The 57,671-nt window shown below is 31.5% G+C and carries 45 protein-coding genes (2 of these 45 running past the window's edge); 25 read left to right on the top strand and 20 right to left on the bottom strand.

The window, feature by feature from the left end; genetic code table 11:
• Together V9L05_RS12900 and V9L05_RS12895 are read left to right on the top strand one after the other, a co-directional pair.
• Positions 1–567, top strand: the 3' portion of a protein-coding gene (locus tag V9L05_RS12900; RefSeq protein WP_338812296.1) for a phosphatase. 375 nt of this gene lie to the left of the window's left edge; the window shows 567 of its 942 coding nt (coding positions 376–942); the start codon falls outside the window, past its left edge; its stop codon occupies positions 565–567.
• A gap of 189 nt (positions 568–756) precedes the next feature.
• The gene (locus V9L05_RS12895) at positions 757–1,668 is read left to right on the top strand and encodes a DUF4476 domain-containing protein (protein WP_338812295.1); all 912 of its coding nucleotides are present in this window, start codon (positions 757–759) and stop codon (positions 1,666–1,668) included.
• Between the two features lie 48 nt (positions 1,669–1,716).
• Here the strand turns inward: V9L05_RS12895 and V9L05_RS12890 are convergent, their stop codons facing one another.
• Both V9L05_RS12890 and V9L05_RS12885 read right to left on the bottom strand, forming a co-directional pair.
• Complete coding sequence (locus tag V9L05_RS12890) at positions 1,717–4,467, bottom strand: DUF5686 family protein (RefSeq protein WP_338812293.1); 2,751 nt, start codon at positions 4,465–4,467, stop codon at positions 1,717–1,719.
• 270 nt (positions 4,468–4,737) lie between these two features.
• A complete protein-coding gene (locus V9L05_RS12885; RefSeq protein WP_338812292.1) occupies positions 4,738–5,739 on the bottom strand; it encodes a hypothetical protein in 1,002 nt (333 codons plus the stop codon).
• Positions 5,740–6,020: 281 nt separating this feature from the next.
• Between V9L05_RS12885 and V9L05_RS12880 the strand changes: the two genes are divergently transcribed.
• Positions 6,021–6,437, top strand: coding sequence for a Rid family hydrolase (locus tag V9L05_RS12880; protein ID WP_338792847.1), 417 nt, complete (start codon positions 6,021–6,023; stop codon positions 6,435–6,437).
• 84 nt (positions 6,438–6,521) lie between these two features.
• A complete protein-coding gene (locus V9L05_RS12875) occupies positions 6,522–6,938 on the top strand; it encodes an STAS/SEC14 domain-containing protein (protein ID WP_338792848.1) in 417 nt (138 codons plus the stop codon).
• Between the two features lie 80 nt (positions 6,939–7,018).
• Here V9L05_RS12875 and V9L05_RS12870 read toward each other — a convergent pair whose 3' ends face one another.
• A complete protein-coding gene (locus V9L05_RS12870; protein WP_338812291.1) occupies positions 7,019–8,806 on the bottom strand; it encodes an ABC transporter ATP-binding protein in 1,788 nt (595 codons plus the stop codon).
• Positions 8,807–9,048: 242 nt separating this feature from the next.
• Between V9L05_RS12870 and V9L05_RS12865 the strand changes: the two genes are divergently transcribed.
• Together V9L05_RS12865 and V9L05_RS12860 are read left to right on the top strand one after the other, a co-directional pair.
• Positions 9,049–9,771, top strand: a complete 723-nt coding sequence (locus V9L05_RS12865) for a DUF2071 domain-containing protein (RefSeq protein ID WP_338812290.1) — start codon at positions 9,049–9,051, stop codon at positions 9,769–9,771.
• Positions 9,772–10,101: 330 nt separating this feature from the next.
• Entirely contained in the window at positions 10,102–10,719 is a 618-nt protein-coding gene (locus tag V9L05_RS12860) for a hypothetical protein (RefSeq protein WP_338812289.1), read from the top strand.
• Positions 10,720–10,846: 127 nt separating this feature from the next.
• On the opposite strand, the gene V9L05_RS12855 is transcribed toward V9L05_RS12860, so the two are convergent.
• Positions 10,847–12,121 (bottom strand): pitrilysin family protein, encoded by a 1,275-nt coding sequence (locus tag V9L05_RS12855; protein ID WP_338792853.1) that lies wholly within the window; start codon positions 12,119–12,121, stop codon positions 10,847–10,849.
• 92 nt (positions 12,122–12,213) lie between these two features.
• Here V9L05_RS12855 and V9L05_RS12850 point away from each other — a divergent pair, with 92 nt between their 5' ends.
• Both V9L05_RS12850 and V9L05_RS12845 read left to right on the top strand, forming a co-directional pair.
• Complete coding sequence (locus tag V9L05_RS12850) at positions 12,214–12,909, top strand: hypothetical protein (RefSeq protein WP_338812287.1); 696 nt, start codon at positions 12,214–12,216, stop codon at positions 12,907–12,909.
• 325 nt (positions 12,910–13,234) lie between these two features.
• On the top strand, positions 13,235–14,245 hold the full coding sequence (locus tag V9L05_RS12845) for an IS110 family transposase (RefSeq protein ID WP_338789949.1): 1,011 nt from the start codon (positions 13,235–13,237) through the stop codon (positions 14,243–14,245).
• An 88-nt stretch (positions 14,246–14,333) separates the two neighbouring features.
• Here V9L05_RS12845 and V9L05_RS12840 read toward each other — a convergent pair whose 3' ends face one another.
• Both V9L05_RS12840 and V9L05_RS12835 read right to left on the bottom strand, forming a co-directional pair.
• The gene (locus tag V9L05_RS12840; RefSeq protein ID WP_338812286.1) at positions 14,334–14,975 is read right to left on the bottom strand and encodes a hypothetical protein; all 642 of its coding nucleotides are present in this window, start codon (positions 14,973–14,975) and stop codon (positions 14,334–14,336) included.
• Positions 14,976–14,999: 24 nt separating this feature from the next.
• Positions 15,000–15,542: a sigma-70 family RNA polymerase sigma factor gene (locus tag V9L05_RS12835; RefSeq protein WP_338812285.1), complete on the bottom strand. Its 543-nt coding sequence runs from the start codon at positions 15,540–15,542 to the stop codon at positions 15,000–15,002.
• A 174-nt stretch (positions 15,543–15,716) separates the two neighbouring features.
• On the opposite strand from V9L05_RS12835, the gene V9L05_RS12830 reads away from it, so the two are divergent.
• Entirely contained in the window at positions 15,717–17,666 is a 1,950-nt protein-coding gene (locus tag V9L05_RS12830; RefSeq protein WP_338812284.1) for a DUF3857 domain-containing protein, read from the top strand.
• Positions 17,667–17,738: 72 nt separating this feature from the next.
• Here the strand turns inward: V9L05_RS12830 and V9L05_RS12825 are convergent, their stop codons facing one another.
• A complete protein-coding gene (locus V9L05_RS12825) occupies positions 17,739–18,083 on the bottom strand; it encodes a hypothetical protein (protein ID WP_338792856.1) in 345 nt (114 codons plus the stop codon).
• 445 nt (positions 18,084–18,528) lie between these two features.
• Between V9L05_RS12825 and V9L05_RS12820 the strand changes: the two genes are divergently transcribed.
• Complete coding sequence (locus V9L05_RS12820; RefSeq protein ID WP_338812282.1) at positions 18,529–19,389, top strand: hypothetical protein; 861 nt, start codon at positions 18,529–18,531, stop codon at positions 19,387–19,389.
• Between the two features lie 201 nt (positions 19,390–19,590).
• Here the strand turns inward: V9L05_RS12820 and V9L05_RS12815 are convergent, their stop codons facing one another.
• A complete protein-coding gene (locus tag V9L05_RS12815; protein ID WP_338812280.1) occupies positions 19,591–21,807 on the bottom strand; it encodes a peptidase domain-containing ABC transporter in 2,217 nt (738 codons plus the stop codon).
• Positions 21,808–22,166: 359 nt separating this feature from the next.
• Between V9L05_RS12815 and V9L05_RS12810 the strand changes: the two genes are divergently transcribed.
• A complete protein-coding gene (locus V9L05_RS12810) occupies positions 22,167–22,433 on the top strand; it encodes a hypothetical protein (RefSeq protein WP_338812278.1) in 267 nt (88 codons plus the stop codon).
• A gap of 142 nt (positions 22,434–22,575) precedes the next feature.
• Positions 22,576–24,444 carry a TlpA disulfide reductase family protein gene (locus V9L05_RS12805; protein WP_338812277.1) on the top strand — a complete coding sequence of 623 codons (1,869 nt, stop codon included), beginning with the start codon at positions 22,576–22,578 and terminating at the stop codon, positions 24,442–24,444.
• A gap of 127 nt (positions 24,445–24,571) precedes the next feature.
• Here V9L05_RS12805 and V9L05_RS12800 read toward each other — a convergent pair whose 3' ends face one another.
• A complete protein-coding gene (locus V9L05_RS12800; protein WP_338811837.1) occupies positions 24,572–25,372 on the bottom strand; it encodes an IS5 family transposase in 801 nt (266 codons plus the stop codon).
• Between the two features lie 108 nt (positions 25,373–25,480).
• Between V9L05_RS12800 and V9L05_RS12795 the strand changes: the two genes are divergently transcribed.
• Positions 25,481–26,551, top strand: a complete 1,071-nt coding sequence (locus V9L05_RS12795) for a metal-dependent hydrolase (RefSeq protein ID WP_338812276.1) — start codon at positions 25,481–25,483, stop codon at positions 26,549–26,551.
• A gap of 86 nt (positions 26,552–26,637) precedes the next feature.
• On the opposite strand, the gene fahA is transcribed toward V9L05_RS12795, so the two are convergent.
• The 4 genes from fahA to V9L05_RS12775 form a co-directional block, all read right to left on the bottom strand.
• A complete protein-coding gene (fahA, locus tag V9L05_RS12790; RefSeq protein WP_338812275.1) occupies positions 26,638–27,909 on the bottom strand; it encodes a fumarylacetoacetase in 1,272 nt (423 codons plus the stop codon).
• A gap of 322 nt (positions 27,910–28,231) precedes the next feature.
• Positions 28,232–28,792: a hypothetical protein gene (locus V9L05_RS12785; protein WP_338792863.1), complete on the bottom strand. Its 561-nt coding sequence runs from the start codon at positions 28,790–28,792 to the stop codon at positions 28,232–28,234.
• A 92-nt stretch (positions 28,793–28,884) separates the two neighbouring features.
• Positions 28,885–31,557 carry a DNA mismatch repair protein MutS gene (gene mutS / locus V9L05_RS12780; protein ID WP_338812274.1) on the bottom strand — a complete coding sequence of 891 codons (2,673 nt, stop codon included), beginning with the start codon at positions 31,555–31,557 and terminating at the stop codon, positions 28,885–28,887.
• Positions 31,558–31,664: 107 nt separating this feature from the next.
• Complete coding sequence (locus V9L05_RS12775) at positions 31,665–32,183, bottom strand: hypothetical protein (protein ID WP_338812272.1); 519 nt, start codon at positions 32,181–32,183, stop codon at positions 31,665–31,667.
• 235 nt (positions 32,184–32,418) lie between these two features.
• Here V9L05_RS12775 and V9L05_RS12770 point away from each other — a divergent pair, with 235 nt between their 5' ends.
• The 4 genes from V9L05_RS12770 to V9L05_RS12755 all read left to right on the top strand — a co-directional run bounded on the left by V9L05_RS12770 (position 32,419) and on the right by V9L05_RS12755 (position 40,246).
• Positions 32,419–35,817, top strand: a complete 3,399-nt coding sequence (locus tag V9L05_RS12770) for a methylmalonyl-CoA mutase family protein (RefSeq protein ID WP_338812271.1) — start codon at positions 32,419–32,421, stop codon at positions 35,815–35,817.
• Positions 35,818–35,896: 79 nt separating this feature from the next.
• The gene (locus tag V9L05_RS12765) at positions 35,897–36,976 is read left to right on the top strand and encodes a hypothetical protein (protein ID WP_338812270.1); all 1,080 of its coding nucleotides are present in this window, start codon (positions 35,897–35,899) and stop codon (positions 36,974–36,976) included.
• 784 nt (positions 36,977–37,760) lie between these two features.
• Positions 37,761–38,222 carry a nuclear transport factor 2 family protein gene (locus V9L05_RS12760; RefSeq protein ID WP_338792869.1) on the top strand — a complete coding sequence of 154 codons (462 nt, stop codon included), beginning with the start codon at positions 37,761–37,763 and terminating at the stop codon, positions 38,220–38,222.
• 425 nt (positions 38,223–38,647) lie between these two features.
• The gene (locus V9L05_RS12755; RefSeq protein WP_338812268.1) at positions 38,648–40,246 is read left to right on the top strand and encodes a T9SS type A sorting domain-containing protein; all 1,599 of its coding nucleotides are present in this window, start codon (positions 38,648–38,650) and stop codon (positions 40,244–40,246) included.
• A 262-nt stretch (positions 40,247–40,508) separates the two neighbouring features.
• On the opposite strand, the gene V9L05_RS12750 is transcribed toward V9L05_RS12755, so the two are convergent.
• Positions 40,509–41,390: a DUF808 domain-containing protein gene (locus tag V9L05_RS12750; protein ID WP_338812267.1), complete on the bottom strand. Its 882-nt coding sequence runs from the start codon at positions 41,388–41,390 to the stop codon at positions 40,509–40,511.
• A 411-nt stretch (positions 41,391–41,801) separates the two neighbouring features.
• On the opposite strand from V9L05_RS12750, the gene V9L05_RS12745 reads away from it, so the two are divergent.
• The 3 genes from V9L05_RS12745 to V9L05_RS12735 all read left to right on the top strand — a co-directional run bounded on the left by V9L05_RS12745 (position 41,802) and on the right by V9L05_RS12735 (position 45,550).
• Positions 41,802–44,177: a TonB-dependent receptor gene (locus V9L05_RS12745; protein ID WP_338812266.1), complete on the top strand. Its 2,376-nt coding sequence runs from the start codon at positions 41,802–41,804 to the stop codon at positions 44,175–44,177.
• A gap of 137 nt (positions 44,178–44,314) precedes the next feature.
• The gene (locus V9L05_RS12740; RefSeq protein ID WP_338812265.1) at positions 44,315–44,917 is read left to right on the top strand and encodes a hypothetical protein; all 603 of its coding nucleotides are present in this window, start codon (positions 44,315–44,317) and stop codon (positions 44,915–44,917) included.
• A 147-nt stretch (positions 44,918–45,064) separates the two neighbouring features.
• Positions 45,065–45,550, top strand: coding sequence for a hypothetical protein (locus tag V9L05_RS12735; protein WP_338812264.1), 486 nt, complete (start codon positions 45,065–45,067; stop codon positions 45,548–45,550).
• A gap of 126 nt (positions 45,551–45,676) precedes the next feature.
• Here the strand turns inward: V9L05_RS12735 and V9L05_RS12730 are convergent, their stop codons facing one another.
• On the bottom strand, positions 45,677–46,741 hold the full coding sequence (locus V9L05_RS12730) for an acyl-CoA desaturase (RefSeq protein WP_338812262.1): 1,065 nt from the start codon (positions 46,739–46,741) through the stop codon (positions 45,677–45,679).
• Positions 46,742–47,259: 518 nt separating this feature from the next.
• On the opposite strand from V9L05_RS12730, the gene V9L05_RS12725 reads away from it, so the two are divergent.
• From V9L05_RS12725 to V9L05_RS12710, 4 genes are all read left to right on the top strand, one after another.
• A complete protein-coding gene (locus V9L05_RS12725) occupies positions 47,260–48,270 on the top strand; it encodes an IS110 family transposase (protein WP_338789949.1) in 1,011 nt (336 codons plus the stop codon).
• A gap of 186 nt (positions 48,271–48,456) precedes the next feature.
• Positions 48,457–49,083 (top strand): phosphatase PAP2 family protein, encoded by a 627-nt coding sequence (locus tag V9L05_RS12720; protein ID WP_338792874.1) that lies wholly within the window; start codon positions 48,457–48,459, stop codon positions 49,081–49,083.
• 260 nt (positions 49,084–49,343) lie between these two features.
• On the top strand, positions 49,344–49,811 hold the full coding sequence (locus tag V9L05_RS12715; protein ID WP_338812261.1) for a DUF6438 domain-containing protein: 468 nt from the start codon (positions 49,344–49,346) through the stop codon (positions 49,809–49,811).
• Between the two features lie 224 nt (positions 49,812–50,035).
• Positions 50,036–50,980, top strand: coding sequence for a DUF3078 domain-containing protein (locus V9L05_RS12710; protein ID WP_338792876.1), 945 nt, complete (start codon positions 50,036–50,038; stop codon positions 50,978–50,980).
• Between the two features lie 109 nt (positions 50,981–51,089).
• On the opposite strand, the gene V9L05_RS12705 is transcribed toward V9L05_RS12710, so the two are convergent.
• The 5 genes from V9L05_RS12705 to V9L05_RS12685 all read right to left on the bottom strand — a co-directional run bounded on the left by V9L05_RS12705 (position 51,090) and on the right by V9L05_RS12685 (position 57,272).
• A complete protein-coding gene (locus tag V9L05_RS12705; protein WP_338812260.1) occupies positions 51,090–52,121 on the bottom strand; it encodes a helix-hairpin-helix domain-containing protein in 1,032 nt (343 codons plus the stop codon).
• A 293-nt stretch (positions 52,122–52,414) separates the two neighbouring features.
• Positions 52,415–53,278 (bottom strand): RNA polymerase sigma factor RpoD/SigA, encoded by an 864-nt coding sequence (locus V9L05_RS12700; RefSeq protein ID WP_338769115.1) that lies wholly within the window; start codon positions 53,276–53,278, stop codon positions 52,415–52,417.
• Between the two features lie 605 nt (positions 53,279–53,883).
• Complete coding sequence (gene pnp / locus V9L05_RS12695) at positions 53,884–56,139, bottom strand: polyribonucleotide nucleotidyltransferase (RefSeq protein WP_338812259.1); 2,256 nt, start codon at positions 56,137–56,139, stop codon at positions 53,884–53,886.
• 142 nt (positions 56,140–56,281) lie between these two features.
• Complete coding sequence (gene rpsO, locus V9L05_RS12690) at positions 56,282–56,569, bottom strand: 30S ribosomal protein S15 (RefSeq protein ID WP_338792879.1); 288 nt, start codon at positions 56,567–56,569, stop codon at positions 56,282–56,284.
• 214 nt (positions 56,570–56,783) lie between these two features.
• Positions 56,784–57,272, bottom strand: a complete 489-nt coding sequence (locus V9L05_RS12685) for an energy transducer TonB (protein ID WP_338812257.1) — start codon at positions 57,270–57,272, stop codon at positions 56,784–56,786.
• 97 nt (positions 57,273–57,369) lie between these two features.
• Here V9L05_RS12685 and V9L05_RS12680 point away from each other — a divergent pair, with 97 nt between their 5' ends.
• Positions 57,370–57,671, top strand: the 5' portion of a protein-coding gene (locus V9L05_RS12680) for an energy transducer TonB (protein ID WP_338812256.1). Its footprint extends 193 nt past the window's final position; the window shows 302 of its 495 coding nt (coding positions 1–302); it begins with the start codon at positions 57,370–57,372; the stop codon falls past the right edge of the window.

Genomic DNA, 57,671 nt, shown 5'->3' with positions numbered 1-57,671 from the left:
GAAGCCGAACTGATTAATAAATCAATTTTGAGCTATGTTTCGACAGATAACTTCGTACATATTGATGTGGGAGGAGGAAGTACAGAAGTAAATATTTATCATAACTTCGAAAAAATAGATGCACATTCTTTTGATATGGGTTCAGTACGTTCGATTACAACAGATAAAAAAACGGCTACCAAAGAATATCTTGAAAATGAAAACAAAGTACTGAAAGAGTGGATTCAGAAAGCAATAAAACCTCTTTCTACCAATGTAAATGCAGTTGGAACAGGAGGAAATATCAACAAGCTCTATGACCTTTCTAAAAACTCAAAGAGTGGCAAATCGCTGACTATTAAAGAAATAGAGCGTTTGTATAAGGAACTCAAGAAAAGAAATTATCAAGAACGAATTAGAGATTTTGGTTTAAATGATGATAGAGCTGATGTTATTATTCCTGCAACTGAGATTTATCTCAAAGTGATGAAAGCAGCTAATATAAAAGAAATTATAGTTCCTAAAGTTGGTCTAAGAGAAGGAATTATTCAATATTTATTTGAGAGAAATAACGTAATGCAAGGATAATTTATTTTTTATTTCTAAAAAAACCTTTTAAAAGCTAAGCTAATTTTACATTAGGTTAGCTTTTTTTGTTGCATCGATTTAATAAAAAAAACTAAAAAATAAGCAAGCAAACTCAAACCATTCATTAACAACGTACGTACAATATAATAAATCTTAAATTTTTAGCTTAACTACTTTACATTTTATTCCATGAAATATATCAATTTTGTATTTGTTCTTTTAGTTTGTACAATACTTTTTAGTTGTGGTTCTAGTTCTTATGAGCAAGAATTGGAAAAAGAAAATAAGGAAACTCTACGACTAGAACTTGGCTTAGATTTGACTTTAGATGGTAAAAATATATCGACATCTAACTGTAAAAATCCAATTAGTAATATTGACCTTGAAAAAATGTTAGAGTTAATAGATGATAATTTCTTTGATGAGAACAAACTTGAAACAGCAAAAGAATTAACTCTAGAAAAATGTTTAACTGTCTATCAAATTACTTCTATTTTGTCTTATTTAGATGAGTATGATAGAATGGAGTTTGCTCGTTTTGCCTACGGAAGAACATCTGAAAAGCATCTTTTTCATAAAATAAAAGGAATGATAAATGAAGATGAACACAAAGACTTCGAACTTTTGTATGAACAATCACAAACTCAAAAAAGAGATTCAAAAATACAAATTGCTAAAAGTAAACAATCAAAAACAGAAAGTCATAAAGAAAGAACAGAAGAAGAAACTATATTAGAAACTCAATCTACCTGTTCAGAAAGCTCTATTAGTGATGAAGATTTCGAACACGTAATTACTGCAATTTCGGAAGGACACATGGCAGATGACAAAGTAAAAATTGCAAAAAGAATGATTGCAAAAAATTGTATTACAGTTTATCAACTCATCGATATTTTAGATATTATCCAAATGCCTGACGAGCAAGTTGTTTTTGCTAAATATGCTTACAGAAGACTTATCAATAAATCAGACTTTTGTAATGTCAAAAAAGCGATTATGTCTCCTATGCACCACGTCAAGATAACTGATTTTTGCAAACGAAAAGGCATAGATTGTGAATCTTCTGGAGCTTTAGAAGAACTTTTTGAAAATGCTTTTTAATTTTTCATCTATTTCAAACGTCAATGCTTGAAATAGATGAAGAATATTTTAAAACCCAAATCTCAAACGAAGACCAAAGTTTTTGCCTAATCCTGTTTTGATTTCATTTTGTAAACTTGGATTGACAGCCCAAACAGCATCCACTCTCAGCACTTTAAATATACGCTCAAAACCTACACTGACTTCTGTATAATTGGGCGTATTTGGTGTATAAAGATAATGCGCTCCTGCCACTAGTTGCCATTTTAATTTTTTCATGAGTGGAATTCGATTCATAATATATCCATTAAAATGATGTTCTGCATGAAATTCGGCAAAATTATCTGTTGTGCTGTATTGGTAATACGGCAATAAGAGAAATTGACGTAAACGAGACTGAGAAAGTAAAATCGGAGAAGTTTGGAAATGAAAATTATCAGCAAAAGAAGTATAATTATTCCATAAAAAAGTTCCTGCTTGTGCTTCATAATCCAACGAACCCACAACACCCAAACTAACATCATCTTTAATATTTAAATTAAGCTGACCAAAATCAGTTTTACTATCAAAAATAGTCGGAATTCCTTGTGAGTATGTAAGTGTAAAAGTTGGGTAATTACTCTCTATCGTAATTCTTTGTTTTGGACGCAAGATATACTTTTCTCCAATTCGATAACGAAGTTGTGCCTTTAAAATAAAAGCATTGTGTTTTTCAAAAAACACATTATTTCCATCAAAATCTGTTGGTAAGTTAGGCGTAAATTCTATTTCATCTCTATTAAAATAAGGTTTTAGTGTTGGATTTGAATTTTGAAGAGGAATGCGCTGTTCAAAAGCACCCTGCAAACGAAAAAATGCACCATCAAAAATACGTGCGCCTGTACTAGCTTGAACAAAACGCTTTTCAAACAATTTTTGATAATTTTCTTCTCTAAAAAGAGTATAAATTCCATTTACAAAAGGCGAAATAGCATCCGTATCAAACTGTTCTACAAAACTTCCACCTTGAAAATAAACATAAGCACTATTAGTCTGATTAAAACGATGAAGGAAGTTTCCTTTTGCATAAAATTTATTACTGTTAAATCCATAACGACCATCCAAACCCACTTGTGTCGTGCTAAAATTTCGCTCTCTAAATTTTCTTAAATTTACGCCAGCATTCAAAACATATCCTTCAACTGTGTTAGCTTGAATATTTTGAGTAATTGGTACGAAATTAAAAGTCAATTCTCGTTTTCGGTTTCGGTAAGTATAGCCTGTAAGCAAATCAAGAATTTTAAATTTATTTGCTTTTCTATCCAGCGAATCCAAATAAATAGGGTCGTTGTGTGCTTTTTCTACACTATCACTCCTAACATAATGCCCAGACTCTTCTTCTGTGAGAGGAACTGGACGCATCTTTTCCCAATATTCTGCACTTTTCAGATTAGAACTATCTGAAACAATAGAAACTTCTTTATTGAAAAATTTACGTTCCAAAACCATTGCTTCTAAATCATTTTTCAGACTGGAAAGAGAATCTTTTTCTGTATTTTGAGCTAAATTTTCTGTTGTCGTTTCAGTTTTATCCTCTACTTCTGTTTGATTTTTTTGTTCTGTTTGCTTCTCTAACTTTTCTTTTTTAGGCTCAATTATTTTCTTTTTATCTTTTTTGGATAATGCAAGACTCGGTAGTGTTTGCCCTTTTGTATCGGCTTGTAATTGTGCTTTTGTAAAGTTTGGAGTTACATCATAATTTGAGAAACTTCCTGTATAATCTCCATGTCCGACTACTTTTGCGCCCATCATCGCAATCGAATAATTAAAAGAAAAAGCCTGTGTGCTACATAGCCAAATGTCATCAGCCTTATTTTTTGAGACAGGTACAAATGTTTGTTTGATGCTAAGTTTATCAATAAATTCTAATCCTACATCTTTCGAAACCTCTAAATCTGTACTATGAACTCGCCATGTACTATCTTGAATATAAATTACTCCACCAAATAAAGGTTGTCCTTTTGAACGAGGAAAAACACGAATTTTATGAACATTTACACCTTTATCCATAAATTCGCCTTCGTGTTGATATTCATAATAAAGCATCGCACCTGCTGCAATCGGCGAAACAAAAGGACGGTCACCAATAGGTGCGTCAATAGTATTTTCGTAAATATCAAAACTCAAATAAAGCGCACTATTCCAAGAAAAACCACCTCTATCACCACTTACTTTTGAAGAAATAACTACTTCTTTTCGTTTATTTGGAGCAAGAAAATAATACTTTGAAACAGATTCAGAAAAATAAACAATTTTATTTTTTTCCCATTCCTTGCGAAACTCTTCTATATCATCATTTTCTAAAAGTTTGGGAACTTTAAATTCATCTAGTTTCTGAACATTTTTTATATAGACATCACACGAAAAGGCTTTATTTTGAGTTCTGTAAAACTCTCTTTTTTTCTGTGCTGCACGAATTACAGCATACGCCGGGTCTTCTCCGTTGGGTGTAACCACAACTTCTTTTAAGCCTTGTGTAGAAGTCTGCATTACTACATTTAACTCAACATTTTTTCCATTTTTTATAACAACTGTATGCGTTTGAGATTGAAAACCAACATAGCGAAAAACTATTTGATGTGTTCCTTCTTCTAATTCTAAAAAATAACTTCCTTCTTGATTTGTCGTTGTTCCGTAGGTTGTTCCTTCTTCATAAACTGTCAAAAATGGCATTGATTCGCCATCTGATGAAGTTGCTTTTCCAAAAACACGAGCTGCATTTGAATCAAATGAAAACAGTAGGTACAAAGAAAACAGTAGTAGAGTTGAAAAATAACGCATTGAGTTAGTTTATTTTAGTTGAATTAAAGATGGGGGCAGAGTTCTATAAAATTCTATTAGAATTTTATTTTTAGTTAATTTGTCTTTTAGACTACAAATAACTTACAAGCGTTGCATATTGCTTTTTGTTTTTAAGGAAAATTAGGGAATCAATTCAATACTTAATAGATTTACTCACATCTGTCAAAGAAAAATTCCTCTAAAATTGAGTTTAAAGACTTAATTTTAGAGGAAAAACACTAACAAAGTAGATAAAATTATTCTTTTAAATTATTCTTTCTGTTTCGGACGATATTTTGATTGCTCAAAAATCTCTTTATGATTTGTCATTTTCATAAGCTCTGGTAAGGTAACCTCAGGATTTTGTTTCATATAAGCTCTCACTATTTGCCAACCCAACCATTGAGCAATTCGCCCAGGACATTCTTGCCCAATTTCGAAAGTATGAGGACGAGCTTCTAAATATTTTCGTTTTTCTATTTGTGAAGTATTGTAAAATAATTCTTGCTTTACAAAATGCCCCCAAACATCGGTTTGATACGTTTCACAATCCTCAATTTCTTGATTTGAATAACCAATTACTAATGAATCGGCAGCTTTTGGAACTACTTTTTCAATGAAATAATAGGTTTTTCCCCACCAAATCATCTCATTGACTAAACTATTATCTGAAGGATTACTGAGATTATATCTACCTGAAAGTTCTCTTGCAATATGCGTCTGAATAGCTTCTGGGTGATAACGCTGCCAAAGGTAATTTGGAACAGCTTCAATTGGAGGACGATAATACGACTGCTCGCCCAAAAAATAATCTAAGCCAACCAAAAACATACTATCACTTGGCACAACATCCATTTCATATCCTGCAACAATTGTATACACTTTAGGAACATAAAAATCAGGATAATAGAATTTTGTATAACTAAAAACATCATTTAGTTGCTCTCTTAGCTCATCAAAGTCATAAAGTTCATCTACTTGATTTTGTACAGTATCAATATAAGGATCATTTGCTCGCTTTACTAACTCTTCCAAAATACGTATGTCATTGACACGAAAACCTTTCAATAATAAATCTGGGTTTTCTTTTAGATAAGTCAAAATTGAATCTTTACTTTGCCCATCAAATATCTTTCTATCTACTCTTTCTATTTCTACATTGACTTTCAAATCCGAAATATCAGGCAGTGTTTCTTTTTGAACAGAACAGGCAGAGAAGAGCAAAGAAGTAACTAGAAAAAGTAAAGAAATGGTAAGTTTTATTTTTTTCATAATTTGATTTGTCGCTTATAATTAATTTTATTTTTTTTAGCTTTGAAAACAAGATGACTATTCTATATCTTTTATCTTTTTATGGAACGAAGGTTTGAATAAAGAATTATTCTATTTTCTGAAAAGCAAATCAAAATTAATGATTTTTGTGGAAATCATTTTGTTAAACACAGAGTTCACAGAGGAACACACAGGATAAGAATACAATTTTACCTTAATTTTATTCTTTTATTTTTGTATTTATTTCTAACTTCTGAAATCTAACTTCTAAATTTATATTCATGTCTAATCAAAAATTCGAAACGAATAACGCCCCAAAACCTGTCGGTTTGTATCCTCATGCACGCAAAGTAGGAAATTTATTATTTCTATCTGGAGTAGGAGCAAGAGATGCCAAAACTAATGAAATACATGGAAATGTCTATGATGAAAATGGAAAGCTAGTTTCTTATGATATAGAAGCACAATGTCATACCGTTTTTCAAAATGTAAAAGCTATTTTGGAAGCAAGTGGAAGCAGTTGGGATAAACTTGTCGATGTAACTGTCTTTCTTACTAATATGGAAGATGATTTTAAAAAGTATAATAAAGTTTATGCAGAATATTTTAAAGACAATCAACCTTGTAGAACAACTTTAGGAATTACAGCTCTTCCAACTCCTATTGCTATTGAGCTAAAATGTGTAGCTACAATTTAATAAAATTGTGTAATTTTGCATCTTGTTTTAAAAAACAGAACTTATCAACTAGAAACTTAATAGAACAAAAAATATAGATTACCAATGACTGAATTCAAGATTTTAGCCGAAACACCACAGTATTTAATAAAATTAAATCCAGAAGTACCTTGTGTCATGATAAAATGGCGTGGCGAGATGCACAGTGAAGGCTACAGAAAAGCATTAAACGATACCATAGATTGGATGAGCGAACATCAAGTATCTAAAATTATAAATGACGACCGTAAAATAACAAAAGGCATATCTTCTGAAGACCTAAACTGGGCAATGCAAGATTGGTTAAAACGTGCTTTAGAAGCTGGTTACCGAGCTATGGCAATTATACAAGAGCGTGATTTTTTCAAACGTTATCCTGCTGCACAAATTTCGGCTATGGCTCGTATGCACTATCAAGATCTTATTAAGGTTGAATATTTTAGCACTGTAAAATCTGCTGAAGATTGGATTAAAGTAGCATAGTTTGAATTGTGAGTGATGAATTATGAAATAAAAATTAGCCTAAAAATAATGTAATTCATCACTCACCATTCATAATTTCATTAAGAAACTTCTTCATGCAATTGCTTTTCATAAAGCTGTGTATAAAGTCCACCAAGTTTTAAAAGTTCTTCATGTGTTCCTTGTTCAGTAACTTTACCTTCATCTAAGAAAATAATATAATCGGCAAGTTTGGCAGAAGAAACACGATGTGAAATAATAATTGATGTTCTATCTTTCATTATTCGCTTCATATTTCCAAGAATGGCGTTCTCTGTCTTTGTATCTACTGCTGAAAGGCTATCATCCAAAATCAATATTTTTGGATTACGAATAATTGCTCTAGCAATACTGACACGTTGTTTTTGTCCTCCTGAAAGGGTAATTCCTCGTTCTCCTAACATTGTTTCGAATCCTTCAGGGAAGCGTTCGATATTTTCTAGAAGGTCTGCATCTGCTGCTGCCTCTTTAATCTGATTTTCTTCAAAATCATTTTCATTGAATCCAAAAGCAATATTATTACGAATAGAGTCAGAAAACAAAAATACTTCCTGTGGAACATAACCAACATTCGAACGCAAATAGGTTATTTCATAATCTTGAATAGCTGTTTTATCTATCAATATTTCGCCTTCTGTTACGTCGTACATTCTACAAATAAGGTTGGCAATCGTACTTTTACCTGAACCTGTCGTACCCAAAATAGCAAGCGTTTGTCCTTCACGAATCTCAAAACTGACATTGTCTAAGGCTTTTATCCCAGAATCTGGATAAACAAAAGTTACATTGTCAAACTTGACTTCGCCTTTTATAGTAGTTGTTTTGTTTTCTACAGACAGGATTTCACTTTTCGTATTCAAAAACTCATTAATTCGCTCCTGTGATGCTGCTGCACGCTGTGTAAGACTAGTAACCCATCCTAAAGAAGCAACTGGCCAAGTGAGAAGGTTTACATAAATTACAAATTCAGCAATATTTCCTGTGGTAATTGTTCCTCTCATCACCTCAATTCCACCCACATAAACTGTCAGAATTGTACTTAGTCCAATCAATCCAACAATCAACGGCATAAAAAGTGAGTCTACACGAACCAAACTAAGCGATTTATTAAAATAATCTTTTGTTTCTCCTTCAAATTCTTTTGAAAAATCGTCTTCTCTAATGTATGCCTTCATAACACGAATTCCTGAAAAAGCTTCTTGCACAAATGTTGTCATCTTAGAAAGACTTTGCTGAATCAAGATAGAACGCTTATTTATCAAATTATTGACATAATAAATACTAATAGAAAGAATAGGCAAAGGCAAAAGAGCAAAAAGTGTAAGACGTACATTAATAGTGAGCATATAAGAAATTACCAAAACTGCCGTTCCAATCATATTAATTGTATACATAATGGCAGGTCCTAGATACATTCTGACTTGTGAAACGTCTTCTGAAATACGATTCATTAGGTCTCCTGTATTATTTTTTCTGTAAAAAGCCAACGGTAATTTTTGATAATGAACATAAATATCATTTTTCAAATCATATTCAATCAGCCTTGACATGACAATAATCGTTTGGCGTTGCAAAAACAAAAATACTCCACGAATGAGAGCCATTAGTAAAATAATTCCACCATACAACAAAACTACATTTCTGAAAGTAATCATTACTTGATCTTGTGAAGCAGTTCCTTCAAACAGATCATTCATTCTGATTGTATTGGTTATCAAATCAAAAGCATGACGAACAATTTGAGCAGGAATAATAGCAAAAACACAAGACAACAACACGAAAAAAATGCCACCCAAAAGATGCCATTTGTAACGATAGAAATATTTATTTAAGGCAAAAAGTTCTTTCATTTTTATAGATATTATTTAATTCAAGTGTCGACACTTGAATTAGAACAGAGAAAACGCTTGTAGCTACAATGATTTGGTCTTAACGATAAAGATACACTAAAAGTTAGATTTGATTTGGACTTTTTTATCTCTAAAAAGGCTCGTTTTGATTTTTTAAGAACTGAAACTAAACTGTCAGATTTATAAACTATATTTGATTGTACACTTATCTTTATTCCAACCTATTATTTTAATCACAAAAAATGAGTTTTCTAATAGCAGAATGGCAAAAATTAGCATTTGTAAATTACGAAATAGAACCTTCTTTACTTATTCCTTATCTTCCATTTGGAACAGAACTAGATTTGTGGAAAGGAAAATGTTATGTTAGTCTAATCGGTTTTATGTTTAAGGATGTAAAACTAATAGGGTTTTCTATTCCCTTTCATACTGATTTTGAAGAAGTAAATTTGCGTTTTTATGTAAAAAGATTAGACCCAATAACAAAAGAATGGAAAAGAGGAGTTGTTTTTATAAAAGAAATTGTTCCCAAACCTGCCATTACTTTTGTAGCAAATACAATTTATGGAGAAAATTATGAAACAATGAAAATGAGTCATAAATGGATAGAAAATCAAGATAACAGAGAAATAGAATATACTTGGCAAAAGAACAAAACTGAAAAACTTAATTCTATTTATCTCAAAACAACTAAAAATCTAAGTGAAATAGAAGAAGGAAGCAAAACAGAATTTATAACAGAACATTATTGGGGTTATGCAAAACAAGGCGACCAAAAAACAAATGAATACGAAGTAACTCACCCAAAATGGCAAAAGTATGATGTTTTAGACTATGAAATAAAAGCTGATTTTGGTGGAATTTATGGAGAAGAATTTTCTTTTTTGGATAATCAAAAACCTGCTTCAGTTATGCTTGCTGAAGGTTCGAAAATTACGGTAGAACCAAAAAGTAAGATTAAATAATGAAATGAACAAAGCCATAAATGTCTATTCCAAACCTTCAAGATTTTTAAAAGCCTTGAAGGTTTTTTCTTTTAAAATAGTATGCAATTAAACCTTTCTAATCTGTTTGTATCTAACCTTACGAAAAGCGACCAATAAAAATTTTGATTTGAAATAAAGAAAAATAAAATTTCTAAAAAAATCATAAATAAAAATTCAGATTAAACCTTCGCTTTTCACTTGTATCTAACCTTACGAATACCAATAAAAAAACAATTTTAAATGTATTCAAAATTAGTTTAAAATCTATTCACTAAATTATATTTCAAAAACAATCAATTTCCATCAATTATGAAAATCATTCAAAAAATCGCAATTTTATCTTTAGCCTTATTCTTTGCTTTTTCAGTTAGTGCATTTGCACAAAAAGAGGGTGAAGGCAGACATGGAAGACACCATAATCACGAACAAAGACTAGAAAAAATGAAAGAAGAACTCGGACTTTCAGATGCTCAAGTAGAACAAATAAAAGCTCTTCACGAGAAGAAAAAAGAAGAAGCTAAAGCTAGGTCAAAAACAAACCGAGCAGAGTTTAAAGCAGAGATGGACAAAATTTTGACTCCAGAACAACGCAAAAAAGCAGATGCTTTACGAGCAGAACGCAAAGACCCAAACAAAAGAGCAGAAAAACATATCGAAAAATTAAAGTCAGACCTTTCTTTGACTGATGCACAAGCTACTAAAGTAAAAGCTGCCTTAGTTACAAAAATGACTAAAATGCAAACTCTCAAAGAAGCAGCAGGAGACGAAAAAGTAGATAAAGAAGAGCGTAAAGCTGTAAAAACTGCCTTTGAAACGGAACTAAAATCTATTCTTTCTAGCGAACAGTTTACTAAATATGAGCAAATAAAAGCAGAGAAAAAAGGCAAACATGGTAAAGGAGGCAAACACAGAAAAGGTAAAAAATAATACTCTAAAAGAGAAAAATAGATATTGTTTATCCAAAAATAGCTTCTAGCCTTCCAAATAATTTATAAAATAAAAGCCGTTATTTTTATAAAAATGACGGCTTTTTCTTTCTTCTAATAAGAACTAATTAGTCTTCTTCCTCTTCCTGTGTTCCATCAGGCATATAAATCAGACGATGCAAATTTTCTTCTCTAAAAATTTCTTGAGCAATTTCTTGTAAGTCAAAAACAGTCAAGGCATCTATTTTATCAAAAAATTCTTGTAGGGAAACCATTCTTCCAAAATCTAAAAATGATTTTCCCATTCCTATCATAAGTCCAGAATTACTTTCACTAGACATTGCCAACTGTCCTTTAAACTGCTGTTTGGCTGTGTGAAAAAGTCCACTTCCAAGCGTTTTTTCTTTGAGTAAATTGAGTTGCTTCAAAACTAAATTTAGACTTTTATCCAAACTCTTCTTTTCTGTGGCAAACGAAATGGCAAACATTCCAGAATCGCTATATGCTGAAAAACCTGAATCGACAGAATAAACCAAACCATACTTTTCTCTTAGTGACAGATTAAGACGAGAATTGAGCGCAGGACCTCCCAAATAATTATTGAGAAGCGCAAAAGGAATACGTTTATTGTCGTGCAAATTATAAGCTGCGCCACCAATCATACAATGTGCCTGTGAAATAGATTTTGGCTTAATAATATGTTGTGCTTTTATGAAAGGTGCAGAATTTCGGTATAAAGTCGAAGTAAAAACAGGAATATCAGCAATATATTTCTCTACCATTTTTTTTACTTTCTCAAAAGGCAAACGACTAACAGAGGAAAAAACAAGGCGACTTGTATCCAAATTTTGAGCTACAAAGTCTTCAAAATCGATCCTTTTAAAACGCTTTACACTTTCACTTGTTCCTAAAATTTGTTTTCCTAAAGCATGGTTTCCAAAAACGACTTCATCAAACTCATCATCTAACAAATCAATTGGATTATCTTTATACATCGCCATTTCTTCCAAAATAACACCTCTTTCTTTCTCAATTTCTTTATCTGGAAAAACAGAACGAAAGGCAATATCTGATAAAATATCAATTGCTTTTTCAGAATGTTCATCCAAAACAGAAGCATAAAAAACAATCTTTTCTTTCGTTGTAAAGGCATTGAGTTCGCCACCAACAGCATCCAAACGATTTATGATATGAAAAGCCTTTCGTTTTTGAGTTCCTTTGAAAGCCATGTGTTCCCAAAAGTGTGCTATTCCTTCCTGATGTGCTTTTTCATCTCTACTTCCCACCTCCAAACTAAACCCACAATGTGCTATTTTGGTATGATTTACTCTACAATGAACCAAACGAATACCATTAGGAAACGTATAAACTTGGTAATTATCTGAATTAGTATCTATACTCATAGTATGCTATAAAATCTCTTTTTTTACTTTTAATTTACAAAGTAACAAATAAGTATCGGTTTTGTCTAACTGAAAATCTTAACTTCATTCTCATGAACACAAATCATCCCTTAATTTATCTCTTTTCTGGACTTGGCGCAGATAGCTCTGTGTTTACTAATCTTTCATTTTTAAAAAACAAAAAACATAAATTTATAGAATGGGAAACTCCACAAACAGATAACTTAGAGGATTATGCTTTACAGCTTTCTTCACAAATAGATACAACAAAAAAAGTAATTCTGATAGGTGTTTCGTTTGGTGGAATGTTAGTTTCCGAACTTTCCAAACATATTCAAACCGAGAAAGTCATTTTAATTTCAAGTGCTTCCACTCCTAAAGAAATTCCATTTTTGTATAGATTGTTTGGAATATTAAAACTCTACTTTTTTATTCCTAGTTTTTTACTCAACAGACCTAATAAATTACTTAGTTTTGCTTTTGGAACAACTAACAAAAGATACAGAAAAGAAGAAAGACAGCTTTATCAAATCATCAGAAATTCAAATCCAAAATTCGCCAAATCTTTTATAAAAATGATTTTGAAGTGGCAACAAAAAGAGAAGAGTAATAGAGTTATTACGAATTCTATTTTCAGAATTCATGGTACAAACGATTTGGTGATTCCTTTTTCTACTAAAAGATTGAATAAAAATGATTTTCTGATTGAGAATGGAGGGCATTTTATGATTTTGACACAAAAAAATGAAATAAATATCCTTATCAAAGAGATTATAGAGAAGACATAAAAAAAGTCATACTGATTTTGTGGTTGTTGGTGTCACTGTCGCTAAAACACCAACCTTTAGGTTTGCACTAGATAAATAGAATGAAATACTTATCTTGTATTTAAGTATTCATCAAGTAGGTAGAGAACCTGTAACACCAACAAGAACATAGATTCTATCCGTTGAATTAGCCTCTACCTACATTTATTCAATCGCATACTTATATAGAATTCGGAGAACTTTTATTACTCTAAATAATAAAAATTACCTCATTAGATAAGGTTTTAAGTTTGATTGACTAATTGATGAACTACTCTATTAAATAATCACTTAAAATTAACTTTTTATGCAAACTTATCAAACTTTTTTAGGAATCGATGTAAGTCGCAATCATTTAGATTGTACTTTATTGAAAGATGGTGTTATAGTAAGCCAAAAGCAAATTAAAAATAACTTAGCTTCAATAGAGAGTTACTTAGCAAAATTAGAAACTCAAATAGATATTTCTTTTTTATTAGTTTGTTTAGAGCCTACAGGCGTATATATAAATTTTTTATTGACTGCACTACTAGACAAAAAAATGAATGTTTGGGTAGAGAATGCCCTTCAAATAAAACAATCTATGGGCTTTACTAGAGAAAAAAATGACAAAGAAGATGCCTATAGAATAGCTTTGTATGCTTTTCGTTTTCAAGACCGTTGCAAACTGTATACCCCTGTAAGTCAGTCTATTAAGACCTTAAAAACATTGCAATTAGTTCGTAAAAATTTAATCAAATGCAAAAAACAACTGGAAACATTTTGGAAAGAATCTCAAAAATTTGAAACAGAACAACAAAATGAATACTTAACAGAACATCTACAAAAGCCAGTAGAGCAGATAAAAGAACAAATTATAGCAGTAGAAAAAAGCATGAAAAATGTAATTAGAAATGATGAGAAATTAAAAGAACTCTATCGACTCACTACTTCTGTTGTTGGAGTAGGAGATGTAACAGCTATAAAATTACTTGTTGTTACACAAGGTTTTACAAAGTTTAAATCTGCTAAACAACTAGCTTGTTATGCTGGTGTTGTTCCCTTTGAAAAATCATCAGGTAACCACAAAGGAAAGCCAAGGGTATCAAAAATAGCTGATAAATCACTTAAAACATTGTTACATATGTGTGCTTTAGCTGCTATAAAAGTAAAAGGGGGAGAATTAAGTGAATTTTATGAACGTAAAATAAAAGAAGGCAAAAATAAAATGAGTGTTTTGAATGCTTTACGAAATAAAATACTTCAACGTGTAGTAGCTTGTGTACAAAATAACAAAATCTATGAAAGACAAGGAGTAGGATTTCAAAATGCAGCATAAATTTATCCTAAATTTCTAAAGATTAGGCTTGACTTTGTCATAGAATTCAAAGGCATTTTTCTTTTTTTATAAGAAAGCCCAGATAGAATTATTCTTTCGCTTTTAACTGTTCTAAAATAGTATCAGCTTTTTGTAATGCTAACCATTCTTTATCAGAAAAGAAAAATCTAAACCATTTTTTACTGCTGTTTTTTGGTGTAAAGTTTAGAAAACACCAAATTCCGATAAAAGAAAACAATAGAGTAGTTAGGATTTGAATAACCCAAGCTGTCATATTCATTATACTAATCATTTCTGAGTTGATATAAAAAGTAGTAAAAATAGGAAGCTGTAAGAGTGATAATCGGATTGCTGTGAGTGTGGTCAGTCTAAAATTGGCTATTTTTTTCTGTATTTCTATAATAGAATCTGTTTCATTTATCTGTTTTATCAAAATCAAATGATAAATAGAAATTCCGATTGCAATTTTAGTAATAATAGAATGCACTAAAAGCGAGAAAAAGAGAAAATAACCTTCTGCCTGAAAAGCCAAAGTAAGAATTGAATCTATTCCTAAAATCCAAACTATGCCAATAAGTATTGATATAATTCTTCCTGTACTGATAGAACTGAGGAGTTTGTTTGCCTTATTTAATTTTATCTCTTGCAAAACTTTTTTATTAATAGCTAAATTCTGATTAAGTTTAGCATCATAGTTTTGCCACATTTTTTTTAATTCGATTTCGTTCATGATAGTATAAATTTTGATTTTTGATTAATAATTTAATTTTTGAAATTTCTCGCTTAATATTTTTTTGATTCTATGAATTTTGGTAGAAATATTACTCAATGATAAACCCATTATTTGAGCAATTTCGTTTTGACTTTTATCTTCTAGATATAAAAGAATGATAGCTTTATCCACTTCTTTTAGTTCATAGATAAAACTATTGAGAAGCTGCAATTTTTCATCTACTATATTTTCTTGTTCAAAATAAAGAAGTTCGTTTGTTCCTAATTTACTCTCGTGCTTGCTTCTTTTAGTTGTTTTTCTATAAAAAGAAATAGCTACATTTAAAGAAATTCTGTAAATCCAAGTAGATAATTGATAGGTTTTATCGTATTTCTCAAAAGATTTCCATAGTTGATAACTAATTTCTTGTACTAGATCTTGTTGATCTTCTGATTCCTTACAATACGAATTAGCTATTTTGTAAATAATTCCTTTGTTAGATTCAAGAACTTGCAAAAAGTCTTTACTTACTTCTGTATTTATTTCTTTTGAAGGAGGTTCTTTAGTATTTTTTTTTGTAAACATAAGTTTGATTAGTGGTTTGCTTACTCTATTATTCGTCGAAACTTGTGTTTTCTCACAGAATTATTCAAAAAAAATATTTTAATTGATGCTATTTTCTACTTTTAAAATTATGGCTAGTCATTTGAATAGAATAATTACAAAAACTATCCTACATTAATTGATAAATGACTTTTTATGAAAAAATATAATCTTGATAAAAAGATACTGACCAGTATTTTATTTCTACTTTTTATTTCTTTTTCTACTGATTTATTTTCCCAAAATTCTCTTTTGGAAGAATATCGAAAAATATATCCTAAAGAAAAAGCTGTTTTTGTTTATAGAAAAAAAGAAGTAAATATTGATTTTGATACAAAAAAAGATAGTTTTAAAATCATCTCACAGATAGAATCACGTATGTTGCATTTGCGTCTTCACTCGCAAGCCTACGCACAAGAGGCAATTACCTACTCAGATTATAACAAAATAAGAAATGTTGATGCTTATTCTTTAGTCCAAACTGCTGACGGAATAAAGAAAAAACAAGTCGTCAATTTTCAAACTCGTGATGCCGTTTCAGATGATGTTTTTTATAATGATGTAAAGGAAAAAGTTTTTTTGTTTTCCAATATAACAGCAGGTACACAAACACATCTTGGTTATACAGAAGAGCTTTTAGAACCTCGTTTTTTGGGTAGCTTTTTCTTTACTTCTTACATTCACTCCCAAAAAACAGAATTATCAGTTTCGGTAGCTAATACTATAGAAATTGGGTTTCAGCTTTTCGGAATGGATACAAGTAAAATTAATTTTACAGAAAAAATAGAAGGAGATAGAAAAATATATACGTGGACTTTAGAAAATGCTCCCAAATATACAGACGAAAAATCGTCACCTAATCTTCGTTATTATGAACCTCATGTGGTTTTGTTTATCAAAAATAGAGAAGACGAAAATGATAAAAAAGTGTCTTTATCATCTTCTATACAAGACCTATACGATTGGTATTATCCTTTTATAAAGGAAATTGATACTATGAAAGAATTTCCTGAGTTAGAGTATTTTGTTGATGAACTAACTGCAAATGACACTACAGCACTAGCAAAATCGCAACGTATTTTTGATTGGATTTCTACACAGGTTCAATATATTGCATTTGAAGATGGAGAACGTGGATTCAGACCTGCACAACCTGAAAAAGTATGTAAACGAAAATATGGCGATTGTAAGGATATGGCAAGTGCACTTTTGGCAATGCTTAGAATAGAAGGTATTGAAGCACATTTTGCGTGGCTAGGTTCAAGAGACTTGCCTTATAGATACTCTCAACTACCTATTCCATTAGTAGACAATCATATGATTGTAGTTGCAAAAATAAATGGAAAAAATTATTTTTTGGATGCAACAGGAAATCAAGAAATATTTGGAATGCCATCTTATTTTACACAAAATAAAGAGGCTTTAGTAGCTATCAATTCTAAAAAATTTGAAATTTTGAATGTTGATTCTGCTCCTTATTCCCAAAATAGTATTTATGATAGTGCAAAAGTAAAAATTGATGGCGCAAAAATAAGTGCAACAGGAAATATGGTTTTGAAAGGTTTTCCTAAAACAACAATTCTTCCTTATCTACAATTTCAAGATAAAGAGCAAGAAATAGAAGCATTTAAACGCCTACTCAATCCTCATGAACCTACTCTACAACTCAAAAAAACGGAAGTTTTATCTACTAAAAGAGAAAAACCCTTGCAGATAAATTATGAATATGAAATTCCTAATCATACACAATCTTTATACAGCGAGTTTTATATCAATCTTCATTTGAATCCAATTTGGAGGAATACAGAAATTGATAGTTTGAGAAAAACTCCTGTAAGTGCCAATTATAAATTCGAAAAAACGCAAGTCTATGTATTAGAACTTCCAAGAGGAGCAGCTATCAAATATTTACCTCAAAATCAAAAATATGATTCTGAGTATTTTGGCTTTTCAGTAGAATATACTCGCAGCTCTGAACAGATAATTTTAAAGCACTCGGTATATAGTAATTATTTAATTTTACCTATTTCGGAATATAAGAAATGGAATGAAATGATAAAACAATTGCATCAAGCATATAGGCAAAATATTGTCTTGCAGCGTTAAAAAAAAGACTACTTTAGATTAAAATAATCAAAGTAGTCTTTTTTTAGAACTGTTGTTTATATTTATTTTTCATTACTTAATATCTTCTTTTTTACCTTCCAATACTTCACGTACTGTGTAGGTAGCAATCATAAATTCTTCTCCTTTATGTTGTCTTATTCTTCCTATGATTTCTTTTTGTAAAGAAGCATTATTTTTGAGTTCGTCATAAAGTTTATCTTCATTAGAAATAAGCGAACCTGAAAGAGCAATTTTCACTTCTGGATGTATAGCTTCACAGACATAATGAAAACTACTATAACCAGATTTGTAATTTACATCACAAGGTTTCATTGGTTTTCTTGTAATTGGACAAATATTTCCTCTAAGAAATTCGTCTAATCGTTCTGCAAATAATTTTGAATTGTAATATCCCATAGCGTTGGTGACCGTTTTTTGACAGTTTGGTTTTCTTTAGTGTTTTTATTTCACAGAAGTAAATTTAAAAACAATTTCTGTTAAATATATTTTAATTTGAATTATAGAAACTCCTCAAACAGACACTAAGTACAAACTGTGAAAAGAATTTTAATTGTTTTGCTCTGATTATTTTACCTATTAAAGATACTATTATTATATCAAAAAAACAAACCTTAAATTAACAAAAAATCTTTATTGTTAAATTAAAAATCATATTAGTGAATCAATTATAATAAAAAAGTTAAACAAAATTATTATTTGTATATAGTTTGATTTCAAATCTATCTCTAAATAAACGTTAAACTGGGCTTATTCTTTCTATATTTTAATAATCCTGCAACCTTTCTGAAAAAAAACTGTCTTTCTAAAAAAATAAAAATAGTACCCTAAACTTATTATCCTCATGAAATCACTTCTCACTCCTGTTGTATTCTCACTTCTTTTTATGTTTCCTGTTTTAAGTTTTGCTCAAGATTCGGAAGAAGATAAAAAAGAGGAAAAAAAATCAGTTAGAACAGATTCAAAAACAAACAGTAAAACAAATCATCGAAGAGTTATTATCATCGAACAAGACGAGCTAAATGAACTAAAAGAAGATATAAGAATCGATTTAAAAGCATTAAAAATTGAACTAAAAAATGCCTTCAAACAACTTGAAGATGTTGATTGGGAGGAAGTGAATGAAGAAATTGAAATTGCTATGGAAGAAGCAAGGCAAGGACTAGAGGAAGCTAATGAAGAATTAGCTAACATCAGAATAGAAATTGATGAAGATTTTGCAAATGAGCTGCATGAAGAATTGGATGAGCTTCACGAAGAATTAGACGATATACATACAAATAATGGTTCGCCACGTATTCGCATTCTGACACAAAACAGTCGTCCTTACAAAGAAAGAAGAACTATAGAACGTGATTTTTCTGAATTGAATGTAGAAGAAAATCCAACTCTTTCTGATAAGATGAAAAAAGAAACCACTACTTTATTTGATAAAGATGTTCAAAATTCTGTCAAAATAACTCCACAAAAAAAAGAAGGAATATTTACTCTAAATTTCTCATTGTCAAATAATAAAGCTGATAAAAAAACAACTTATATTGAGGTTTATGATTCTGCTGGAAATGTAATCTACTTTGAATCTTTAGTTGATTTTTCTGGAGATTATCAAGGCAAAATTGATTTAGCTGTTAATGGTACAGATACTTATACACTTGTTGTTCGTCAAGGAACAAATTATTTAAGTAGAAAAATTGAGTTGAAATAACGAAGTTGTTTAAGAATAGATTTTGAGTGTATATTTGTTGGTGTTGCTACGCTAAAACACCAACAAAGGCTATGTTCTTTTTCCTTAGCACTAGGTTTGCAAACCTAGTGCTAAGGAAAAAGAGTATTCTTAAACAACTTCAACATAAATTTTACGTTTTAAAAAAGCACTTGATTAACCAAAATCAAGTGCTTTTTTGTTTTATCCTGCTAACTCCAACTGATTTTTAACAAGATTAAAATACATTCCTCTTTTCTCTACTAGTTCTTCGTGTGTTCCTTGCTCCCTAATTTTTCCTTTTTCTAAGAATATAATTTGGTCTGCATTTTTTACAGTGCTTAGTCTATGCGCTATAATAATTTGTGTTTTAGACTTCCCAAAACGTTGTAAATTTTCTGAAATTACCTTTTCATTTTTAGCATCTAATGCAGAAGTAGCTTCATCAAAAAATAAATAATCGGGGTCTTTATAAACAGCCCGAGCAATTAGTAAACGTTGTTTTTGTCCTTGACTTACTCCTTCGCCTGACTGACCTATTTTGGTATGAAAACCTAAAGGCAAAGTTTGGATATGTTCATAAATATTAGCTGTCTGTGTGGCTTCTATAAGGTGTTTTTGTGTGGGACGTTCATCGCCTAAAGCAATGTTTTTGGCTATACTTTCCGAAAAAATAAAGCCTTCTTGCATAACAGAACCAATAGTAGCACGCCAAACTGAGCTACTGAGTGCAGTCAGGGGCAATGAACCAACCGTAATTTGTCCACTTTGAGGAATATAATATTTTAATAACAGTTTCAAAAGTGTCGTTTTTCCACTTCCACTTTCTCCTACAATAGCTGTCGTTTTTCCTGTTGGAATATGAAGTGTCAAATCGTCTATGGCTGGTTGGCTGTGTGGTGTTCCGTATCGGAATGTTACATTTTTAAGATAAATATCTCTTGAGTTTTCACCTTCTGGCAGCTCTTTAATAAGAAAATCTTCTGAATCTTCATCTTTTTGTTCGTGAATTTCTGCCAAACGTTCCAAACTCAATTTTGCATCTTGTCCTTGTTGTACAAAATTAACTGATTGAAGCAAAGGAACTTCCATTTGTCCCAAAACTTGCTGTACTGCCATCATCATTCCTAGTGTCATACTTCCTTGAATTACTTCATAAGCAGCCCAAAAAGTAATAATGATATTTTTGAGTTCATTGATAAAACCTCCTCCATACTGTTGAAACTGACTGAGACGTAAACTTTGCATTGATAACTTAGCTCTCTTTACCTGCAAACGTTCCCATTCCCATCGTTTTTCTTTCTCAAAATTATTAAACTTAATTTCTGCCATTCCTTGTACAAGTTCTACCTCGTTACTTTGAGTGGAAGAAGAAAGTGCAAAGCGTTTGTTATCCAAAACTTTTCTTTTCTTCAAAAAAAGCAAAATCCAAGTGATATATAAAGCACTTCCTGCTAAAAAAAGTGCAAATATAACAGGACTATAAATTACTACTAGTATACCAACAGAGAATAAACTCGCTAAAGAGAAGATAAAATCTAGTAACGTACCACTCAAAAACTGTTCAATTCGCTGATTATCTTGCATACGTTGCAAAATATCTCCTAGATTTTTAGATTCAAAAAATGGTAAAGGTAATCGTATCATTTTAGCTAAAAAATCGGACACAATTTGTATGTTCAGGCGCACAGACAATTGCAACAAAATCCAACTTCTGATAAGATTAATAAAGTTTTTGGATAGAAAAAATAAAAGTTGAGTTATCAAAACAACATACACAAAGGAAAGATTTTTCTGCTGAATTCCTGTATCTACTAAGGCTTGAGTAAGTAAAGGCAAGAAAAGCGAAAGTAGAGTAGCTCCTAAAAGTCCTAAAAATAATTGAAAAATAATCGCTTTATAAGGCTTTAAATAATTTAATAAATACCCAAAAGAAGCCTTACTTTCTTCTACATCATCTTGATTATCAAAGTCTGGTGTAGTTTCTATCAAGAGTACAATTCCAGTTTCTTCTCCTTGTAATTGCCCTTCCTTTGCTGCTCCATTGGCCTGAATCCACGCTTTCTTAAATTCTTGGTGTGTATATTCTAAAAGCTGTGAAGCTGGATCTGCTACAAAAACTTTTTTATTTGTGATTTTATAGACCACAACAAAATGATTTTGATTCCAGTGTGCTATAAAAGGAACAGGTTTTTCTTCTATGAGGGTTTCAATATCTATCTGAACAGCAAGTGTGCGAAGTCCAATATTTTCGGCTGCAGTAGCAATTCCTAAAAGAGAAACGCCTTGTTTGCCTATATAACAGTTTTCTCTCAAAAAAGGTAGTGAGAAATTTTTTCCGTAATATTTTGTAATCATCTTCAAACACGTAGGACCACAATCCATTTGGTCACGTTGCTTGATATGAGGAAATTTAGCCATTTGGTACTTTCTATATTAATATGGTTTATTTTATAACAAAAGTAATGTAAAAATTTGGAATAGAGAAAAATAACTATCATTGCTTATAAAAAATAAGATTATGAATTATAAATCATGTTGATTTTTATCGGAACTGGTTACTAAGCATAGAGCTTCATAATTTAATAATACAATTATTTTCAACCATAAATACCTTATAATCAATTAATTAAAAATTATTTTAGAAATTAGGGTTATTTCGATTTGGAAATACACCTTTTTTTTTTTTGATATTTGTACTATCAAACTTACTTAGTAAGTCTTCTGAAAGGCAGGTTCGATAATAAATTATCTTTAAATCATTTAAATTTTTATGTTCTATGAAAAATCTTAAAAAAAGATTTGGTAAGTTTGCTGTTTCTCATACAAAAGCAAAGAATATTACAGGTGGTTTTATAGCTATAGATCCTTGGGACGGTCTAGGAGGAGGTTCTGGAGAGCCAACTTGCAGATGGGCTTGTTCTTATTCAGATTCTTCTCACCCAATACAAAGATCTCAAATATGTCCTGATGAACCCTCAGCAAATGAGTTCAAACGTAGTATGGAAAATCTTGGCTATTCAGTATCTTGCTTTCCTTTATGTTAGAGACATACCATTTGAAAAAGAAATTACATATTAAGAATAACACTTCTAACTCTATCTCAAAATAATTGACAGAGACACTTTAAAATGGTTTGTAAAATTTATTTTTATAAGCCATTATTTTATTACACTATATATTAAAAACATGAAATTAATAAATCTCATTTTATTTTTAAGCCTCAGTATTTTATCATTCCGTACAATTGAAGATAAAGAAAATGATACTGTTCTTCCTCAAATAATTCATGAAAACGAAGAGGTAACAGTTTATGCAATAAAGGATAGCATACGTATAGGTTCAGATTCTTTGTTTTTTCATATAGATGTATTTAGGCAAGATATGACTTATACTAAAGGATATGTTCCTATTATAGATGGAAAAGCAAAATTTACTGTTCCTAAAAATACAGCTTTCTTTATAGGTTATTTTTATAGTATGGATGATAGAGACCCTGTTGCCTATATCAGAAGAGTACATAATAAAGAAGGAAAAATAGCTAAAAATGCGTATCAGAATGCATACGAATCTCGTATGAATAAGGAAGCCTTACAAAAAGAACTTACTAATTATCCAACTAATTTGATGGCATACGCCAGTTATATTTCTTATCTAGCAGAAGGCTACTCTCTTGGACGAGTAAGTGATACACTATTTAAAACAGAAGTTAAGGAATCATTAAAAAAGGTAGAGAAAAAGCTAAATAGTAACGAAGCAAGCGATTTGGCTGCCTTATCTATTTTATACGGCTATAATCAACAGTTTGATAAATCTAAAGAAATTCTTTACAAACTACTTAGCAGTCATCCCAATTCTAATTTCCTAAATAAAGCTTTCTCAAGTTATAATTATAGTTATGGTTTGCACAATGACGATAGCAATGATGTTCTTTTTATGGAGTCATTCAGACAGACAGTAGGAAAATATCATCCTCGCTCTCCTCTTGGAAGAGGAGACATGCACGGAGAATACTCTAACAACAAGTGGATAATAAAGGGTTATTATAAAGATGAAGATATTATAGCAAATAATAATTATAACTTTAAATATATGGATTCTACATTAGAGTATTCCATAATTGCAAATATAGAGGCATATCTTAATCAAAAAGATTATGCGAGTTCAAAAAAATGGGCAACTTTTCTTTTACAAGAGGCAAAAAAAGGTAAATGGTTGCACGATGCGCCATTGTATAAGAAAGAAAGAAAATATCTTTTTGGTAAAAATATTAATTATTCTATTGCAAATGGTTATTATTGGCTAGGACATGTAGAAATAGAAGAAGGAGATTTTGAATCAGCTCTTTCTTATATTGACAGCTCTTTGTATTTTGCAAATAAAAACACTGATAAATATTCTGTTAATTTTCGTAGATTTCAGCTAGAGAGAAAAGCTTTCCTCCAAAGAAAAACAAACCAAACCGACTCAGCTCTGAAAACCTACGAAACTCTCTACCAAGAAACAAAAGACGATAAAGTTTTAGATTCTATACAAGTTATTTTTCAAGAAATGGAGCAGGAAGAAGACTTTGAAAGCTATACGAGAAATCTAAAAAGAAGAGTAGAAAATGAAGCTATGAAAGATAGATCTGATGAAATCAAAAAAATAGCTGCTAATTTTTCTACAAAAGATATGAATGATAATGAAATAAGGTTATCCGAAATGAAAGGACGAGTAGTAGTTATTAATTTTTGGGCAAACTATTGTCTTCCTTGTATAAAAGAAATTCCACTCTTTAACGAATTTTGGAGAGAAACACAAACGAAAGGTATTGTTTTCTTAGCTGCTACTACAAATACACCAATTGAGGTAACTCGTTTTGCACAACAACAGAAGGAAATGTTTGGTTTTTCAGTCTTACCAAATGCAAAAGAATTATCTAAAAGTTATGATATAGGTTCACTCCCAACAACTATAATCATCAATAAAAAAGGCGAAATTGTACATCGTGAAACTGGTTTTGGTGGGAATATAGACAAACTCAAACAGGTAGTTTTGGAAGAGTTAGCTAAATAGAATAATTGTAAGTTGAATTAAACTTTAAACGTAGAAAATTAAAGTATTCATCTTAGTGAAAAACTTTTATATGTTTGTTTCGTTTTTTTCTTAATTTGAGAAATTATTTTAGAGCCTGTTCGAGTTTTTATTTTTTCTTTCTTCTAGCCCCTTTATTTATGAGGTTTAAAATCATAGCTAAATACACAAATGCTTTAGCAGAATCTACAGTTTTCTCATAATCTACTTTTAGTCTTCTGTTTTGATTAAGCCAAGCAAAAGTTCTTTCTACTACCCACCTTTTGGGTTGAGGTACAAATGCTTTATCCTCTTTTTTTTCTCTTCTTGGACTATTGACAATCTCAATTTGTACTCCTGTTTGACTAAATATTTCAGCAGCCAAACTAGCACTTCTATAGCCTGCATCAGCAAGAATTTTAAAGAATTTTCTTCCTCTAAATTGAGCTAAATAAGCTAGATAAGCAAGTTGATTCACGTCAGCTTCATTGGCTGGACTAATCTCTAATTCTAGTAAATTTCCTTGCGTATCTACCAGTATATGCCGTTTACGTCCTTTTTTGAGCTTGTAACCATCTACACCTATAGCTTCCCCTCCATATACACTTTGTACACTTTGAGAGTCTATAGAACCCAAAGAGGGTTTAGCATTTCTACCTTGAGCCAACCGTTCTCTTGTGACCAACTTGTCCAAAAGTTTTTTGTACCAACCCATCTTCTGCCATTTGCTAAAGTAGTCATACAAACTACTCCAAGGAATACCATAACTACTGGGAAGTAAACGCCAACTACTGCCAGAACGAGTGATGTAAAATAGTCCTGAAAAGATATTATACAAACTGTGTTTGCGTTTTCTTTCCAAGTACGAAAAAGGTATAAATTTTTTCATATATTGCCAAAGAGCATCAGATAAATATTCATTAGTAAACATAGTCATTGATATTTTAATTAGTAACTGAAAATCAATAACTTAACTAATAAAAAAATCTGATGTTCTTTTTTATGTATCTAAACTCGAACAGGCTCTAAAGAAAACTTTATGGATTCACTCACACAAATTGTATTAGGAGCAGCCGTTGGCGAGCTTATCGCAGGGCGAAAAATTGGAAATCAAGCTATGCTTTGGGGCGCAGTTGCAGGAACAATTCCAGACTTAGATGTTTTGGCAAATCCTTTTTTGGATATTGTACAAGAATTGCGTTGGCATCGTAGTTTGATGCACTCTATTTTGTTTGCCGTTTTGCTTTCTCCTCTTTTAGGTTGGCTTTTTAATTGGTTGGGAACAAAATACAAACTCAAATTTCTATCAGAAATGAGTTTTTGGAGATGGACAAATCTCTTTTTTTGGGGAATGATTACGCATTCTTGGCTAGATATGTTTACTACTTGGGGAACAAAAATTTTTTATCCTTTTTCAGATTATGGATATGCTACCAAAACCGTTTTTGTCATTGATTTTTTCTATACGATTCCTTTTTTGATTTTGCTTCTTTGGGCAAGGTTTTTACCTGCTTTTAAAGGAAATTCGTATAGTGGTTCTTATAATGAGAAACGTGCTTTTTTAGTTTGGTTTGGCGTAGGAATGTCGTCTTTTTATTTATTGATGGGAGTCATTAATCAGCAGCGAGTAAATTCTGTTTTTGAAGAAAATCTAAAAGCACAAAATATTGATTATCTGCGTTACGATACCAAAACTACACCGTTGAATATTTTACTTTGGAATAATATTGTAGAAACAGAAGATGGTTATTATAGTGGTTATTATTCTGTTTTAGATGAAAACAAATCAGCAAATTACAATTATTTTGATAAAAATTGGCAGCTTTTAGACCCAATAAAAGACAATGAAAAAGTAAAACAGCTTTTAGAAGTTCCACAAGGATATTACACAGTAAAAACAAGAACAGAAAATGGAAAGAAAATTTATCAAATAAATGACCTTCGTTTTGGACAATTAGACGGCTGGCAGAATGGAGATGGCGATTTTGTCTTTACGTATCTGATTACAGAAGATGAAAACGGTAATTTATCTTTTGAGCAAAAAAGAAATAATTATGCAGAAGGTTTTGAGCTTGTAGGGCAACTTTTTGGAAGAGCTTTAGGAAATTAGATTATAACTCAGAATTCATAAAAAATGCTTACAAAATCCTTTTGATTCTGTAAGCATTTTTTATAGAAAATATATCTGAATGTATCTTATTTAGCAGGAAGAATTTTTCCACTAACTTCTCCAAAACCAATTCTTACAGAATCATTCTGACAAAAACCACGCATTACAATCGTATCATTGTCTTGAATAAATTTGCGCTCTTCTCCACCTTTCAACGTAAGTGTTTTTTTGCCTCCTTGTGTAATTTCTATAAGTGAACCATACGAATTTTCATCTTTTCCACTAATTGTTCCCGAAGCACACATATCACCAACATTGATATTACAACCATTTACGGTATGGTGTGTAAGTTGCTGAGCCATATTCCAGTACAAATATTTGAAACTTGAATGGCTAATTGTAGTGGCTTCTCCATTTTCAGGAATAAAATCTACTTCTAAACTAATATTAAAATTATGTTTTCCTGTGTATTTCAAATAATCCAACACTTCTGGGTCTTGCTCTGGACTTTCTACTCTAAACGGCTCTAAAGCATCAAGCGTAACTATCCAAGGCGAAATAGAAGAGGCAAAACTTTTCCCCAAAAAAGGCCCTAATGGCACATATTCCCATTTTTGAATATCTCTAGCCGACCAATCATTAAAGACAACCATTCCAAAAATGTGGTCTTCTGCTGTATCAATCGTAACAGATTCACCCAGTTTTGTAGACTTACCAACAATGAAAGCCATTTCTAATTCGAAATCTAATGTTCTACAAGGCGAAAAAATAGGTGGCTCATCCTCATTTGGTTTTATTTGTCCTTTTGGTCTATGAATTTCTGTCCCCGAAATAACAATAGAAGAAGCACGACCGTGATAACCAACAGGAATGTGTTTCCAATTTGGCATAAGTGCCTCTGCATTAGGTCTGAAAAGTTTTCCTAAGTTAGTAGCGTGTTCGATGCTAGAATAAAAATCAGTATAATCGCCTACTTGTACAGGCATGTGCATCGTTACATTTGCTACAGGAAAGAGAACTTTATCTTTTTGTTTCTCTAAATCAGAACCAACCTGTAATAATTCTGAGATTTTTTCTCGTGTAGCTCTCCAATTTTCTTGACCTAATTCTATAAAAGGATTAAGAACGTTCTCATAAAAAACGCTATGGTCAAAATCCAAATCATTTAATAAATTTGAGTCAGAAAGTTCTGCTAAATCTAATACAAAATCTCCGATACGAACGCCTACACGAGCATCTTGGTTGTCAGTAGAAAAAATACCAAACGGTAAGTTCTGAATTGGAAAGTCTGAATCTTTCGCAACTTCTACAAAAGATTTTAAGGCTGGATTGTTAGCTTTGAATGTGTGTGCTGACATGAAATGTGTCGTTTTTATGGTAAAATATAAGTTTAAAAAATTGCTATACTGCAAATATACACAATCGTATAGAATTGATTTTGTTATGAAAAATAAATACATTCTTTAACACTAAGGCACAGAGAGAAATACACAGTTTCACAAGGTCTGAAAAATTAGAATATCAAAATACATTTTCTAAATCTAACTCGAATCCTTCCAAAATTATCTTATCAACCAACTCTAAAAGATATTTTTGTTTCTCTTCTTTTAAAGCAGAAATTGTAGTCGCTAATTTTTTTTCTAGTGTTTACATAGTTTTTTACTTGTTTAAAAAGAGTACCTATAAGTAAGGTTTATTTGACCATCTTATTTTTGCTTCTATTATGTCTTCTGTAATATACTTTTTACGGGCGTTATGTATATGAATAGTTACAGGGATTTTGGTAGATAAAAAATTAACGCATTCTAGAAAATTAGCCCCCTCTTTCAAATTTATCTTAGCTCGTTCTATGCTAAATTGAATATTATGTCCTCTCTTTCTCCAAACTACAACAGTTTCATGAGGGTTTCTTGTATGAAATGTTATGTCATAGTAAATATTTATCTTGGATATTTGATTGTATTTCAAACTCAAATCCTCTCCAAATGAATGCTTTATAATGAGTTCTGTATCATACAGTTCTATTGATAAGACTTTTTTAATAGAAAGTAGTTTATATAAAAAAAATATTAATCCAATAGTTAATAGAAGATTAATAACCCCATAATCTCCCTTTATCCAATCTTTGTAAACAAGAAAAGTAAAAAAAAAGATTAATAGCAATGTTAGAATGATAAAAAGCCAATAGATAAACTTAGGCTCAATTATTAATAACAATGGTTTATTATCGTATTTTCTCATACAAGTTTATTTTTTAGCCGTCAACGAGCTTAAAAGCGTCGTTGAGGATAAAAGCCGAAATTTATTAATCGTGAATAATTAATCACTTATCACTATTTCCCAACTCTAATTTTAAACTCATTCAATTTCAAAAGTGCTTCCACAGGCGACAGACGATTGATGTCAAGAGCTAATAATTCATCTTTTAGTTTTTCTAAAATTGGGTCATTTGCTTGATTTTCTCCAAACAAACTATTTTGATAAAATGTATTTTTAGGTGCAGATTGTAGCGTTTCTTTGTCCTTGTCTTTGAATTTATTGGTTTCAAAATGATGCATCATTTCCGAAGCTCTCAAAACTACCTTTTTTGGCATTCCTGCAAGTGAAGCTACATTTATTCCAAAACTGTGTTCACTGCCTCCTTCTTTTAGCTTTCTAAGGAAAATAATTTTCCCTCCTACTTCTTTTACCGAAACATTGTAATTCTTTATTCTATCAAAATCATTTTTAAGTTCGTTGAGTTCGTGATAATGCGTTGCAAAAAGCGTTTTTGGTTTTGCATTGGGTAAAGTATGCAAATATTCCACAATCGCCCACGCAATCGAAATTCCGTCATACGTGCTTGTTCCTCTTCCTATTTCGTCCATCAAAACAAGACTTCTATCACTCAAATTATTCAAAATACTAGCCGTTTCAGACATTTCTACCATAAAAGTAGATTCTCCTTTTGCAATATTATCCGAAGCTCCAACTCTAGTAAAAACTTTATCCACAACACCAATTTTGGCACTTTTGGCAGGAACAAAACTTCCAATTTGAGCCATCAAGACAATCAAAGCCGTTTGACGCAAAAGCGCAGATTTACCAGCCATATTGGGTCCCGTTATGATAAAAATCTGTTCACTTTCAGGATTCATAATTACATCATTTGGAACATACTGCTCTCCAATCGGCAATAATTTTTCAATAACAGGGTGCTTTCCTTCTCTAATTTCTAAAATATTATCATCTGTAATTTCAGGCAAGGAATAATTATTTTGCATCGCCACTTCTGCCAATCCACAAAGGGCATCAAGCATCGATAAAAACTTTGCATTTTGCTGAATAACCTTTACATATTTGGCCACTTCTGAAACCAAATTATGATAAAGTGTGTACTCAATGCTGGCGATTTTTTCCTCTGCTGTAATAATTTTTTCTTCCCATTCTTTGAGTTCTGGCGTAATGTAACGCTCTGCATTGACAAGCGTTTGTTTACGAATCCAAGCTGATGGAACTTTAGTTTTGTGAGCATTACTGACTTCAATATAATAACCAAAAACTTTATTAAAACTGATTTTTAACGATGTAATTCCAGTTGCTACAATTTCTCTCTGACGTACTTTTTCTAAAAAATCTTTTGCCGAACTAGAAATATCACGCAACTCATCAAGCTGCTGATGAACACCTCTTTTTATGGTCGTTCCTTGCTGAACAGCAAGTGGTGGATTGTCTTCTAACTCATCTTGTAACTTCTTTAAAATATCGTTATTCAAGAGAATTTTTTCTCCAATGGCTTCTAATTCATTGGTTTTACTCTTTAATAAAACATCTTTAATTGTCGGAATTGCTTCTAAAGAATCACGAAGTTTCACTAATTCTTTCGGACTAATTCTACCTACTGCAACTTTTGAAATCAAGCGTTCTAAATCGCCTACTTCCTTCAAATAGGAACGCAACTCACCTTGTAGAGCATCTTTTTCTACTAAAATAGCTACATTTCGAAGCCTATTTTGAATTGGTTTTGCATCTTTGAGTGGAAAAGCTATCCATTTTCTAAGTAGTCTTGCACCCATTGGAGTAACCGTTTTGTCCAAAATTTCAATTAAGGAACTACCATTTCCATGCATAGGAACAAGTAATTCCAAATTGCGAGTAGTGAAAGAATCTAACCAAACATATTTGTCTTGTTCGACTCTACTAAGCGAAATAATATGATTTTTTTCGTGGTGTTCTGTCGTTTCCAAATAATACAAAACTGCTCCTGCTGCAATGGTAGCAGCGTGTAAACTCTCAATTCCAAAACCTTTTAATGATGCTGTTCCAAAATGTTTTGTCAGTTTTTCGTAAGCAAAATTGAGCGTATAAATCCACTCTTCGATAGCAAACTGCGAAAAATTACTTCCTTGACGAACTACCTGTGTTTCAAATTCTTTTTTATTCGATTTGCTATAAATAATTTCAGAAGGTGCAAAACGCTCTAAAAGTTGTTCGATATAATTGTACTCTCCTTCTGCTACCAAAAACTCCCCTGTTGATAAATCTAAAAACGCAGCACCAACAGCCTCATATTTTTTATTTTTGTAGAAATAAATAGAAGCCAAATAATTATTTTTCTTGTTCTCCAAAACATTATCTCCCAAAACTAATCCCGGAGTTACCAGCTCGGTAACGCCTCGTTTTACAATTCCTTTTGCAAGTTTTGGGTCTTCTAGTTGGTCACAAATAGCCACACGAAGTCCTGCACGAACCAGTTTAGGCAAGTAATTATCTAAAGAATGATGAGGAAAACCAGCCAGTGCAATCTCAGAAGCTGCACCATTGGCACGTTTGGTAAGTGTAATATCTAAAATTTTGGCAGCACGAACAGCATCTTCTCCAAAGGTTTCGTAAAAATCGCCAACACGAAAAAGCAAAATAGCATCTGGATGTTTTCCTTTGATTTGATTGTATTGTTTCATCAAAGGTGTTTGTTTTGTCTTTTTGGTATCTGTTGTACTTGTTCTTGAAGTTGCTTTTTTGCTCATGAGAATATTTTTTATAGCTATTTTTATTGGCAATTTGATTTTTTAAGTGAATCAAAATTGCAAAAATATTTTGAGATTTGGGGAGTTTTTTTGAGAAAAGTGTTTTTCTATACTTTATTTCTTATTTGATAGGTGATTTTGAATTTATCTTCTTTTGTTATTTCTTCTTTGAAAATATACTTGTTGTTCCAAAAATGCGAATAAAGCATTATAATTACATTATCCTCTACTGAAAATTTTCTTTCACTACTATAAAGTTTGTTTTTAACTAGAACACCTTTATATAAAGTCTTGAATTCCAAAAATCCTTTCTCTTTAAAAACTTGATTGTACTTTCTTAGCTGTTTTACAAACTCGCCTTCTTTATCATTAAAAATAAATTCTAGTTTAACATCATTCTTTTCTAAAAAAGATAAATTAAAAGTAGCATTTAATTCTAATTTAAAATTAGTTTGAAAATACTCACAACATAAGTTATAGGCTTTGGATTTTATTTTTCGTGAAGTTTCGCATTTATCTAAGATAATTTCAATTTTAGATAGAAGTTCTTTTGCTTCTTCATGTATCTTCGGAATCAAAATAGGTTCTTCAAATAAAAAAATTGGATAGTTTATAGTTTCTTTCATTTTCTTGATGATATTTTTTCATTTCAAGATAATAAATTTCACTCTAATTGTCTGATACTTTAAAACTTCTAGGTAAAACAAAATGATTCGAAATTACCCAAAACAAAAAACTTCGCTTTTTCTTACTATTTTTGTAATATAAGAGTTACAAAAAATGTAGCGTATCTTTTAAGGTGCGAAACTGTACCAAATGCTTTAGCTTTCGAAAAGAACTATATACAACACAAAAAATAATATGAGTACCAACCCTCCAATTCCAGTGCCTTATGTTTCCAAAAACAAACTGCGTGTCGTTACGGCAGCAGCTCTTTTTGATGGACATGATGCAGCTATAAATATAATGCGTCGAATTATTCAGTCTTCGGGCGCAGAAGTTATCCATTTAGGACACAACCGTTCGGTAGAAGAAATTGTAAATTGTGCCATTCAAGAAGATGCTCAAGCCATTGCAATTACTTCGTATCAAGGTGGACACGTAGAATTTTTTAAATATATGCACGACCTTTTGAAAGAAAGAGGTGCAGGACACATCAAACTTTTTGGTGGTGGTGGTGGTGTAATTCTTCCATCCGAAATTGAGGAACTGCATAATTACGGTATTACCCGAATTTATCATCCAGATGATGGTCGTTCGATGGGATTGCAAGGAATGATAAATGATTTGCTTGAACAAACTGATTTTCCAACAGGACACGATGTAGAAATAAGCGAAGTAGAAAAAGTAAAAGAAAGAAATTCTAAAAATTTGGGAAGGATTATTTCAGCCGTTGAAAATTATCCAGAAAAAAATAAAGAAATTCTAAAGAAAATAAAAGAATTAATACCTGAAAAAGTAGCACCTGTTTTGGGAATTACTGGAACAGGTGGTGCTGGTAAATCTTCACTTGTCGATGAGCTTGTAAGACGTTATTTAATGGATTTTGAAGACAAAACGATTGCTATTGTTTCGGTCGACCCTTCTCGTCGTCGTACTGGTGGCGCACTTTTGGGCGACCGTATTCGTATGAATTCAATTACAAATGAGCGTGTTTATATGCGTTCTTTGGCTACTCGTCAATCCAATTTGGCTCTTTCAAAATACGTTCAAGATGCGATTGATATTTTGCGTGCAGCCGAATTTGATTTGATTATCGTCGAAACTTCTGGAATTGGACAATCTGATACAGCCATTACAGACCATTCAGACGCATCACTTTATGTCATGACACCTGAATACGGTGCAGCTTCGCAATTAGAAAAAATCGATATGATTGATTTTGCTGATATAATTGCACTCAATAAATTTGACAAACGTGGTGCTTTAGATGCCCTTCGTGATGTCAAAAAACAATACAAACGAAACCGTCAATTATGGGATACGCCAGATTCAGAAATTCCTGTTTTTGGTACGATTGCATCGCAGTTTAATGATGTAGGAATGAATACACTTTATCGTTCCCTGATTAACAAAATCAATGAAACATCTCCTACAAAATTTGATTCTTCGTTTGAAATATCGGCTTCAACTTCTGAAAAACAGTATATTATTCCTCCTTCAAGAGTTCGTTATCTGTCAGAAATAAGTGAAAGTAATCGTCGTTATGATAAAAATGCAGAAGAACAAGCCGAGATTGCGCAGAAATTATACGGTTTAGAACTTTCTATTAATTCTATTTCTGAAAACGAGGAAATGGAAAAAGAATTGAAAGATTCTATTATTCAAGGCTTAAAAGATACTTTCGAACAAATAAAACTTTCTTTAGAAGGTACAAACTGGAAAATCATTGAAGATTGGCAAACAAAAGTAGCTACTTATACGGCTGATGATTTTGTTTATAAAGTTCGTAATAAAGAATTTAGCTTAAAAACTTATACCGTTTCTCTTTCTCAATCCAAAATTCCTAAAATTTCGCTACCAAAATACAAAGCGTGGGGAGATATTTTGAAATGGAATTTGCAAGAAAATGTACCGGGAGAGTTTCCATTTACGGCAGGCGTTTTTCCGTTTAAACGTACAGGCGAAGACCCTACTCGTATGTTTGCAGGCGAAGGAGGTCCCGAGCGCACCAACAGACGTTTTCATTATCTTTCAAAAGGAATGCCTGCTGCACGACTTTCGACAGCTTTTGATTCGGTAACATTGTATGGAGAAGACCCAGATTATCGTCCAGATATTTATGGAAAAGTGGGTAATTCGGGTGTAAGTGTGTGCTGTTTGGATGATGCAAAAAAACTCTATTCAGGTTTTAATTTGGCTGACCCAACTACATCGGTTTCAATGACTATTAATGGTCCTGCTGCTACGGTTTGTGCCTTTTTTATGAATGCAGCCATTGATCAGCAATGTGAAATTTATATCAAAGAAAACGGTTTAGAGGAAGAAGTTGAGGCGAAAATCAAGAAAAAATACGAAGGCAAAATTCGTCCTACTTATAATGGAGGTTTGCCAGAAGGAAATAACGGTTTGGGTTTGATGCTTTTGGGAGCAACAGGCGATGAAGTTTTGGATAAAGAAGTTTATGATAAAATAAAAGCCAAAACACTCACACAAGTTCGTGGAACGGTTCAAGCTGATATTTTGAAGGAAGACCAAGCGCAAAATACGTGTATTTTTAGTACCGAATTTTCGCTAAAACTAATGGGAGATATTCAGCAATATTTCATTAATCATCACGTTCAAAATTTCTATTCGGTTTCTATTTCGGGTTATCATATTGCAGAAGCAGGCGCAAATCCGATTACGCAACTTGCCTTTACACTTAGCAACGGTTTTACGTTTGCCGAATATTATTTGAGTAGAGGAATGGATATTAATGATTTTGCACCGAATTTCTCGTTTTTCTTTTCAAATGGAATTGACCCAGAATATTCTGTTATTGGTCGTGTGGCTCGTCGTATTTGGGCAAAGGCGATGAAAAACAAGTACGGAGCAAACGATAGAGCGCAAAAACTAAAATATCATATCCAAACTTCGGGGCGTTCGCTTCACGCACAAGAAATTGATTTTAATGATATTCGTACTACGCTACAAGCCTTGTATGCCATTTACGACAACTGTAACTCGCTGCATACCAACGCTTACGACGAAGCCATAACGACACCAACGGAAGATTCTGTTCGTCGTGCTGTGGCGATTCAGCTTATCATCAATAAAGAATTAGGACTAGCAAAAAATGAAAATCCATTGCAAGGTTCGTTTATTATTGAAGAACTGACTGATTTGGTAGAAGAAGCTGTTTTGAAGATTTTTGACCAAATTACGGAGCGTGGAGGTGTTTTGGGAGCGATGGAAAGACAGTTTCAGCGCACACAAATACAGGAAGAAAGTATGTATTACGAAATGCAAAAACATACAGGCGAATATCCGATTGTGGGTGTAAATACATTTTTGTCTTCGAAGGGTTCGCCTACCGTTATTCCTGCCGAAGTAATTCGTTCGACAGAAGAAGAAAAAGAGTATCAAATAAATATGCTCAAATCGCTACATTCTTTTGACGAACAAAAAAATCAGCAAATACTCAAAGACCTTCAAAAAGCAGCCATCAAACACGAAAATATGTTTGAACACTTAATGACAGCTACTAAAACCTGTTCGTTAGGACAGATTACTAGAGCTTTGTTTGAAGTTGGGGGGCAGTATAGGAGGAATATGTAGAGATTTTTGTAAATTGAAAAACTGTATAATGATTTTTTTCGTTATACAGTTTTTACTTATATACAACTATTGTAATAGCATGTTCAAACAATCACAAGATAATGTATTGAATGATTTAGATCTAGCTTTAGAAATTAAAAGACAATCAACATTAGAAATATACAAGAAGTATAGAGACTATGGTTCTCAAACAATACAAGGATTACATGGTGTATTAGGCTTATACAAACCTACATTAGTGGATATTGTACATTCTAGCTTTTACTCTCCTAAACAATATAAGGAGAAATGGCTACAAAGTTTAAAAAAAAACCTATTAGAAGAAAACAAATATGGTAGACGCAGTATGATTTTATTGCAAAATTTACTCAGACATAAAGACTCTTGTGATTATATCTTACTTTATTTAGAAAGAGATTATTATCGTCATTTGAAAGAGCGTTTGAGAACAAAACCTAATCAAAACTTATGGGAAATTTGGTTTGGGGGTAACGAGATTAATTGGGGACTCTTTGTTGCACCTGAAAAACGGGATAATAATTGGATAAATAAAGATAAAAATGTTAGAAGAGTTTCTTTTGAATATTGGACTATAGGTCATGTTTTATCAACAGGTTTAATTGATCCAGAAAATAATGATTTAGTTGTATTTAATTCTGTTGGAGACTTGTTAAGTTTCATAAAATCTATTTTAAAACGTTTATCTAGGAGTCAATATGAGAAAGCTATATATGATATGTATATTGATTATATAAATCAGTCTACTAATCCAATGAATGAGCCATTTTTGATACCAGAATTTAGGTATGCAGGTCTAGAAAGAAAACATATATATAGACTAGATTTTACCATCTTAAATATTCATACAGATGAGAAAGTGGGTTTTGAAATTAGTCCTCAATCTACTCATATGAATGTAAAAACAATTAATAAAACTAAGCTCATTGATGTCAATAAAGATTTAAGTAATAAATGGAGTAAGGAAATGCAAAAGCGAAACGATTATTTTTCTGAGTTTGATATTAGTATGATAACTTTTACTGATAAGGAGTTAGAAGACATGCCAAAATGTTTTGAAGTAATAAAATCATATTTAGAAAAAAGGAGAGAAATTACAGAAAATATTCCAGATTTAATAGACGATATAATGCAAATTTAACCTCTTACATTTTTGTTTTCTTTCCAAAAAGCTATAAAGCAGTTGTTGTGTCTTTAGTCTCGGCTGTGCCGTTATGATAATAAACAACAATTTGAAATATTTATTATTTGCACTTTTAAAATTGCACTTTTATTTAGAATTAATGTAATTATTTAATATTTTTTTTGTTTATGAATAAAGTAATTTTATTAATTAAAGAAAATAGAAAAGGCATAGCAATTTCCCTCGTTAAGCGTAGTCTGCGACTACGATTTATCAGTTTGGCAAATCTTAGATTTGCGAGTGTAGTATTCCCCTGCCCTTGCTCGGTTTTTTTGTGGCTATCCCTCGTTAAGTGTAGTCTGCGACTACGCTTTATCAATTTGGCAAATCTTAGATTTGCGAGTAAGGGTGTTTTTATTTGTAGTTGACAACGTAAATCTGAAGATTTACTAACTGATAGGTCTTGGTTATAAACTAAGCCCAACAGGTGAGGTTTTTTATATAGCCTTCTTTGAATATTTATTATTTGAAGAAGTTTTTTTTGTATTATCAATTATTTAAAATTATTATCATCTTAACCTAAAAGTTCTTACAATTTGTTCATTAGCACTATTCAGAGTGTTGCAACCTTTAAGAATAAGTGCTGTCTTTATATAAAAACTACATGTACTAAAAATGAAGATATAATAACTCATTGATAATCAACATACATATCCCCTAATTTACTTTAAAATAAAAGGAGTGAAAAACACCCTTTAGACTTTTTAAGTATAATTATTTTTTTACATTTAATCTTATTCTTATGAAGAAATATCTTTTTTTGTTTCTACTTTTTTTTAGTGCTTCTCTCTCCAACTTGCTTTATTCTCAGAATTTGGACGATAATCTTCAAGGTAAAATCATGAAGATGGATAGTTTACTTTTTGATGTTGCCTTTAACGAATGTAACCTCACTTTATACAAAAAAATAATGTCTCAAAACCTAGAATTTTATGATGATAGAACTGGATTGAATACTTCCATAGAAAAAGAAATTGCAGCCTTTGAAGATAGGTGTTCTAAGCCATTCAAGCTTACTCGCAAACTCATAGAAACAAATATTCATAAACTAGGAGCTTTTGGAGCAGTTCAAACTGGCATTCATATTTTTTTGATGGATGGAAAACCTGTAGAGGTTTCTAAATTTATCACAGTTTGGGAATTTATAAATGACCAATGGAAAGTAAAAAGAGTAATCAGTTATGAGCATAAACCATTAGAATGAGCCTAGATTCAAATTTATTCGTCAAAGTCCGACTTCGTTAGGGAATATTCAGAGTATTGAAGATTTAGAAAGTTCCCCTCGTTAAGCGTAGTCTGCGACTACGATTTATCAGTTTGGCAAATCTTAGATTTGCGAGTAAGGGTGTTTTTATTTGTACTTGACAACGTAAATCTGAAGATTTACTAACTGATAGGTCTTAGTTATAAACTAAGCCCAACAGGGGTACTCTAAATAACAAGAGCTAAACATTTTGAATATTTAGCCTGTTGCCAAATTAATTATTGCAAAAATGCAATTGTTAAAAAAATAAATTTATATAAAGATATAAATTTTTATTTGTAACATTGCCTCCATTATAATTAATAAATCACTAACAGACAATCATTTACAATATCAATTTATTAATACACTTTAATTGTAAAACTATGTATAAAAATATTTTTTTCTTTCTGTTTGTTTATTTATTCTTTTTTTCAAATTATTTAAGTGCACAACAAACGGCTCGCCGAACAGATAATGACAAAGGAAATATAGGTTACTTAGAACACCTTCCTTCAGATTACGCTACTAATTCTTCTAAAACCTATCCTGTATTAATATTTTTGCACGGACAAGGAGAAAAAGGAAGTGGAAGTCCTTCACATTTGGAAAGAGTGAAAGAAAATGGTTCTCCAAAGCATATCAAAGAAGGACATCCTATGTGTTTCACTGTTAATGGGAAACAAGAGTGCTTTATTGTTATATCTCCTCAACTTTTTTCCGACGAAAATGCTTGGCGTTCTTCTATAGTTCAAGATGTAATCGATCATGTGGTAAGTGGGTCTGATAATTATCGTATAGATCGTAATAGAATTTATTTAACAGGATTGAGCTTAGGGGGAATTGGAGTTTACAAGTACGCTGCTGATGGATATAGAAACAATGCAAACATTTTAGCAGCTATTGCTCCAGTAGCAGCTAGAACAGCTACAAACAAAGTTGAAGAAAGAGGTTGTTCTATTTCAGAAAAAGAAATTCCAGTATGGCATTTTCATGGAAATAAAGATAAAACGGTGATTTATGATGCAGGTCTGAAAACATTTAATGGTATTAAGGACTGTAATAATCCTAAGCCTACAGCAGAATTAATTTTTACTACTTATGAGGGTGTCGGACATAATTCTTGGAGTAGGGCTTATAAAACAGACAACTCTCTACATAGCCCTAATCTTTATGAATGGCTTTTATCAAAAAGTTTGAATAATTCTAGTACTCCTGCAGAGCCACAAAAAGTTATTTGGACAGACAAAGTTGGTGTATCAGAAGATGCCAATGGTAATATAAGAAGTACCACAGCGTATGGTTGGGGCAACAGTGGAGCAGCATCTACTCAAGTAATTCCTGAAAATTCCAATGGTTGGGCAGAAACGACAATTTTAGAAGATCTCAGTTCAAATAGCAAAATTTTTGGTTTATCTTCTTCTAATGCTAATGCAGATAAAGATCAAATTCAGTATGCCTTTGAGATTTATGGTGATAATATTGCTGCTTTTGAGAATGGACAACGAGTTAAATATTTGGGCAAATATATATTGGGAGATGTAATACGTATTGAGCGTGTCGGTACAGATATTCAGTATCTTATCAATGGGGTATTAAAAAGAGTAACAACTGGCTCTAATTCTAGTTTATTAATAGATATTGCAATCAATAATAGTAACACAGGTTTTTTTGAGAATAAAATTTTCATTGGTTCAGCTGCTTCTGATCGTATAGAACCTAATAATAATTCTGTAGAACAATTAGCTTTAGCAGAAGTAGAAACTTCCATTTTTCCAAATCCAGCAATTCATCAAATAACTATTCAAGACATACCTAACAATACACAAGCTATTCAAATTTATAACTTTCTAGGAAGACTTGTTTTACAAGAAAATGATATAAAAAATAAGGCAACTATTGATATTTCTAACCTAGAAACTGGTTTGTATTCTATCTATTTTGTTGGCACTAATAAAAGGCAACGTTTTATAAAAACAAAATAAGACCCTTCTGATTTCTCTTGCACAAATGGAATTAGAATGAAAAAGTTATTAAGTGTTATCTGTAGTTTTTGTATTTCTATTGCAAGTAGTAATTAGTTTTTCTTTATAAAATAGTTTGCCTTTTTCTTATCCTAAAAACATGAAATACCGTTTGAAAAAAGACAAACAGTTTTCATAGAACCTTCTTTGAATAATTTATTATTTAAAGAAGGTTTTTAAGTTTTTAGCGATTTGCTTACTTATTTCTACAAATAAACTATCACTAATTTTTCTTCCCTATAACTTTCATAATCGCCTTAACAACCACCAAACAAATAAAACCTACAAGCAGTCCAACAACAAACTCACTCACAATACTAGGCAAAGGCAGATTTTCTGTAAGATGATGTATCGCTTCAATATTATGAACAAATATTCCTCCTGCTACCAAAATCATGGCAATCGTACCCAATACTCCTAAACCTCTAACAATGTAGGGTAATGTTTTGACTAAAGCAGTTCCTAGTTTATGTAAAAAACCTTGTTCAGTTTTGCTTTTCGCTATCAAATTATATCCTAAGTCATCCATTCTTACCAAGAGCGCAACCAAACCATAAACAAAAACAGTAGCCAAAAGAGCTACTATGGTTACTACCATGATTTGCATGTTGAGTGGACTCTCAATTACACTACTTAATGCTATAATCACAATTTCTATCGACAAAATAAAATCTACAATAATAGCCGATTTTATTTTTTCCTTTTCATAAGCTGCAATCTCTGCCTCACTCATTTTGCTATCTGCTAAAAGACCTTTTTTAGTTTCCTTTTTATGGAAAAAATATTCATATATTTTCTCTGCACCTTCATAACCTAAATATGCTCCTCCTAATAGCAAGATTGGCGTAATAGCTACAGGAAAATAAGCACTCAAAAGAAAGACAATGGGTAGAATAATTATTTTATTCAGAAGAGAACCCTTTGTTATTTTCCATAAAACAGGAATTTCTCTATCCGAAACAAAGCCAGATGCTTTTTCAGCATTAACAGCCAAATCATCTGCTAAAATACCTGCCGTTTTTTTGGTAGCTAGTTTGCTCAAAACAGCTACATCATCCATGAGAATTGCAATATCGTCGAAAAGGGCGAAAAATCCTGATGCCATTTTTATATAATTAGAGTTGAAAAAATAAAGTTGAAAAAATGTTGTGAGTTGTTGATTTTAATTTGAGAAGTTGTTTAAGAATACTCATTTTTCCTTAGAACTGAGTTTGCAAATCCAGTTCTAAAGCCTTTGTTGATGTTTTAGCGTAGCGACACCAACAAATATATCCACAAATCCCATTCTTAAACAACTTCTGATACAACTCCTTGTCAATAGTAATCTTTGGTTTCTTTAAGTTCTTGGGATTACAAAATCAAAACACAACTAAGAATGAAAAGTTTTACTAAAAAATATTTGTTTAGAGTAATTACCGAGAATAAAATGTAATTACTTCACAAAAAAAGCAAAAATTAGAACAACCTTTATAGATAGAAAGTTGGGAAAAGAAATAATTTAACATCAAAAATCAATATGAAACACAATTTACTGCGAACAACCTGTTTATTCCTATTTCTCATTTGGAGTGGTTTGGCTACTGCTCAAGAACAAAAAACTACAGTATTTGGTAAGCTAGTAGAAGCAGAATCTGCTCAACCTGTTCCTTATGCTACTGTTGCTCTTTATGTCCCCAACACCAACGAACTCATTACAGGTATAACTTCAGACGAAGAAGGAAAATTCTCTATTTCTACTACCAAAACTGATTTTTATGTCAAAATTAGTTTTATGGGTTATGAAACCAAGACCTTAACAGAGTTTACCATTTCGGAGGGTAACGCAAATCTTGGAACTATATCGCTTGCTCCAGACACACAACTGCTAAATCAAATTGTAGTTGAAGGAGAAACTTCTAAGATGGTTTTTCAATTAGATAAACGTGTTTTTAATGTTGGAAAAGACCTCAGTACAACAGGAGGAAGTGCGCTTGATGTCTTGAATAATGTGCCTTCTGTCAATGTAAATATTGAAGGAGAAGTCAGTTTGCGTGGAAGTGGTGGTGTACAAATTCTCATCAATGGCAAGCCTTCTATTTTGGCAGATGGTGGAAATGCACTAGGTACGATTACAGCAGATATGATTGAAAGTATTGAGGTAATTACCAATCCTTCTGCAAAATATGAAGCCTCTGGAACATCTGGGATTTTGAATATTATCCTTAAAAAAGAAGAAAAAAAGGGTTGGAATGGTTCTATTTCTGCCAATACAGGTATTCCTGACAATCATAGCATTGGAGGAAGTATAAACCGTCGTACAGAAAAATTCAATTTATTTACTCAATTTGGTGCAGGTTATCGCTCAATACCTACACAAAACGAGACTAGAAGTCTAAATCTACTTAAAGGACAAACTATTTTGAGTGATGGTGAGGAATTTAGAAACGAAACATTTTTTAATATTACACTCGGAACAGATTATCATTTGAATAAATACAACGTCTTTACACTTTCAGGAAATGTTGCTTATGAGATAGAAGATCAACCTTCTGAAACGAATTTTAGCTTTTTAAATGACGAACAACAACTTGTTTCTAGATGGAGACGAAACGAAACAACTGAAGCTACAAATCCCAAATGGCAATATGAATTTAACTGGACTAAAACTTTCAAAAATAACGAAGAGCATACTTTTCAAGTAAGTGCTTTGGGAAGTTCTTTTGGAAAAGATCTTTCATCTCTCTTTATTGATACGACTTTAGAAGGCGAAAATGTAGATAGTAATCAACTTACAGCCACTACTTTTCAACAAACAGATTATACTTTCAAAGCAGACTATGTCAATCCATTATCAGAAAATTATACTATAGAAACAGGTGCGCTTTATGTCATTAATGATGTAGGTAATAATTTTGAAGTACAAGATTTTGTCAATGGCGAATATGTAGATAACTTAGATTTTACAAACAACTTTGAATGGAATCAAAAAGTATTAGGAGTTTATGCTACTGGTGCTTTTGAAAGTGAAATATGGGGAGTTAAAGCTGGCTTACGTGTTGAAAATACAGACCTACAAACTTTATTAACGACGACCAACCAATCAAACTCACAAAACTTTACTAATCTTTTTCCTTCTTTGCATACTTCGTACAAGGCATCAGAAAACTTGTCACTTCAAGCAGGATATTCTAGGCGTATATTCAGACCAAGATTATGGGATTTGAATCCTTTTTTCAATATTAGAAATAATTTTAATATCCGTACAGGTAATCCAAACCTTCAACCTGAGTTTACAGATTCGTATGAACTAACAAGTATTTACGAAATTGGAGAAGCGTCAATGAGTTCTAGTGTTTATCATAGATATACGACTGATGTAGTGGAAAGAATTTCTAGTTTTGAAGACAATGTTACCTATACAACTCCTCAAAATATTGGAACAAATGCTGTCGTAGGATTTGAAACAAATGGAAAATACAGTCCTATGAAATGGCTTACCTTCAATGGTAATTTTAACTATTCTTATTTCGATCGTAAAGGAGTTTTTGAGAGCCAAAATTTTGATTTTACAGGTAATAGATGGTCTCTTCGTTTAGATTCAAAAATAAAATTACCTGCTGATATAGATTTGGAACTAACTGGAGATTATCGCTCTGGTTTTGAAACCGTACAAGGTAAGCAAAGTGGTTTTGCTTTCATGAATGTAGGTCTTCGTAAAAAGTTTATTAAGGGAAAAGTTGTTGCTAATTTAGGAGTTAGAGATGTTTTTGCCTCTAGGATTCAAGAAAGTTTTGTAAACCAACCTACTTTTGAGTCTTATAATTTTAGACAACGTGGACGCTTCATAACCTTTGGCGTAAGTTATGCCTTTGGTAAAGGAGAAGCCATGACGTATTCAGGTAGAAGAAGATAAGGCATAAGAAAATCTAACTTTTCAGAACCTTCTTTGAATATTTTTTATTTGAAGAAGGTTTTTTTGTGTCTAACAAAATATTTCTATATATTTTTGACTTTTCAGTTATAACTACAAATCTAAAACAGCAGAAAACCATGGCATATTCTTATACAAACCGACAAGGTAAAATCCATTATTTCAAGAGAGCTGAAACCAAAAAAGGTGGGTATCGCTATTATGTTACTACATCAAATAAATTTCCTGATTTAATTGATGAAGTACCAAATGATTATGAAGTTGCCGAACTTCCAGAAGATGCAAAAGTAGTTATTCGTAAGAAAAAACCAGTCCTAATAACCAAAGAAGAAAGGGAGATTACTCATGATGCAATAAAAGATTTTTCAGCAATCAATGATTTCTTTATACATGCTGACGAGGAATATGTTTATGTTTATCATTCTCAATTTAATTATACAGCAGGTCAAGAACCTAATTTGAGCAGGGAAGAAGCTAATGAAGTTTTTGGATTTGGAGAAGATGTTACAAGATGGATGCGATTTTTTACTTCATTGAGATTTAAGTTAGTTGATAAAACAAAAAGATTATTTCAAACAGAGCGTGTAGTTTATACAAGTTTCTATGGTCATGATTTTCATCCTGTGGGAGAAGTAGGTTTGATTGAAGATGTTGCACGAAATTATGGACAGTATTTAGGACGTGAAACTTTCTTTGACTTAGAACCTAAGTCTTATGAGTAGTGAATAAATGAAGCTTTACAATTTAACACCAACTTAGGATTAAAAATAGATGAGATACTTTACAGTCTTATCTAGCTTCATGAAAATCAGTTCCATTAGAATACAAGTAACAACATAGATTTTTTATCAAAAAAAGGAAGAACTAAAATGAAAGTAATAGAATCCACATACGAAATACTGGCTTGGAAATATCTAAACTATGGTGTGAATGAAAAATGGTCAGATTGGGCTACAGAAATGATGATAGCTGGATTTGAAACAGATAGTTTAGTTAAATTGGCAATAATAGAAAAGCCATATAATCAGTTTGAACTACATCAATTAGTAGAAGAAATAGTTATAGAATTAAATCTTGACTATAAAAATACAACTAAAGTTATGACTGATTATGTAACCTATTTAGCAAAACAAGCTATTGATGGTAAACGAGATTTAACAAAAACTTTACGAGATTTAAAAGATTTACACAATGAACTGGATAACCAAATTAATGTATATGATTTTTATTGTCTTTATTTTGCAAAAGAAGACTTAAATTATGATACTGTTCAGTGGTATTGGCAGGGAGCAACTAGAGAGAATATAGACAAAATTTGTTTGGAACAATTAAAAAAATGGATAGAAGAACATTAAAATCAAAGTTCGCTTGATAAAAGAATAAATTAGATTCTTCAGAATATTTTTTGTGCATTCAATTGCTCGGTACTAAACACACAATTTTGACATCCAAAATACATTATCTACACTACTTTACTCTCTTTACTCTCTACCAAATCGCTTCAAAGCATTTACATGAGCCATTAGGGCATCCGAAAACTTTTCATTTACTAAATAAGGTATATCAAACTCAGCAGCCGTTTGCTGTACAATTTTTGAAATTTCTGGATAGTGAATATGACAAATTTTGGTAAATAAATGATGTTCTACTTGAAAATTAAGTCCACCGATATACCAAGAAAGTAGCTTATTCTTTGGTGCAAAATCTACTGTTGTATTCATTTGATGAATTGCCCAATCGTTTGTAATTTCATTTTTTTCGTTAGGTAGAGGGTGTGTAGTTCCTTCAACAGTATGAGCCAACTGAAAAATAACTGTTAAGATTAAGCCTGAAAAAAAGTGCATGACTAAAAATCCTGTTACCACATGTAAAACTGGAATATCAAAAAATACAACTGGCAGTACCAAGATTATAAAAAGATAGACAATTTTTGATAAAATCAATTTAGTTAGAGTAATCCATTTTGCTTCTCCTCTTATTACATAGCGTTTAAATTGCAGAAAATCTTTGACAAGTACCCAAAATAAGGTTTGTAATCCATAAAAAAAGAACGCATAGAAATACTGATATTTATGAAACCATTTTACTTTTGTGTGTGGAGAAAATCGCAAAACAAATTTGTCTGATATATCATCATCTTGATGCACAACATTTGTAAAAGTATGATGCAATAAATTATGTTGTACCTTCCAATTATCTACCGAACCTCCTACCAATGTAAGTGTATTTCCCAATAATTTATTTATCCATTCTGAACTAGAATATGCCCCATGATTAGCATCATGCATTACACTCATTCCAATTCCTGCCATACTCAATCCCATTATTGTCCATAAAATAGTTGAAACAATATAAATCGGATTGTATATCAAAATATAGACAAAAGGCAAAATGTAACCAGATAATAGAATAATTGTTTTTATTACCATACCTGTATTGGCATTTTTACTAATATTGTTGGTCGTAAAATAATCATCTACTCTTTGTTTGAGAGTAGGAAAGAACAAATTTTTAGACTGAGGCTTAAATTTTACGTAATTCTTCATAGTTGGTAATTTTTACAAGATTAGTAGTTACTACTTGTGTTATGCAAATTTAGTCTTTTAGTGATAGACTTTAGAGAAATATTTTATTTCTTTCTGAAATAACTTTAAATAAAGAATTCTCAAAGAGTTTTATAAATTTGTGAGTAATTGAGTAAAACATAACTATAAGTCGGAATTAGATAATGAAGTTGTTTAAGAATAGATTTTGAGTGTATATTTGTTGGTGTCGCTACGCTAAAACACCAACCTTTAGGTTTGCACTAGATAAATAGAATGAAATACTTATCTTGTATTTAAGTATTCATCAAGTAGGTAGAGAACCTGTAACACCAACAAGAACATAGATTCTATCCGTTGAATTAGCCTCTACCTACATTTATTCAATCGCATACTTATATAGAATTCGGAGAACTTTTATTACTCTAAATAATAAAAATTACCTCATTAGATAAGGTTTTAAGTTTGATTGACTAATTGATGAACTACTCTATTAAATAATCACTTAAAATTAACTTTTTATGCAAACTTATCAAACTTTTTTAGGAATCGATGTAAGTCGCAATCATTTAGATTGTACTTTATTGAAAGATGGTGTTATAGTAAGCCAAAAGCAAATTAAAAATAACTTAGCTTCAATAGAGAGTTACTTAGCAAAATTAGAAACTCAAATAGATATTTCTTTTTTATTAGTTTGTTTAGAGCCTACAGGCGTATATATAAATTTTTTATTGACTGCACTACTAGACAAAAAAATGAATGTTTGGGTAGAGAATGCCCTTCAAATAAAACAATCTATGGGCTTTACTAGAGAAAAAAATGACAAAGAAGATGCCTATAGAATAGCTTTGTATGCTTTTCGTTTTCAAGACCGTTGCAAACTGTATACCCCTGTAAGTCAGTCTATTAAGACCTTAAAAACATTGCAATTAGTTCGTAAAAATTTAATCAAATGCAAAAAACAACTGGAAACATTTTGGAAAGAATCTCAAAAATTTGAAACAGAACAACAAAATGAATACTTAACAGAACATCTACAAAAGCCAGTAGAGCAGATAAAAGAACAAATTATAGCAGTAGAAAAAAGCATGAAAAATGTAATTAGAAATGATGAGAAATTAAAAGAACTCTATCGACTCACTACTTCTGTTGTTGGAGTAGGAGATGTAACAGCTATAAAATTACTTGTTGTTACACAAGGTTTTACAAAGTTTAAATCTGCTAAACAACTAGCTTGTTATGCTGGTGTTGTTCCCTTTGAAAAATCATCAGGTAACCACAAAGGAAAGCCAAGGGTATCAAAAATAGCTGATAAATCACTTAAAACATTGTTACATATGTGTGCTTTAGCTGCTATAAAAGTAAAAGGGGGAGAATTAAGTGAATTTTATGAACGTAAAATAAAAGAAGGCAAAAATAAAATGAGTGTTTTGAATGCTTTACGAAATAAAATACTTCAACGTGTAGTAGCTTGTGTACAAAATAACAAAATCTATGAAAGACAAGGAGTAGGATTTCAAAATGCAGCATAAATTTATCCTAAATTTCTAAAGATTAGGCTTGACTTTGTCATAGAATTCAAAGGCTATGTTCTTTTTCCTTAGCACTAGGTTTGCAAACCTAGTGCTAAGGAAAAAGAGTATTCTTAAACAACTTCAATAACAGTAATTTTTTACGAATCAAAAAAATAGCGATATTTCAAGTAATCATTCAAAATAATGACTCTGATAGAAAAACTAGACCAATTAGACAAACAACTTTTACTATTTTTAAATGGACTTCACCATCCTTTTATGGATGATCTGATGTGGTATATTTCTTTAAAATATACTTGGATTCCTATTTATTTAGGGTTAATTTTTATTTTGTATAAACTTTTCGGCATTAAGCATTTCTGGAAAATTGTTTTAGGGATTCTTATCTCAATAGCTTTGGCAGACCAATTTGCATCTGGCTTTTGTAAACCTTTTTTTGAGCGTTTACGTCCTTCACACAGTCCAGAAATAGAAAACCTAGTTTATATTTTAAGAGATTATAGAGGTGGAAAATATGGTTTTATTTCTTCTCATGCTTCTACTACTTTCAGTATTGCTTTCTTTATTTTTTTGGCTTTAAAACGATTTTCAAAACTGCTTTGGGTAAAAATTCTGCGTTATGCTTCTCTTTTTTGGGCTTTACTTGTGGCTTATTCTCGTGTATATTTGGGAGTGCATTATGTGGGCGATATTGTAGCTGGAGCAATAGCAGGAATTTTGATAGCTTGGTTTGTTTTTTGGATATATACAGTATTAGAGAAGCGTTTTTCAGTACCTTTACAAAAAACTTCAGATAGCTTTTTGGAATAAAAAAACTTTGCTAAGTATCTAAGGAATATAAAATGAATAAATTTACACTTTGAAAAATTCACGCATTATATAAACAGGGTTAAAACCCTGTTCAATTAAAAAACTACTTTTTGTGATTTTTTACTAAAGATATATTTTCAAAAATACGCTATGAATTATAAATTGGACAGGGTTTCAACCCTGTTTTATAGATAGCTAAAAATGTAAATATTTTTTTTTAGTCTTCCTAATAGAATTCCAACAATTAAAACAAATAATTAATGAAAAATTACGCCTTACTCCTCGCTTTACTTTCTTCTCTGTTTCTTTCTAGCAGTTTATTTTTTTCTTGTAAATCTGTCAAAACAGATAGCTTTTTCGAATTGAAATATGCCAAATCAGCTTGTAAAGGTCAATGTCCTGTTTTTGATATGACAATTAAAGAAGATCAAATGGTTGTTTTTAATGGCAGACAATATACAACTATTATTGGAATCGTTCAGATAAAATTATCTGATGAAAAATATCAAAAACTTCAACAATTAATCGAAGAAAGTCAGTTTTTAGAAACTGAGGCAATTGGCTATAACCGTGCTTTTGATATTCCCATTACTACATTAGAAATTACGAAAGGGGAAAAAGTCAAAAAACAAGTCATGTATATAGAGAAACCTGAAAATTTAGAACCTCTTTTAAATTTTTTAGACCTGTTAGTTCTTGAATTACAATCAGATAGCAAGACAAATTAATTTATCTCATAATAAATGTGAAAACTGTACTGTTTTTGATAGTTATAGTAATATTCTACAGCAGGGCTTTCTTATAAAAAAAGAAAAATGCTGTTATTGGTGTTTTAGCGACACCAACAACCACAACTTGATAACAGAAATAGTTTTTATAAGAAAACCCTGTATTCTATAGTTTTATATAATTGTAGAATATTCTTTTTTATTATTTTATCTATTATTTTTATATGAAACAATTCAACTTTTTAATCATTGCTTTTTTATTTTTCATTTCTTTTTCAGCTTTTGCGCAAGATACCACAAATGTAACCACAGACGGAATTGCTACTGTTCCAGTTGAGGAAGTTAAAATTTGGGAGAAAAAAGGATCATTTTCTGGAACGTTCTCAAATGTTGGACTAAGTAACTGGGCAGGGGGTGGACAAAGTTCAATTGCCTTAGGTGCAATTCTGAACTTAAATGCAACAAGAAAAACTGAAAAATCTACGTGGGCAAATATTTTGACTGTTCAATATGGAATGGCAAGAATAGGAAAAAGTGATTTTAATTTATTCAAAAAAACAGATGATAATTTTCAATTTGATTCTAAATACAGTTATAATTTGGGTAAAGATTGGAGCAGTGGAACATCAATGAGCTTTCGTACTCAGATGGCACCTGGTTATTTTTTTGACAGAGACTCTTTAGGAGAAGAAAAACAAGGACAGCTTATTTCAAACTTTCTTTCACCTGGATATTTGCTTTTTGCTACTGGTATTCGTTATGAAACTAAGATTTTTAATATGCGTTACTCTCCTTTGGCTGCCAAATTTACCTTTGTAATGAATGATTCTTTAGCTAATATTGGAGCTTTTGGAGTAGAAAAAGGACAGAATATTCGTTCCGAATTTGGTTCTAACTTTGATGCTTCTCTTAGCTATGATGTAATGGAAAATGTAAAACTGAGTTCGACACTAAATCTTTTTGCTAATTACGAACATATCACACAAATAGATGTAAACTGGGAAAATTTGATTGTCTTTAAGATAAATAAATATCTTACCACTAGTTTTTCTACTCAACTGATTTATGACCATGATATTTTAATTCCACAAGAAGGTGTAGATGAGGCTTCTAAAAGAGCTATTCAGTTTAAGCATGTGTTGAATATTAATGTAGGATATACCTTTTAGATAAACCAGATTTTATTCATCTGAACTAGATTCTTCATCATGGTTTGAGTTGTTTAGGATAGACACACAAAATCTATTCTTAAACAACTTTTACATCTTCAATATTTAATTAAAACTCCAAATAAGGAATAAGTTTGGTCAGCTTTTCTTCTTCTATTGCTCTTGAGTTTTTAATATCTTCTATCGTTTTATAATTTCCATGTTGTTTTTTGTACTTTAATAAAATGCTGGCAGCTTTTCCATTTATGTACGAATGACTTTTTAGTGTTTCATAATTGGCAGTATTGATATTTATTTTCTTGACTTTAAAAGAAGAGTGGATAAAAGCATATTTGAGAAGTTCCTCAAAGGCTTCTGGTGAAAGCCCATACACTTCTTGCACTTGATTCAGAGAATGAAAACCACCAATGGCATCTCTAAAATGTTCTATTCGGACAGATGTTTTTTCCCCTATTCCTCTTATTTGTTTTAATATTGATGTGTCGGCTGTATTTATATCAAATTTTGATGTGACTTTTCGAACATACTTTTTATACTCTTTTTTCTCATAATTAGAAGTATAATTATTTACTGATTTGTCTTTATCATAATTCGTGTTCTTATATTTTTTATAATTGTATTTATTCTTGTCATTAGACGCATATTTTTGCTTGTAATATTCTTTTCTATTTACGGAATCAGGCAAATCTATATAATTTTTCAACCTTTCATACTCCTCTTTTGGAAATCCATTAAAGTTAGCTAAATCATTTTTTTGTAAAAAAACATACTTTTTATTAACTGCATTTACTACCCTTTTAGCTACCCAAGGCTTTACCCCCATCGCTTGCCATTGTGCAATCGATAATTTATTAGGATTGAAAAGTTTAATTTCTAACATTGCCAACTTTGTTTCTCTATCTAAAGGCTGTTGCATTTCCAAAACAGCTAATAAACTATCTGCCTTTTCAGCTTGTAGTTCTGTTAGTTCCTTGTCTATTTCATCTGCACTTTGTACTCTTTCCCAAACTATCATAAACATAGGAAAAAAAAGAATAACCGATAAAACGACCATTCCATTTGCTTCTCGTTGTGTAAAGTTTGTATTATTCTTTACTAGCTCAGAAAATTCGACTCTTATATTCCTTATAAATTGTATCATTTCTTTATGATTTTTAGTTTCCGAAATATAAGAGTTTTATTCTAATAATTCATTATTTTAACATAATTGTTATCATTATTTTTATATCTAGTTGTGATAATAGATTAAAATTCAGTAAAAATAACGTAATTATCAACATACGTAGCTGATACAAGATTAATTACCTTGAGCTGTATATATAAAAATTCAAATAACACAATATTCTAAAAATTTTTCACAAAAAAACCGAAATTCAATTTTGATTGAATTTCGGTTTCTATATTAGTCCTTCTTTAAATGTCAATGCTTAACTATTAACCTAAATAAGGTTTCAAAGCCTTGCTACGTGTTGTATGACGAAGGCGACGAATAGCTTTTTCTTTAATCTGACGAACACGCTCACGAGTAAGATTGAATTTCTCTCCAATCTCTTCTAAAGTCATTGGATGTTCTCCATTAAGACCAAAATAATATGTAATTACATCAGCTTCACGAGGAGTAAGAGTCGATAATGCTCTCTGAACTTCACGACGAAGTGAATCATTCATAAGCTCAGAATCTGGTTTGTCTTCTGTATCATTTTCCAAAACATCAAGAAGTGTATTATCTTCTCCCTGTACAAATGGAGCATCCATTGATACATGACGACCTGAAATTTTGAGTGTATCAATTACTTCTGCTGGCGTAATTTCCAACTCATCAGCTAATTCTTCTGGAGAAGGCTCACGTTCATAACGTTGTTCTAGTTCAGAAAATGTCTTTGATATTTTATTAAGCGAACCTACACGGTTTAGAGGCAGACGAACGATACGAGATTGTTCTGCCAATGCTTGTAGAATTGATTGACGAATCCACCAAACAGCATACGAAATAAACTTAAAACCACGAGTTTCATCAAAACGTTGTGCAGCTTTGATAAGACCTAGATTTCCTTCATTGATAAGGTCACCCAAAGAAAGTCCTTGATTTTGATATTGTTTTGCAACAGATACCACAAAACGCAAATTGGCTTTTGTCAATCTTTCTAGTGCGATTTGGTCGCCATCACGAATACGTTTTGCTAATTCTACTTCTTCATCAGGTGTAAGTAAATCAACTTTTCCAATCTCTTGGAGATATTTATCTAGTGATTGACTTTCTCTGTTGGTTATCTGTTTGCTAATTTTTAGTTGTCTCATCTATTGTGGTTTCCTATGATAAAAGGTGGGCAATATTTTTATATATTAAATACGTTTTTATGGAGTTTGTGTATAAAAACTGGATAGTTATGTATAACTTTTTTCTATAATCTTTAGTAGATTTGTATATAAATCTTTCTTAAGATGCTAAAATAGAACGCATTAGAAAGCCTTTTGTTTCAATATAAGTTCAAATTTAGTCAATAAAACAGAAAGTTAATACGTATTTTTTAGTAAATAAGTTTTGATAAATGTATAGCAAAAATCGTTCTAAAAAATGACTATAAGTCTAATTTACAAATAGTCAGATGTAAGAGTAAATTAATAATTTAGCAATCTAAACAACTAAAAAAATAAATTTCACGAAATAATATATTGAAATAACTCTATTTTCAATATAATATTTTTCATTTTGTAAATAAAAATTCTTTCCTTTTGTAAGGATTAGTGACCTATTTTTATTTTTTATCAAAATCTACTTGAAAAAGAAAACTCACACTTAAATTGTCATAATTTAAGTGTGAGTTAGAAATTCTATTTTAGAATAAACAACCCTTATTGTCGGTGTCTCTTCACTAACAGAACACTATTTTATTTACAACAAATTAGTTATTTCTACGAGGTGGACGAGAATCTCTTCCTCCTCCTCTACTGTCTCTACCATTGCCACGGCTTCCTCCACGATCATTTCCTCCTCTGTCGTTGCTTCTATCACGAGGTGGACGTTCTTCGTAGCCTTCTGGTTTAGGCAATAATACTTTTCTTGATAAACGGAATTTACCAGAACGTTGGTCTACTTCCATTAGTTTTACTTGTACTTCTTCGCCTTCCTCTAAAACGCCTTCCATTGATGGCAAACGCTCCCAAGTAATTTCAGAAATATGAAGCAAACCTTCTTTTCCTTTCATAAACTCTACAAAAGCACCAAATTCAGTAATTTTTTTAACTGTTCCTTCGTATACTTTCCCTTCTTCTGGTGGTGTTACAATCTCTTCAACGATATTTTTAGCAGCTTCTAGTTTATTTTTGTCAGTTGCAAATATAGAAATACGTCCTGCATTATTTACTTCTTCAATCGTAATTGTCGCACCTGTTTCACGCTGAATTTCTTGAACAATTTTTCCTCCAGGTCCGATAACAGCACCAATAAGTTCACGAGGAATAATAATTTGATGAATACGTGGAGCGTGATCTTTCATTTCTACACGAGCTTCTGTCATCGTCTTATTCATTTCTCCCAAAATGTGCATACGACCTTCTTTTGCTTGCAATAAGGCTTTGTGTAATACTTCATACGAAAGTCCATCAATTTTGATGTCCATTTGGTAGGCTGTAATTCCATTTTCTGTTCCTGTCAGTTTAAAGTCCATATCTCCTAAATGGTCTTCATCTCCCAAAATATCAGAAAGAATAGCAAATTTTCCTGTTTCGCTGTCCGAAATCATTCCCATAGCAATACCAGAAACAGGCGATTTAAGTTTTACACCTGCATCCATAAGAGCCAACGAACCAGCACAAACAGTAGCCATAGAAGACGAACCATTTGATTCTAAAATATCAGAAACTACACGCACTGTATAAGGATTGTCTTCATAAGAAGGCAAAATATTTTTCAATGCACGCATAGCCAAATTTCCATGTCCTACTTCACGACGACCAGGTCCACGATTCGGACGAGCTTCACCAGTAGAAAATGCAGGGAAATTATAGTGTAAAATAAAACGATTGTAACCAGAGTTCATTGCTCCATCAATCATTTGTTCGTCTAGTTTTGTACCTAGAGTAACTGTTGTAAGTGATTGAGTTTCGCCACGAGTAAAGACAGCAGAACCGTGAGCAGAAGGTAAATAATCAACTTCTGACCAAATAGGACGTACTTCATTTGTTTTTCTTCCATCCAAACGTGTTCCTTCATCTAATACAAAGTTACGAGCAGCTTTTTTGTACATGCTTTTGAAGTATGTACCAACCATTTTCATATCAATTTCATGTTCTTCTGGAAGTGTATCGATATAGGATTGCTTAATAGCTTTCATAGCTTCTCCACGCTCAGATTTACTACGTGAAACGCCTTCTTTCACAGAATCATAAATTGCTTGGTAATACTTCTCATGAAGCATTTTTTCTAATTCTTCATTGCCTTCTGGTTGTAGATGTTCACGCTTTTGGCTGCTTCCAACAGCTTGTTCTAATTCTCTCTGCAAAATACATTGTAACCTAATCGTTTCATGAGCTACTTGAATTGCTTTCAATAAATCTTCTTCTGTTACTTCTTTAGATTCTCCTTCTACCATCATAATATTGTCATACGTTGCAGCGACAATACATTCCAAACTTGCTTCTTCCATTTGAGCAGGCGTTGGATTGATGATATATTCTTCTCCTAATTTGATTACTCGTACTTCTGACATTGGTTCAAGCATAGGCAAATCAGAAACTGCAATTGCAGCCGAAGCAGCAAAACCAGCTAAAGCATCAGGCAAAACTTCCTCATCAGCAGAGATAAGTGAAATCATGATTTGCGTTTCGTTATGATAATTGTCAGGAAAAAGTGGACGGACAGCTCTATCTACAATTCTTGAAATCAAAATTTCATGGTCAGATAATCTTCCTTCACGCTTTAAAAAGCCACCTGGAATACGACCATTAGCAGCAAATTTTTCTTGATAATCAACTGAAAGAGGGAAAAAATCTGTTCCTTCACGAGCTTCTTTTGCGCCTACTACGGTAGCTAAAAGCATTGTATTTCCCATTCTGACAACTACTGCACCACTTGCTTGTTTGGCTAATACGCCTGTTTCTACACTTATTTCTCGTCCGTCGGGGAGAGAAACCGTTTTTATAATCGGATTTGGTTTCATTTACGTTTTTAATTTTTTGTGTTTATTTGTTACGAAGATACAGTTTTTTTTATTATTTCGATTATTTTTTTACACCAAAAAACCCTAAGGGTCTTGAAGACCCTTAGGGTTTAGAAAATAAAAAAGAATATTATAAATGAAATTATTTACGAATACCTAATTCTTTGATGATAGCACGGTAACGCAATACGTCAGTTTTGATAAGATAATCTAACAAACTACGACGCTTACCTACCAATTTCAAAAGACCTAAACGACTTGCGTGATCTTTTTTGTGAACTTTCAAGTGTTCTGTAAGGTAGTTGATACGGTGTGTAAAAAGAGCGATTTGAGATTCTGATGAACCTGTATCTTTTTTACTTTTAGAAAGACTATTTTTTTCAAAAATTTCTTCTTTGTCTGCTGGAGTAAGGTATGCAACTCTTGCCATTTTATTGTGTGTACTTTTGTACGTTGAGTTTGATTAAATGCTAAGGTCAATTCTTTATCACACCATTCAGTCTTAGATTTATATTTTGTGATTTAAAAGCAAATTATTCATTTACTTTTAATTAAATCCAACCTCGGCAATCATCCTTTATAGATAACTGAATGGAGCGCAAAAGTACGGTTTTTTTTGGGGAATTGCAATTTAATTTTTTCCTTTATCTTCTTTTAGGTTTGTCCTCATCTAAGTTGAAAATAATAGGAATGTTTAGTCTCACTTTTACGTTTTTACCTCTTTGTTTGCCAGCAATCCATTTTGGAGAATTTTGGATTACTCGTAATGCTTCTGCATCAAGTTCTGGGTCAGCTCCTTTTACTACTTTAGCATCTATAATACTTCCGTCTTTATCAACTACAAACTGTACAAATACTCTTCCTGTAATTCTTTTTTCTTTTGCATTAGGTGGATAGACAAGGTTTTCAGAAATATATTTATAAAACTCATTCATTCCTCCCTCATAGGTTGGAGATTGTTCAACAATAGTAAAAATTTGTTCTATCTCTTCTTCTTTAGAAGTATCTTGCAAAACAAAATCAGTTTGAGGTTGAATAGTTGTATCAAAATCAATACTTGAAGGAGTAGAAAAAATAAATCCTGTGCTTATAAAAATTGTTACCAAGACAAGACTGCTATACATTAATTTCATAATTATTTTTTTAAGTTTTAAAACACAAATTTAGCTAAAAAGTATTTATTATCTGTATTTTTGTGGTCTTATAATTTTAATCATTTAATCAAAAAATATGAAATTTATTTCTATAAAAATCATTTTAGGAGCTATACTGCTTTTGATTTCTCTTACTTTCAGTTCTTGTTCTTCAACAAAAAAAGCACAAGCAAGCCAAACCTCTCAAAATGATGAACAGAGTGAACAAATCTTTGAAATACCTACTACTTCCGAGGAAAAAATAGATGAAAGTATATTTACAGTTGTAGAAGAGCCTGCTTCTTATCCAGATGGAGGAATGGACGGATTTTACAAATATGTTAGCAAAAATATGGTTTATCCAGAAGAAGCAAAAAAAATGAAAATAGAAGGGAGAGT

Source organism: Bernardetia sp. Wsw4-3y2, from assembly GCF_037126295.1.
In the GTDB taxonomy this organism is placed as follows: Bacteria; Bacteroidota; Bacteroidia; order Cytophagales; family Bernardetiaceae; genus Bernardetia.
The sequence above is the reverse complement of the archived record's forward strand: the minus strand, read 5'-3'. Positions and strand labels throughout refer to the sequence as shown.

What these genes read in the sequence shown, in the direction of transcription:
- V9L05_RS12800 (WP_338811837.1), bottom strand. Translation starts at nt 25,372, where the DNA reads ATGTTTACTAATGAATATTTATCTGATGCTCTTTGGCAATATATGAAA.
- V9L05_RS12830 (WP_338812284.1), top strand. Translation starts at nt 15,717, where the DNA reads ATGAAAAAATATAATCTTGATAAAAAGATACTGACCAGTATTTTATTT.
- V9L05_RS12855 (WP_338792853.1), bottom strand. Translation starts at nt 12,121, where the DNA reads ATGAGTATAGATACTAATTCAGATAATTACCAAGTTTATACGTTTCCT.
- V9L05_RS12770 (WP_338812271.1), top strand. Translation starts at nt 32,419, where the DNA reads ATGAGTACCAACCCTCCAATTCCAGTGCCTTATGTTTCCAAAAACAAA.
- V9L05_RS12805 (WP_338812277.1), top strand. Translation starts at nt 22,576, where the DNA reads ATGAAATTAATAAATCTCATTTTATTTTTAAGCCTCAGTATTTTATCA.
- V9L05_RS12820 (WP_338812282.1), top strand. Translation starts at nt 18,529, where the DNA reads ATGAAATCACTTCTCACTCCTGTTGTATTCTCACTTCTTTTTATGTTT.
- V9L05_RS12740 (WP_338812265.1), top strand. Translation starts at nt 44,315, where the DNA reads ATGGCATATTCTTATACAAACCGACAAGGTAAAATCCATTATTTCAAG.
- V9L05_RS12890 (WP_338812293.1), bottom strand. Translation starts at nt 4,467, where the DNA reads ATGCGTTATTTTTCAACTCTACTACTGTTTTCTTTGTACCTACTGTTT.
- V9L05_RS12745 (WP_338812266.1), top strand. Translation starts at nt 41,802, where the DNA reads ATGAAACACAATTTACTGCGAACAACCTGTTTATTCCTATTTCTCATT.
- V9L05_RS12840 (WP_338812286.1), bottom strand. Translation starts at nt 14,975, where the DNA reads ATGAACGAAATCGAATTAAAAAAAATGTGGCAAAACTATGATGCTAAA.
- V9L05_RS12765 (WP_338812270.1), top strand. Translation starts at nt 35,897, where the DNA reads ATGTTCAAACAATCACAAGATAATGTATTGAATGATTTAGATCTAGCT.
- V9L05_RS12845 (WP_338789949.1), top strand. Translation starts at nt 13,235, where the DNA reads ATGCAAACTTATCAAACTTTTTTAGGAATCGATGTAAGTCGCAATCAT.
- V9L05_RS12735 (WP_338812264.1), top strand. Translation starts at nt 45,065, where the DNA reads ATGAAAGTAATAGAATCCACATACGAAATACTGGCTTGGAAATATCTA.
- V9L05_RS12720 (WP_338792874.1), top strand. Translation starts at nt 48,457, where the DNA reads ATGACTCTGATAGAAAAACTAGACCAATTAGACAAACAACTTTTACTA.
- V9L05_RS12870 (WP_338812291.1), bottom strand. Translation starts at nt 8,806, where the DNA reads ATGAAAGAACTTTTTGCCTTAAATAAATATTTCTATCGTTACAAATGG.
- V9L05_RS12865 (WP_338812290.1), top strand. Translation starts at nt 9,049, where the DNA reads ATGAGTTTTCTAATAGCAGAATGGCAAAAATTAGCATTTGTAAATTAC.
- mutS (WP_338812274.1), bottom strand. Translation starts at nt 31,557, where the DNA reads ATGAGCAAAAAAGCAACTTCAAGAACAAGTACAACAGATACCAAAAAG.
- V9L05_RS12875 (WP_338792848.1), top strand. Translation starts at nt 6,522, where the DNA reads ATGACTGAATTCAAGATTTTAGCCGAAACACCACAGTATTTAATAAAA.
- V9L05_RS12730 (WP_338812262.1), bottom strand. Translation starts at nt 46,741, where the DNA reads ATGAAGAATTACGTAAAATTTAAGCCTCAGTCTAAAAATTTGTTCTTT.
- V9L05_RS12710 (WP_338792876.1), top strand. Translation starts at nt 50,036, where the DNA reads ATGAAACAATTCAACTTTTTAATCATTGCTTTTTTATTTTTCATTTCT.
- V9L05_RS12775 (WP_338812272.1), bottom strand. Translation starts at nt 32,183, where the DNA reads ATGAAAGAAACTATAAACTATCCAATTTTTTTATTTGAAGAACCTATT.
- V9L05_RS12835 (WP_338812285.1), bottom strand. Translation starts at nt 15,542, where the DNA reads ATGTTTACAAAAAAAAATACTAAAGAACCTCCTTCAAAAGAAATAAAT.
- V9L05_RS12685 (WP_338812257.1), bottom strand. Translation starts at nt 57,272, where the DNA reads ATGAAATTAATGTATAGCAGTCTTGTCTTGGTAACAATTTTTATAAGC.
- rpsO (WP_338792879.1), bottom strand. Translation starts at nt 56,569, where the DNA reads ATGGCAAGAGTTGCATACCTTACTCCAGCAGACAAAGAAGAAATTTTT.
- V9L05_RS12860 (WP_338812289.1), top strand. Translation starts at nt 10,102, where the DNA reads ATGAAAATCATTCAAAAAATCGCAATTTTATCTTTAGCCTTATTCTTT.
- V9L05_RS12715 (WP_338812261.1), top strand. Translation starts at nt 49,344, where the DNA reads ATGAAAAATTACGCCTTACTCCTCGCTTTACTTTCTTCTCTGTTTCTT.
- V9L05_RS12785 (WP_338792863.1), bottom strand. Translation starts at nt 28,792, where the DNA reads ATGAGAAAATACGATAATAAACCATTGTTATTAATAATTGAGCCTAAG.
- fahA (WP_338812275.1), bottom strand. Translation starts at nt 27,909, where the DNA reads ATGTCAGCACACACATTCAAAGCTAACAATCCAGCCTTAAAATCTTTT.
- V9L05_RS12825 (WP_338792856.1), bottom strand. Translation starts at nt 18,083, where the DNA reads ATGGGATATTACAATTCAAAATTATTTGCAGAACGATTAGACGAATTT.
- V9L05_RS12815 (WP_338812280.1), bottom strand. Translation starts at nt 21,807, where the DNA reads ATGGCTAAATTTCCTCATATCAAGCAACGTGACCAAATGGATTGTGGT.
- V9L05_RS12705 (WP_338812260.1), bottom strand. Translation starts at nt 52,121, where the DNA reads ATGATACAATTTATAAGGAATATAAGAGTCGAATTTTCTGAGCTAGTA.
- V9L05_RS12725 (WP_338789949.1), top strand. Translation starts at nt 47,260, where the DNA reads ATGCAAACTTATCAAACTTTTTTAGGAATCGATGTAAGTCGCAATCAT.
- V9L05_RS12750 (WP_338812267.1), bottom strand. Translation starts at nt 41,390, where the DNA reads ATGGCATCAGGATTTTTCGCCCTTTTCGACGATATTGCAATTCTCATG.
- V9L05_RS12760 (WP_338792869.1), top strand. Translation starts at nt 37,761, where the DNA reads ATGAAGAAATATCTTTTTTTGTTTCTACTTTTTTTTAGTGCTTCTCTC.
- V9L05_RS12885 (WP_338812292.1), bottom strand. Translation starts at nt 5,739, where the DNA reads ATGAAAAAAATAAAACTTACCATTTCTTTACTTTTTCTAGTTACTTCT.
- V9L05_RS12810 (WP_338812278.1), top strand. Translation starts at nt 22,167, where the DNA reads ATGAAAAATCTTAAAAAAAGATTTGGTAAGTTTGCTGTTTCTCATACA.
- V9L05_RS12700 (WP_338769115.1), bottom strand. Translation starts at nt 53,278, where the DNA reads ATGAGACAACTAAAAATTAGCAAACAGATAACCAACAGAGAAAGTCAA.
- V9L05_RS12850 (WP_338812287.1), top strand. Translation starts at nt 12,214, where the DNA reads ATGAACACAAATCATCCCTTAATTTATCTCTTTTCTGGACTTGGCGCA.
- V9L05_RS12880 (WP_338792847.1), top strand. Translation starts at nt 6,021, where the DNA reads ATGTCTAATCAAAAATTCGAAACGAATAACGCCCCAAAACCTGTCGGT.
- V9L05_RS12755 (WP_338812268.1), top strand. Translation starts at nt 38,648, where the DNA reads ATGTATAAAAATATTTTTTTCTTTCTGTTTGTTTATTTATTCTTTTTT.
- pnp (WP_338812259.1), bottom strand. Translation starts at nt 56,139, where the DNA reads ATGAAACCAAATCCGATTATAAAAACGGTTTCTCTCCCCGACGGACGA.
- V9L05_RS12895 (WP_338812295.1), top strand. Translation starts at nt 757, where the DNA reads ATGAAATATATCAATTTTGTATTTGTTCTTTTAGTTTGTACAATACTT.
- V9L05_RS12795 (WP_338812276.1), top strand. Translation starts at nt 25,481, where the DNA reads ATGGATTCACTCACACAAATTGTATTAGGAGCAGCCGTTGGCGAGCTT.